Below are 55837 nucleotides of genomic sequence, written 5' to 3'. Positions count from 1 at the left end.
TCGATTGCCGAGAGACGCTGCCCGCGATCTCCTTCTTCGATATCCGTGATCAGCTCGATGACGGCATCTATCGGACGACCGCGATCGAGAACATCGTCGACCACTACGTCGAGATGCTCGTCGGCATCATGGGCTCCGACCGATTCTGGAGTGCCGTCCGATCGCCGGACATCATCCAGTACCTGGTCAAGGCGATGTTCGACCCGGTCCACGGCGCTGACGCCTTTCGCCACCGGGAGCTTCAGGAAGCGGCGAGCCGGATGCACGAGACGCGCGACGCTCCACCGGTCTCCGACCAGGATCTCCAGCGGATGCTCTCCGGTGTCGCCGCCAACAGCAAGCGATCGTTCGACGAGCTGATGCAGGGTGTGGCCAACCGTATCGAAAAAGTCCCGCTCGACGACCGGCTGGGCCAGCTGTTCAATCACATCCCCGAAGACGAGGACGACCCACAGTTCGACTTCCGGGACGTGATCGACGAGGACGCGGTCGTCATCGTCAATACGGGGGCGCTCCGCTCCGAGAGCCAACGGACGATCACGCTCGTGTTGCTCTCGGAGCTCTGGAGTGCACTCCAGCGACGCCACCGCCAGGCCGACCAAGAGGACCTCCCGCTCGTGAACCTGTACCTCGAGGAGGCAGCGACCATCGCCTCCTCGGGGCTGGTCACCGACCTGCTCGCTCGCTCGCGGGCGTTCGGGCTGTCGATGACGCTCGCGATGCAGTTCCCCGCCCAGCTCCGGCAGGCCGACCACGAGGCCTATGCAGAACTCCTGAACAACGTCTCGACGATCATCACTGGGAACGTCGCCGTCGACGACGACCTCGCGAAGCGGCTCGCCACCGAGGACATGCCACCGAGTGAGGTCGCAAACAGGCTACGCGGCCTCCATCGTGGCCAGTGGTTCGCGTCGCTACCCTCCGAGTTCGGCGTCGAGGAACCCCGCCCGTTCCTGCTGGAGAGCGCGCCGATTCCAGCGGGCCATCCCGAGAGCGACGAGCCGTTCTCGGAGGTCCGCCAGACTGCCTTCGACGCGGCGATGGACGTCGTCCGCGATCAGACGCGACTGGAGCACGGGATCGATGTTGCGTTGCAGACCCAGCAGGCGCGGATGGCCCGCCATCAAGAGCAGACGACGTCCAGCGAGATTGAGACAGACCCTGTGCCGGAGACCGAGCCGGCATCCGTAGCCGCCATCGACGAGGATGCTCGACTCGACTCCGCGCTCCCGTACACGAACCGGATGCCTGATCCGGTCGAGTACGATGCCGAGAAGCATGCCCTCCTCTGTGCGAACTGCGAGAATCGGTTCGATCCAACGAGCGACGGCATGCGACAAGCGATCAACTGCTGTCACAGCGATGCGGACGTCACCCGAGATGAGATCCCGATCTGTGAGTTGAATCTGAAGCTCTCGGCAGCCGAGCGCCGCCAGAGCCCGTACACGGACGCACAACTCCGATTCCTCCAGGCCGTCTATATGGCTCACCAACAGCAGTTCGACGCTGAATGGGAGTACGACCTCCTTTACGACAGTATGGTTCGACTCCAGGAGTACGTCGACGTGAGTCACGACGAGGTACAGGAACTGCTCGAGGCCGGGGTCCTCGCCGAAGATTGTTCGTACCCGCACAAGCTCTACACGGTGACAGCCGAGGGGCGTGAGGCAGCGAAGATCGACTACACCGAGGGCGTCGGGTACGGCCATGGCGAGGGCGACCTCGGGGAATCCAGTCTCCACGTGATGATGGTGGAGCTGAGTCGGCGGTACCTCGTACAGGCATTCGTCGACGATCCGTCGTCGCCGGTCGTCGAGGTGATGGCCTACTACGAGGCTGACGGCCATCGATATGACGTGGTTGGGCTCGACGCGGATGGGAATGTGATCGTCGTGGTGGAGGCCGAGCGGTCGAATCACGACACCCGGACGGCCGTCCCCGCCGACTACGACAAGATGGCGGCGCTCGAACCTGAGGAGGCCATCTGGGTGGTGAAGAATCGCGACGGCGTCCACGACGTGTTGAAGGCGCTCAACGAACCCCCGGAGGGTGAACCGCGGGTCGACAAAGTCTACAGTCAGAACACGCCACCGCAGCAGTTCCAACTCGACTTCGAGGGGATGACCGAGTTACACACGCTGCAGTACCTGCGTGATTCACTCCTAGAGCAAGCGTAGCTAGTCTCGGCGCAGAACAGCCGACTGGTATTCGCGACTCAGCTCTCGGTTGTTGCTGTCTGCTTTCTGTGATGGGGATAGGCTATCAGCCCGATGAGTCCGATTGCTGGTGATCCTACGACCCAAACCCAGTATCCCGGGTTTTCCTCGCCTCGTCGGTTCGCATCCACGTATGCCCAGATCGCTCCAAAAATCTGTATCGCTATCGCGCTCGCTACGAGAAGGAAACCCAGACCAGGCGCGTGAAGCAGTGGCGTTGAAAAGGTGGGCTTGGCAGGTGGAATCTGAGCGTGATTTTTCAGCCAGAGGCAGAATAATCGTCGTGGTTCCGCAACATCCCCTGGCTAATTTCGCAGGAGGAAGGCACGGCTGTCTAAGTCGGTTGCAAGACCACAACCTCCAATTCGATCGGTAAATGTAGAGAAGCCATTGCTCGGTCGGTACAGAAGGGGAGATGTTTCACTATGACGGATTGCACCAATCGAAGAAGATGTAGATGTCCTATACAGGTGGGTCTGCATCGTCCCCGAACCCACTCCCGTATGCCTCAACAACTTCTGTGATAGTGACTTCATACGCTTCGTACCACTCTGTCCACCGCTGTTTTCCTCGTTCATGGTCAGGATCTGCCCCGAACGACTCCAGTGCGTCCAACGACTCCCAATAATACACGACGAGAACCTCCTCACTCTCCGGGGCATTCCACGTCCGCTTGCCCAAATATCCCTCCCTGTCCTCTGCAGCTGCTTGGATTGCGTCATTCAACTCATGGAACTCTGTATCGTACTCCCCCGGAGCAAGCCGGAACGTAACAAGATACATTACTACAGTTCACTCCCATACGCGAACAAGACGTTTCTCCTCCAGTGACGCACCATCTTTTTTGAGACCACTCACTTGCCCCGTCGGCCAACTCGGGATATTGTTCTCTCAACGCCAAAATTCCACAACAAGTCACCTTTAGACCGGCCACCCCTATGGTCACGTCTATGGTATCGGTGGAGACCACCACCGGTCAATAGAATCAGAACTGAGCCACTTATGACACAACGTGATGACCGACTTGATGGGAACCGCTTTGCAACCAAAGCCGTCGGGTCAACAGAGACCGAGAGGCGCCCCCATAGAAGGGGGACGAACGACGTTGTTCCGCCGATCCACCTCACCACCACGTTCGAGTGGGCCAGCGGCGACGACGCGAATGAACACGACTACTCACGCGAGAGCAATCCAACGCGAGCAGCTCTCGAAGACCAGTTAGCCCGCCTCGAAGGCGGCGAGCATGGGTTGGCGTTCGCCTCCGGGATGGCAGCCATCTCGACGACGATACTGTCGTTGGTTCCCCCCAATGGCCATATCGTCGCCGCCGATTCACTCTATAGTGGCGCCGAGAAACTTCTCACGGAACTCGCTGCCGGACATTTCGGGGTGGACATCGATTTCGTCGATGCGCGTGATCCCGACACCGTCGCTGCCGCCGTCGATTCAGACACCGACTTGGTGTGGGTAGAGACGCCGTCGAATCCGCTGATACGATTGTACGACATCCGGTCGATAGCTGAAATTACTGACGACCACGACATTCCCTTAGGTGTGGATAGCACCTTTGGGAGTCCGTATTTCCAAGCTCCGCTCGAACTAGGGGCCGACATTGTTGTCCACAGCACGACCAAGTATCTCAACGGGCATTCCGACTCGATTGGTGGGGCCATCATCACCGACGACGATGCAGTGTTTGAGCAGCTGGCGTTTGCCCAGCGGGTCGGGCTTGGCAACATGTTGTCGCCGTTCGACTGCTATCTGGTTTCGCGGGGGCTGAAGACGTTGCCAGCACGGATGGAACACCACGAAGCAAACGCGATCGCGGTGGCGCGATTCCTTGAGAACCACGACCGGGTGAGCTGCGTGTACTATCCGGGTCTTGAGAGTCACCCACAATATGAGCTTGCGAGTGAGCAGATGTCGGGATACAGCGGGATGCTGTCCTTCGAGTTCGACGGCTCGCTGATCGAACTAGAAGCGTTTCTCGAGGGGCTTGATGTCTTCACGCCGGGAGCCAGTCTCGGTGGTGTTGAGAGCCTTGTTGAGGTACCGTCGTTGATGATTCCAGACGAGGTGAGCCATGGGGAGGCGACGGCGGAGATTCCGGAGACGTTGGTTCGGGTGTCGGTTGGCCTCGAAGACGTTAATGACCTCCGCGATGATCTGCGAACGGCACTACCGTAGACGTACCTCTCTTACTCTTGATCGGATGAAGTGAATTGACCGACCGATAAGCAAGCTGGTTCTCTTACCTGATCCAGCCCAGTCCCGCTGAAGCTGACCTGCCTCTGGTTTGGTCAGTACAGGGAGTGGACCAATCGGTCGGTGCAGGTGGTGTATCTGGAAAGATACGTTTTGGAAGTATTTGAACCGAAAGAATTTATACTCTGATTAGAACTCTTAGCCGGTATGATAATGGAAATCACAATTGGAGCCGTCCTCCTCTTTCTCATTATCGCAGGAGGGGTATATCTTGGAACACTTACTGCACTTCACGTCTACTTCGGAGAGTAAAACGACCTATCACTCGTCATAAGTCCTGAAAGCAGGATGTAGCACTGAAATCATTCTAAATCATCGTGGTGTTGCTGACAGACCTGACGGGTATCGGGGGCAAGCCCGGTGGGCCCTTCCTCGCTATCCTGAGTCCAGTCCTATGGCTGGGACTTGGTAGGGCTACCGCAGAGGAGTAGAGTGAGCAAGTGAGGGAATTCGAACGAGATGCCAAGGAGCTTGAACAGAGAGGTGAGAAGCCCCGAGACGAATCGGTCTGTTTGCAAATCCATTCTCACAGCTGTTTCAGTCTCGTTGAGCTGGAACTACCTTCCCTCCAATCGATCGGTATAGGGAGCGTGTTGACCCGAAACCCTATATCAGAAAACGTCGGAGGCTGCTTATGAAGCCAGTGTATGCGCTCGTGGGGATGCCCACCGTCGTGACGGGGTTCGGGTTCGTGTTCGGTGGGCCGCTCTTTGCCCTTCTGTGTCTGTTCTTGGGCCTGGTAATCGGGGCTGGTGTCGTCGAAGAGCCAGAGCCGGGATAACGGATTCTATCGTGAGATTCGTGCTGGAATCAGGTGTTGGTTTGCAATACGGATGAATCAGATTGTCTCATTTCATTACGTCCTACTGATACGATCGATCGGTTTCTTCCCTAGAACCAATTGAACAGCGACGCCTCTTCAGAACGAATCGAGTCAAGTTCAGCCTCCAGCTCTTTACGACGCGCCCGTTCCCGCTCTAATTCGTCCTGCAGCTCACGCTTCTCCTGCAGAACCTCGTTGAGCCGCTTTTCGAGTTCGTCGATGCGGTCGGCTCGCTCGGCTTCTCGAGCCCGGATATCCTCGAGATCGACTGCTGGCGCTGTCTCTGCACTGTCACCTCCAGAAGTGGTTGCGTCAGGTTCGTAGAATTCGCTCGTTCCGGCGATCGCTCGCTCGATCGTCTTCTCGCCGTACGTGCTGCCATCTGCGTAGTGCTGTTCGTCCCACTTCGGTCGCATCAAGCCGGAATCGCGGAAGAGGCGATCCATCTGCTGTGGGTCGCCACCGGTCCAGAATGCGAGCAACGAACACAGTGCCATGTCAGCCTCCGAGTGGCTCTCGTACCCGCTCGTCGATCCCCGCCAGAGCCGCTCGAACTTCTCGCCGTTCGCGGCTGCTGTCGCCTTCTCCAGTAACTCCTCGTCAGTCAGGGTGACCGTTCGACCTGCATCCACAGCAGATTGTGACTCGGAGTCGCTCGCTTCCTCATCTGGAGCGACGTAGGTCTCGTATACGGATTCGAGTTCACTGGTCCGCTCGTGAATCTCAGACGGTGTTCCCGCGACGTGGTCGCCGGTGACGGTGAAGAACCGTGCAGTCTCGTACAGCTCCACGTCGCCCTTCCGGTTCCGACCCTCCGGCAGGCTCCCTGCCACCAGCACGTGGACCCCAGTACCTGATGGACTCACCTCGGTGAACGAATCGAGCGTCTCAATGATGTCGTCGGCCCACGCTGCCGTCGTGGTAGCATCGGGATCGCGACAGTCGTCGAGGTCCGCGCCGACGAACGGATCGTCGTCCGTGAACACGAAGCCGACGCCATCTTCGGTCCCGAACTGCACCTGTTCTCGCGCCGTCGCGAAGGACGCCCACGTCTCCGGATCGGTCGTCGAGGCGAACTCTCCACTCGTCGGATCGATCGGGATTTTGGTCGCCTTCCCGTCGCGGTCTTCGGTCCGCCAGCAGAGCCACTGGTCGTACTCGAGGAGCGACGCCGGGAGGTCACCAGCTGTCGGCAGCGAATCTACCATCGAGCATTCATTGACGCGTTACCTGGAGGAAATGAATCGATTACGATTCAGTCTCTCTACCAAGTTCGTCACACCCCTACGAAACGGCTGTCTCGATGCCTGTGGCCCTGACGAACGGCTGTGGCTGATTCCACAGGGAGACCGTCGCTCCGAAAGGTGAACTGTCGTGCCCTGTGTGCCGCGCCGTATTGAGCGACCGGCTTCCAGCTATCGATGACACTGATATCCGGCACCATTGTTTCGGGTCGAACACGCGTTCTCCGCTGCTATCGACCGGAGCCCTCCATGCAGTGCAACCGCTATTCTGACCGAGACACAGGATACTGAAACCCCGTCACACCCCCTACAATCGGGGGGTGTTCCGGCCGATTTCGATTCTCGGACTCGAGCCAGCAAATCCGAGAAGCATGGCCGACAGTCATCTCTGCAGCACTCAATATCCCCTATCCGGCTGTTTCAGCGACCTAGTACTGGGTACGGCCAGTTACCGATCCAATTCTGCCTGGCCCTGCGTTGCTTGGTCACCACACGGCATTAGACACAGTAACTTCCGGAGAGTCTCAATGGGTGTTATACCCTCCACACCGGACTGATAAACTGTCTTCTGCCGATTCGCACCCGAGAGAAGGGTGTGATTTCGGACGTGACTTCCACCTTTCACACCCTGACGGAGCATCCCATTGTGGACTAGCAGAGAAGGACGTCCCATATGTGAGAGTTCCAGGTCGCTGGAAGTGTTCAGTCCCCCCAATGTGAGGAGGTGTGAACAACATCCAGCGCAATCGGCCAACTGATTTTTTACAGTTGAACTACAATTATGTAGCACCAGCCATCCCAATCGAGGCCCGTCGGTCCCATCCCAGATTTCACCCGTCCGACGTGACGTGGCCCGAACGGACACTCAAGATCGAATCACACTGCCAACGAAACTGTCAATCCCAAACTCAACTGATGGCCCCCGATACGACCCAGGTGTGGATCGAACGGGCGTTGATGATCAGCGGCGTAGCACTCATTCTTGGGGCGGTACTCGCTGCCGGGCCACTGTCGGCTATGGTCGGCGTCCTCGACGACTCCGGCGGTAACGATTCGCCGGTCGTCGACGAGTCGCCGACCACCGAGGAAGCGACGCCAACCCCAGACGACGGGAGCAGCGACGCCACGCAGAGCGGGGAGGAGGCGGCGATCCAAGCGGATGGCGAAACGACCGACGAGGCAGACACGCAACGCGAAGAGGAGCAAACAGAAGAGCAGGAAGAGCGCCAGGAGCGAGAAGAAGAACGCGAGGAAGAGCGGGAAGAGCAAGAAGAGGAACGTGAAGAGGAGCGCGAGGAGGAAGAAGAACGTGAGGAAGAACAAGAGGAGGAAGAAAGCGAGGACGGGGATGGCGTGGATTGGCCCCCGGGGAACGCGAACGGGCGCGACGATAATCCGGGGAACGGAAACGGTAGAGGGAATGGACAGGGGGGATAGCGTCGGTACTCGCTCTCCAAGGGCACTAGAGTCCGCGAGGTTATCGCGACGGCAGCGAGATCGTTACTCCCCGCCTGTCGGCTCCTGAACCTTCTCGACGTTCGCCTCGGGTGCGTTCTGCTTGACGCTCTGGAGGCCCTGCTCGCACTTCTGACGGCTGGCGTATCCCTCACCGGAGTCGGCGATGACGTTCCCGTTGTCGTGGACGAGCCGCCAGCGCCACTGTCCCGCGCGGTCCTCGTACACCTCGAAGGTAGCCTTGGACATGAGCGGGCTGTTTAGGTGCCGGCCCGAAGTACATTCTGGTCAATCGAATCCTGATGGGAACTCGCAGCAACACGGGCAGATCAACTGAGTCTTCGAATTGAGACGCGCTGGACTAGAGTAGAATACTACCTGGCAAAGTACTATATTTCCCCATCCCGAACCTGACCGTATGAGTGATGCTCCGGACTCCGTCCGCTTCGACGACGTCAACGATGTCGTCATCGAGGAATGGACGGCCGAGACGACACCGGCCGAGCGCGTTCGAGAGGTGGTTGCGCACACCTACACTCCGGTGTCGGCCGACGAGGTAGCCGAAGACGCCCATACGTCCCCCAAGACGGCTCGAAAGCACCTCGAAGCGCTGGCCTCGGAAGGATTCGTGAGTACGGAGCCGGGAGCACATGGCGGGACTCGCTATCGCCGGTCCTCGGAGTCATTGGTCGTCGAGCAGGCAGCCGATATCCTGTCGAACGTCTCCGTCGACGAACTGGTCGCCCGAGTCTCTGAGATGCGTGAGACGGTGCGTGACTTCCAGGCCGAATACGGGGTGGAATCTCCCGCGGAGGCGACTGTCGAGCAGACGAACGAGACGCTCGCAGCCGACACTGACGCGGCATCGATCGACGCCGAGACGCTCCGGGAGTGGCAGACCACCCGTCGCAATCTCGCGTTCGCGAACGCGGCGCTCTCGATCGCGAATGCTCGGAAGTTCGTCGGTGATGAGCCCGAGGAGACGCCTTCAGCGCTGTGAGGAGGGACGATTCTGCGAGTTCAGGTGAGGTCCACGCGTTGCGAGGCCCAATCGATCGGGCTGCCATGATATCGATTCGCGACGTGTACGGCGAGCTCGAGCCGCTAGCCACGCCAGAACTGGACGACTACCTGAATCCGACGACCCTCGAGATATCACTGGCCGATGGACTTGGGGACGCGAGTGTCGGCCGGATCGACGTCCAATGGACGACCGAGGACGACTACAAGTTCCACTATACAGACGACCGGGACGTGAACTTCCGATGGGGAAAGCACGCCCACGACCGCGAGTACGTCCACGTCCCTGGACTGGAACACTTCCATCCTCCTCCGGACGCCTCCTCGGATCCGACGGCGGTCGAAGCCTCGTGCATCCACGAATCGCCACCGAAGCTCGTCACGAGGGCCGTCGTGAAGCTTTGGCGTGCTGCCTACCACGCGAACTCGCTCGCACCACTGAACGCGGGGAGTAATCCGCCTTGATCGTCGCTCTGGCCTAGACGTTCATGTCCTCGGCGTTCCGCTGGACGGCGTCCATCGTCTGGCCGAACTGCAGGGCGACCTGCATGTCGCCGTCGAGCTGGAAGTCGCCCTGCATGAACGCCTGCTGGGGGTCGTAGTCGTCGTCGCCGAGCATACTGAACAGCGTGTTCGTGTCGCCGGTGAACGTGACGTCGGGGTCGTCGATACGACCGGGACCGCCTGCGATGCTGCCGGCGTCGGCGTCGGTCTCGGCGTACCACTCGGCGTCGGAGTCGTCGGCGTCCCACTGGACCTGGAAGTCGTCGGTGATCTCCTCCTGGACGGCCGGCGAGACGCGGGCGATGACCTCGAGGCCGCCCCAGAGGATCGACAGAAAGCGGTCGGCGGTCTCGGGATGCTCAGCGACGAGTTCGTCGGCGTTCTCCAGCGTCGACACGCGCGTGACCAGTCGTTCGTAGGTATCGGGGTGCTCGGCGAGCAGCGTCTCTACGTCGTCGTCGACGCCCTCGAGCGCGCCGGGGAGCGATGCGAGAACCTCTTCGTCGTCGCCGTCGAGTGCGTCTTCGATCTCCTCGGGGTTCGTCATGGTTGGTGACGTGTACCGAGGCGCACGTGACGGGTAGAAGTATCCCCTCGTTTGGGAGCCTCCCTATCCCACGGCAGCGTGCACTCTCGCCGAGACAGGTCCGCCGGTCGTGGGCTGGGGATGGAGGCGTAGCGATCTCTATCGGTCGGGATACCGAGAGTGCTACCCTAGTCACTCCGCCTGCCGGTTTGGATCGGACAGGTAGTTCAGCCCCGCTAGCATGCCGCTGATGCCCAGCGCGAACGCGTAGTTGGGCTCGCCGAAGACGACGCCAACTGCAAGCGCCCCGATGGCGGAGACGACACCGATGAGGGTGGCGTATCCGCCACGAGAGAGGCCCTGGGTCCAGGTGTCCAGATGGCTATAGGCCCGTCGTATCTTGTCCATGGGTGGTGTTTCGCCGGCGCTCGGTAGCTGTTTGCATCGTCTGCGTCTCCAGTGTTAGTTGTATCTTCTGCCACCAAGTAGTGGGAGAACCCACCGTTGGATTCGTTATGCACCCCTCCGCTGGTTCAGCGACGCGAGGTAAAACCGCCTACTCGGAATCGATCGGTACAGAGCGTCAACCTATCTCTCGGTCTCGACATCAGTAACCGTCAACTCGAAGAGGAGAAGGCCGATGACGGGTCCGACCACTAGACCAGCCGTCCCTATCATCAATAGCCCTGTGAGACCACTAAGCAGTATAACAAGGAGAATCGCTATCGGGTGTACCTCGTCCATCGCACTCATTATATCCAGTCTCGAACTATTGCGCATATACTTTCCGGGGGATCTCTGGACGAAAGATTCGCAAACTGGTTCCCTCGGCTGGTGCAGTTTCGTCGGGCTGAAACGAATTGACACCTGTTTCGGTCTATAGAGGATATACATTGACCAGTGTGAGATTTCAGAATGACGGCCGGTTTCCTCATTCGGGACAGTGGGCCTGCCGGTCGTGGGGACAGTGAAGCCGCCGAGAATCGTCTCGACACATGAACACAGCCAGAATTGGCTGAGGTATATCAGAGATAGTCGGATGTGGTGATATTCGGTCAGGACGGGAGTCTCTGGCAGTCAGGTATCGACGTCGGCTTCCTGTTCGGCTTTATCCTGAAGTTCTGTCCGGCGAATCTTCCCCGTTACCGTCTTCGGGAGTTCTCCGACGAACTCGATTTCACGGGGGTACTCGTGGGCCGATAGCTCCTCTTTCACGTGGTTCCTGATCCGATCTTTCAGGTCGTCGGACGGTGAGGTCCCCTCGCTGGGCACGACGTAGGCCTTGACGATGTTCCCCCGCTCAGGATGCGGCTTGGGAACGACGGCCGTTTCGGCGACGGCCTCGTGTTCGCCGAGAGAGCTTTCGACCTCGAAGGGACCGATTCGGTACCCTGACGAGAGGATGACGTCGTCGGCACGCCCCTCGAACCAGAAGTAGCCGTCCTCGTCTTTATGCGCGAGATCGCCGGAGAGGTACCACTCGCCATCCGGACCGTCGATGAAGCAACTGGCGGTCTTCTCGGGCTTTTCCCAGTACTCGGCGAAGAAACACGGGTAATCTCCCCGTTGGGCGATTTCACCGGTCTCGTCCGGTCCCAGCACCTCGCCCGACTCGGGGTCAACGATGTCGGCTTCGATGCCCGGCAGCGGCTTGCCCATCGAGCCGGGTCGGAGCTCCATCGTCGGGTAGTTGTTGATGATCATGTTGCCGGTCTCGGTCTGACCGTAGGTGTCGAGAATGGTGACGCCCAGGGACTCCTCGCCCCACTCGACGACGCCCGCAGAGAGTGGTTCCCCGATAGAGAGTGCGTGTCGGAGGTCAAGGTCGACGCCTTCCAGTACCTCCTCGTGTTCCCGAAGCATTCGGTAGGCTGTCGGGACCGAAAACAGCACGTTGATGGGGTATTCATCGAGGAGCTCGGCCCACTCCTCGGGGTCGAACTCGCCCTCGTAGGTGAATAGCGAGCTCCCCCAAAACCAGGCCCCGAGGGTGTTGATGGCTCCGGTCAACCACCCGAGGTCACCGGTCGACCAGTAGAGATCACCTTCCTGGAGATCGACGGCGTACCGCTGTGTAGCAGCAACCCCCGCGACCCAGCGGTGTTTATGTAATACGCCCTTCGCCAGACCGGTCGTCCCCGACGTATAATACAAGAGTGCGTTATCTTCACCGTTGGTTTCGGTAGTGTCGTACTCCGTGCTCAAATCGTCGAGTGCCGTGTTGAAGACGACGTCTTCTGGTGGTGCTCCAGTACCACGATCGACGGTGATGATGTGTTCGACGGACGGAGCCTCAGCCAGTGCTTCGGTGACTGTATCGCGGTTGTCGCTCGTCGTGACGACCACTTTCGTGTCACAGTCATCTAGCCGATAGGAGATGCCGTCGGGGCCGAATCGCTCGTTGACACTCCCCCAGACGGCGCCGTGTTTGAGCGTCCCGACGAGCGCGACATAATGTTCGGGGATGCGCGGCATATATGAGAAGACCCGGTCGTTCTCTTCGATGCCGAGTTCATCGAGGAGGTTCGCAAACTGGTTTGAGCGGTTTGCCAACTCCCAGAAAGTCAGTTTGTTCACCTCGCCATCTGTCCCGACCTGATAGAGAGCTACTTTCTCCCGGTCAGTGGCGTGGCGATCAGCAACCTCGTGAGCGATGTTCAACTCCTCTGGTGCGTTCCAGTCGGCCGCCTCGTAGATATCGGTCCAAGAGAATCCCTCTCGCATCGACTCGTAGTCCGAGAGATTGTGACTCTCACCCATATAGTCTGCTCGAACGAGAGTTCACACATAAAAATACCCTCGTATTGGGTGTGGTTTATTGTCGATTGGGTACTAAGTACACAAAATACGGAATGATCGGGCCTCGATCCAACGTAACTGGACGGTTCTCGAAACGTAGTGACTGTGACCGAAGTTGGCACGCTGACCCGGCCCAGTCATTCAGGCCATCCACTCTCGAGATGAGACAACCATCTACCTACCACTCCGGTCGGTACAGGGAACTCATCTTGCAGTCGGGAAAGTCGTGGGGGTAAATTATATCCGCGCCGTTGGCATCGAACGTTCCATGACTGACTCTCCGGGAGACGACCAGTGGATAGAAGATGAGGTCAGAATTCCTGAAGAGCCAGCCGAATTGATAGCGAGGCTTGCCAGGAGGCGACAGATTCCAGAGAAAGCATCAGAACACTTTGATGTCGAGTACGTTCTTACGTATCCCGGACGAGACATTGCGTTAGACGACGGGGCATCACAGGTGATACTCCAGCGACTCGGTATCACGTCCGAGAGGGCCGTGGTGAATCGCTAGCCGTAGCGTGATTTCACGGGTTCAGAGATCTCTTGATGTTGTGAACCACACACATCAAGGCAAGCTCACGAAATTCACCGTAGACTGAGAGGGTGCGCTCGGTCCGACGACCAACGACTATTCCCCTCCAGCGCCCCGCCGTTACGACATGGCCACCGAGATGACCGCGTTCGTGATCGAATCGTACGGCGACCCCGACGTCTTCGAACGAACGACCCGCGAGGTCCCCGAGCCGGCTGCCGACGAACTCCGGGTCGACGTCGCCGCCTCCAGCCTCAATCCCGTCGACTACAAGATCCGTCAGGGCGAGATCCCCGACTTCACGCCCGAGTTTCCCGCGACGCTCCACTGCGACGTCTCCGGCGTCGTCGACGCCGTCGGTGAGGACGTCGAACAGTTCGAGCCGGGCGACGAGGTGTACGGGATGCCCGGCGGTGCGGGGCGGCAGGGCGCGCTTGCCGACTACGTCGTCGGGCACGCCGGCACGTTCGCTCGCGCGCCGGAGTCGATCCCGCTCGAGGACGCCGCGTCGCTCCCAGTCGTCGCACTCACCGCGTGGCAACTGCTCACCGACAAAGCGACGGTCGGCATCGACGACGACCTGCTCATCTACGGCGCCAGCGGCGGCGTCGGCCACATCGGCGTCCAGCTCGGCAGATGGTTCGGCGCGGACGTGACGGCGACGGGCTCGACCGAGGAGAAGCGCGACTTCGCCGAGAAACTCGGCGCGGACCACACCGTCGACTACACGGCGACCGACGTCGAGGCGTACGTCGAAGAGTACGCCGACGCCGACGGCTTCGACGTGGTGTTCGACCCGGTCGGCGACGACCACCTTCAGACGGCGTTCGAAGCGGTCCGACCGTTCGGCGCCGTCGTCACGACGGAGTCGAGTTCGACCCAGGACATCTCGGCGCTGCACGCCAACTCGCTCGAACTCGGCGTCGTGCTCGTCATCCTGCCGGTGCTGCTCGGCGATCGACAGGCGCGCATCGGTGAGGAACTCGCCGACATCGCGTCGCTCGTCGACGACGGCGTCGTCGAGCCCCACGTCGACGAGCGGTTCGCCTTCGAAGACATCGCGGACGCACACCGACTCGGCGAAGCGGGCGACTTCCGCGGGAAGATCCTGCTCGTCAACGAATAAGCGTCGTCGGCTCTGGTGAATCGCCAGACGGCGTTTGATTTCACTGTTTTACGGCTCGCTTGATGTTGTAGACCGCACACATCAAAACGATCCCACGAAATTCGCGGTACCACGCTCGGGCACGCACCGCGTGCCCGAGCGTCCGCTTGATCGTCGAGAAGACGGTCTCAGACAGTGCTCTTTGGCTGTATAGAGACCCATCGATGCGCGCGTTATGCGCGCAGTCGATGGGGTCGGAACTCACGATACTTGATCAACGGTCTCACACCCTCTTCGCGCAATTTATCGCGTAATTGCTGCCAACCGTAGCTTTTGTCGGCGGCGAGGCTGGCAATCTCGCCCGCGTTGTGGAGGGCGAGTTGCCAGCCGATCTGCGTATCGTGGCCCTTCTCGGTCGTACAGTGAACGTTTGAATCGGCCAGTACAGCTGACGGTCCTCTCAGGGGTGATCAGTCCTCGGTGAACGAGCAGCGTCCGACGAACCCATCTTCACCACACTGGTCCTCCAACCAGATGGCGAGATTTTTCCCATCTTGGAAGTGGGAGACGGCGTCGTGGTTCCGATACTCGGCGCTGGCGATGACACAATCCGCCCCGGTTCGGTCGGCGTACGCTGTCACGGACTCTTCGGCTTCGAGGGTTCCGTCCATTCGAACCCGGACGGTGTAATCTCCGGCTGTCTGACCCCAGTCACAGTCGGCGACTGCACCGTCACTTCGGACACCGTTTCCTGACGCATCAGCTGCCTTCACCCGGTGTGTAGACTCGTGAACCGTCTCTCCGTCCCGCTCGACCATCAGGTCGAAGGTGTGGGCCGATTCTGGATCGGCGTTATGGATGCCAAACCAGCCGAGCTTGACCGATGTCGGGAGGACACTCCGTACCGTCGAGAGACAGCCACTACCGGCAACCGTGGCTGGAACAACTGCCGATGCGAGGAGGGCGCGACGACGCATACAGAGCAGTATTCGGGTCTGAATAAATGTCTTCGGCTGGGATAGCGACCGTTCGCTACGCAGGTTCAGTCTGAGACCGATCCAGTCCTGTCGCGCTGGAACAGCCTCCGCTAGATTCGATCGGTACTGGAGATCTATGATACCGTAGCACATATATCAGCCAGGAACCATATATTCAGTATCACGTCAGCCGGAAGGCGTGTCCCTCATCATGTCAGACCACGCTGATGCAGACACGACCGACGAATCACCGCTCGACGCTGCGCTATCACAGATCGAGCGTGCTGCCGACCTCATCGACCTCGATGGGGACCTCCTCGAAATACTCACCCACCCCGACCAGTCACACAAGGTCTCCATCCCCTTCCGACGCGACGACGACAGCATCGAGGTGCTGACCGGCTACCGCGTCCAACACGATGGCGTTCTCGGCCCGTACAAGGGCGGGCTCCGCTTCCATCCCGACGTGGACGCAGCCGAGTGTGAAGCCCTCGCCATCTGGATGACGCTGAAGTGTGCACTCCTCGACCTCCCGTTCGGCGGCGCAAAAGGCGGTGTCGTCGTCGATCCCAAGGACCTCAGCGACAGAGAGCACGAGCGCGTGACGCGACGCTTCGCCGAAGAACTCCGTCGCTTCATCGGCCCGAACTACGACGTCCCCGCACCGGACATGGGGACCGACGCGCAGACGATGGCGTGGTTCATGGACGCCTACAGCATGCAAGCCGGCGAAGCGCAACCCGGCGTCGTCACCGGAAAACCGCCCGCCATCGGCGGCAGCCACGGTCGGATGGAAGCACCGGGCCGTAGCACGGCAATCGCCGTGCGAGAGGCGTGCAACCACTACAACCTCCAGCTCGACAACATGACCGTGGCCGTCCAGGGGTTCGGCGCGGTCGGCGAAAACGCCGCGCGAGTCCTCCACGAATGGGGCGCCACCGTGGTCGCCGTCAGCGACCTCAACGGGGCGTACTACGACCCCGATGGCCTCGATATCCCCTACATCATCGAGGAGACCGAACTCGGGTTCGCCGACTGTGAAGACTGCTACGAGGAGAAACTCCCGAACGACGAGTTGCTGACGCTCGACGTGGACGTCCTCATCCCGGCGGCTATCGGCGGTGTCCTCAACGAGTCCAACGCGGCGGATGTGAAGGCCGACCTCATCGTCGAGGGTGCGAACGGCCCGACGACGCCCGCCGCCGATCGAATCTTCGAGGAACGCGGCATCCCCGTCATCCCTGACGTCCTCGCGAACGCGGGTGGCGTGACGGTCTCGTACTTCGAGTGGCTGCAGGACATCTCGCGGCGCGAGTGGACGCTCGAAGAGGTCCGCGAGGAACTCGGCGAGAAGATGCTGGAAGCGTTCGCTGAAACCGAGGAGCGCGTCGAGGAGGAGGGCGTAACGTGGCGGGAAGGCGCGTATATGGTCGCGCTGGACCGCCTCGTCGAGGCACACGAACTGCGCGGACTCTGGCCCTGAAGTCAGCGGGAGGCACCCGCTACGACTGGGCCGTGACCCGCTGAAAGTAACTGTCCTCTTCGCCGTTACCGCCGTCGGATGAGAAATCTACGTCTCAGCGTGCAGAAGTCTCTATCACGGTGTAGCAGTCCGAGAAAACGAATAACCGCCCGTCGCTATACGCGATGGGCGCGATCAGTCGTTAGTTGCGGACGAGGTTCGTCGCGCGGGGTCCCTTCGGGGATGATTCGATGTCGAACTCGACCTCCTGACCCTCTTCGAGGTCCGGGCCGCCGACGTCCTCCATGTGGAAGAACACGTCCTCGTCGTCGTCTACATCGTCGTCGTCAGTCGAAATGAAACCGTAGCCGCCAGTGTCGTTGAAGAAGTCAACCTTACCGTTTGCCATTACAAACAAATGTAGGGTACCCCGAGGGATAACCCTTCCGCGGTCCGGGTTACCGCACCACTGCCGTTCCAGTCTGTGAAAACCCTCGATCGAGCGTGCCTCCCCAGCAAATCCCCAGTTTTCGGCCTGGTTTCGGAGGCAGGTATTTACGGGACGGGTACAAGGTAACAAGGGCATCGCTATGAAACCGTGCCACAGCTGCCAGACGGTCATCGACGAGTACATCCTGGACAAACAACTCGAACCCCTGCGCGAGCTGACGGCTGACGACTTCAACGTCTGCGCGGACTGCGCGACCATCGTCGCGGATGCGTGCGTGAAGTGCGGCGGCGCGGTGTACGTTCCCCGGAGCGAATCCGACCTCCCCGACTACTGTCCGGCGTGTCGGTCCGACCTCATCGACCGCACCGGCCACGACCCCGGCTGGACCCGCGGCCAGGCGTCCCACTGAGGGGCGTCTCCACTCGAACAGTATTTTCGCCAGGCACCGGCTGTAGCATATCAGCAATGTTCCGCCCAGGTTACGAGTCCTCCCAGCAACGGCACTAGACCGTGGAGTCGTTATTCTTCGCGGTCGACGGCCCGTTCAGTCAGCTTCGCCCACAAGCTGGGGAACCGTTGGATGAGATACAGGCCGATGGAGGTCTGGCGATCGGGCGTGATTACGGGATCGGTCGATTCGATCTTCTTGGCCAACTTCCGCCCGACGTCTTCCGGTGTCGCTCGCATCCACTCCGGGTATCCCAGATTGGCCGACATCCGAGTGTCCGTTGTCGGAGGTACCATCAGCGTACACGAGATGTCGGTGTGTCGCAGTTCCAGTGCGAGCGAACGGGTCATCGCTTTGATCGCCCCTTTCGTGGCGGCATACCCCGAGAGGCCGGGATGGCCGACGTTGCCGGTTCCCGAGCCCACGTTGTGAATGATGCCGTTGCCACGAGGCTGCATGTGGGGGAGGACCGCCCGAATCATCCGGAGGTACCCGAAAAAGTTCGTCTCGAACTCCTGCCGTGTGTCTGCCATCGTCTGCTCGCTGAAGGGGGCGAAATCGGCTATAGCAGCATTGTTGACGAGGATATCGATCCGTCCCCACTGCTCGATCACGTCGGACACTGCGGCATCTACGTCGCCGGCGTCGGTTACGTCACACTCGTAGAGACGGACCTTGTCGGGGGAGTCGTCCCGAACGGTCCGGACGTTATCGTCATCGAGATCGAGGCCGGCGACCCGATATCCATCGTCGACGAGCGCCCTCAGCATGTGGTAGCCGATCCCCTGGTTGGCACCAGTGAGAACGACGACTTGGCTAGGTGACGTGGTGGTCATCGTTCAGGAAAGACACCCTCTATCGATAAAACCGATACACTGTCGACGGCTGCTCACACCTAATCTGGAATCTGGGATTGGTAGAGATTGTTTTCTTGGAGAGCTTCGACCTGCGTCTGCTCGCAGTGATTCTGTCTGGAGTCCTTCTTTACACCTACGTGTTGCACAAACTCGGACTGTGAGCCAGTTGATTGCTGCTCAACCCTGCAGCCGGCCGGCAGGACCCTGTTGCAGAATCGCTCTGCAACCCACACTACATGTATAGTGTCCATCTGGACCGGAAAGCTACGGGTATTGAAGGTTGCCCTATCCCTCTCGAGCCGTACATAGTGATATGGCGACGAAGACGGGCGCACCCGACGACACGGTACAGACGAACATCAGCGACGGAGCGATCAGCCAACGGATAATCGAAGCGGTTGCGGACGCGAAGGGCGTCGATCCCCTCGACCTCCCGCCGCTGTACGACAGCATCGACCCCGACGCTCTGGACGCCCTCTTCAGTCACGCAGGCTCGGCAATCTCGATCACCGACCTTCGATTCGAGGTCGCGGATTGTGAGGTCCTCGTCCGGGGCAGCGGTGAGGTCGTCGTCACCCCCCTCGCAGACGACACCGCCGCGAGCGACAACGCGTCCCGGACAGCCCAGAACAGCTCCCGCGACCCGGTCGAAGATCGATGTGGCATCGGCTTCGGCGTTCCTGGGCGCCTCGATACGTACCACGCCTGAGTCGTCTCTGCGATTTCTCACTCCGACCTGGGCACACCTTGTGGCATTTGCTCTGAGTTATATGGAGATTCTCACTCGTCACCGGGTGTCGATTTAGTCAGAACGCCCTGAGCCCGCAGCACTGGATCCACCTGTAGAGGCGATCGACTACGCGGATGCGTTCACTCGGTTTCGACGAGCCGAGACCGAAGGAGTGACCCGTTTGACCACTCGGACTACCCGTGAGTGGCTTCCTGCACGTGGATTTCTCGTGGAGTGGCACTGAACCAACACTGACCAATTCGGCCGGTACAGGGGTTCGATACTGTCGAACCGTCATCCGGGTAAGCGCCAAGAACAATCCCGATGCGGCCACGTTCGACGCTAGGCAGGATAGCTCAGAATCTAACCAGGGAATATAATTAGGGGCTAGGCAATCTTGACCCAGGTACGATAGGATGGTAGCACTGCTAACCGTCGTTGGTATTGCCGTTGCTGTATTCGTGGGGTTCAACATCGGAGGATCATCGACCGGCGTCGCGTTCGGTCCGGCAGTCGGGTCACGACTGGTTCGGAAGACGACTGCGGGCGCTTTGTTCGTCGGCTTCGCTTTGTTAGGTGCCTGGACCGTCGGGCGGAACGTCATCGCGACGATGAGCAGCAGTATCGTGCCGGCGACCCAGTTCACGCCCGCTGCAAGCGTCGCCGTACTGTTTTTCACGGGCGCCTCGTTGTTTATCTCGAACCTCTATGGCGTCCCAGCCTCGACTTCGATGACCGCTGTTGGTGCCATCGTGGGCCTGGGGTTGGCGTCCGACACACTCAACCAGGCACTGATGTTCGTTATCGTCTCCGCGTGGATTGTCGCACCACTGGTATGCTTTCTTATCGGGGTCGTGGTCGGACGCTATATCTACCCGTATCTCGACCGGTACATGGCGTTCACGAAGTTCGATCTCCATTTCATCCAGCTCGATCGGTCGGGGACGATTCCACGTCCGTACGTAAATGTAAACGCGTCACCACAGGATATCGCCGGGTCACTCTCGGTGGTCATCATCGCCTGCTATATGGCGTTCTCGGCGGGGGCGTCCAACGCGGCAAACGCCGTGGCTCCGCTCGTCGGTCAAGGTGGCTCACTCACCGTCGATCAAGGCGTTCTGCTCGCGGTGGCGGCCTTCGGATTGGGCAGTTTCACTATCGCCCGTCGGACGCTGGAGACGGTCGGGGACGATATTACGGAGCTACCAATTCTCGCGTCGCTGATCGTCTCCGTGGTCGGGGGCACAGTGATCACGATACTGTCCTACCTCGGGATCCCTGCAAGTCTCGCGGTAAGTACGACGTCTACAATCATTGGGCTGGGGTGGGGTCGGGCGAGTCGGGCGGCGACATTAGCAGAGTTAGCGACGCCAGCGCCTGGGCGTCCGGAGTTAGAAGTCGCGACAGGAGCATTGCTCACCTCACGCGCCGAGGACGCTCCTACTGGCCCGACCATTGGGGATATTGCTCGACACGAAGAACCCGCAGAGAAACCAGAGGAGATTCCAGACATACCAGACGTTGGCGCGGAGGGGCCGGCGGATCTCGACGAACAGAGTCTCTTCGATCCGAGAGCGGCCAAGCGTATCGTGACTATGTGGGTGCTGACGCCAACGCTGGCGATCGTCGCCTCGTATCCGGTATTCGAGTTCCTGCTGTGAGTGGTATCTCCCCGATGCAATACTGACCCATACACCGGAATAGTCGGTCGCAAGTGATGCGGAGCGCAACCGTCAGGGGTGCTTCAATGTGAACGGCGACCGCAGGAATCCGTGAGCAAGTGGCGGCTGTCAGCGACACCCGCGACGGCCAGTCGAGGGTCACCAGTCGTCCTCGCTATGTGAGCACCGCTGACATTGGAGGCACCTGGTGGAGCGAATTTCTCTCGAGTTATCGAGGGTCCCTAGAGGAACGTCATTAATTGGAGGTGATGGAGGAAATTAGTCGCTGCCCGCCCCGTTCATCCGACAGAAGTCAGCCTCCCCACAGGTGCAGTCAGGGGCAATGCTGATCGGCTTAATTGTCCCATCTGATCGAACTACCGCGGAAAATATCGAACCGCATGATCGGCACTTCGCAAAACACCTTTGTTCCCCCTCTAATTTAGCCATTATCCCACCAGCCCCTTGGTATTAGTTAACAAAGATTATTATGATTTTTTGAGCAAATGGACAGAGACCCCAGATAGGCACAAACGAGATTGATCGCTAAGGACGAAACACAGGTGGGCTGAGGATTCGTGGATTGTAGGCACTATACGGTGAGGCGTGAAATGTGATTCAGGGCGGTATTTGGTGATAAAAAAGGAAGAGTCGGCGGAGCCGTCTGACACAATGGCGTACCCAGGCGAGTTGTCGAATTATACATAGTAGGCGGTGTAAAACTATGAGCTATCTGCGGGAGAATACGTATATCGGCATGACAGACGAATGGGATCATATCGGGTTTATCATTTCCTCGCGATACCGGAAGATCGTTATCCGCGAATTGAACGAGAGCCCGTCGACGCCTTCACAGATAGCCGAGCGATCGGACGCCTCCATCGCCAGTATCAGCAATGCGCTCTCAGAACTCGGAGAGAAAGACTGCGTCGAACTCCTCGTCGATGAGGACCGTCGGAAAGGTCGCGTCTACGGACTCACCGAAACCGGTCAAGCCGTGTGGGATAACCTCGAAGAACAACAGCTACTGTAATTCCTGCCGGCGACCGCTCTAACTCTAACTCTCATCCACGGTCTGTATGGGAGATCCACGGAGTGGCACTGGATACTACGTCTCAATGGACTTACGCTGGAGCTGGCTTCCGACAGCAGCTGGGAAAGTTGACCGAATGCTGTAGGCGCGTGTATTCGGCGCATTCTCCGAGTCACTCACCGTCGTCATTTCTCCGCTTGAACAACCACTTAGCCTCACCAAAAGACTGTTTCATCGTCTCCCGTCGTGCGATTCTGACCAATGAGTATCTCATCTCACATGAGTGAAGAATCGGGGGTCTAAGTATTCTCTCCCGGTTTTACATCATTCATAATTAAGGATTATCGGAAGAGTGGTATGCCCCATGATGGTGGGCCAGACACGCCGCGATGTCGTGAAACTCACGGGTGGAGCTATCGGATTCGGCGCGGTACTGTCATCTAGTGGCTCGGTGGCAGCGACTACGACCCAGGCGGAACTGCCGCCGCTACGGGGGCCGTATGCTGACGAGGACTGGGTGAGCTACCGGAGTGATCCTGGCCACACCGGAGTCGTCGACGGAAGCCTAACGTTCGCGTCAGATGACCCGTCGTGTGCGCTGTTCTACGACAGTGCGTTCACCGGGGAGCCGGTGATCGTTGACGGAACGATGTACCTTGCTGACGGGAACGGCCATATCGTCGCGCTCGATGCAGAAGACGGCTCAGAACAGTGGACGAGCGACGATCTCAGTGCCGGCACATCGCCGTCGGCTGCCTACAACCGAATCATCACTACCGGTGACGGGTCCATGCTGGCGCTCTCCATCGAGGACGGAAGTCTCGACTGGGAGACAGCACTCGATGGCGAAGTGAAGCGGCCAGCCGTTGGCTACGAAACGGTCTTCGCAGTCGCCGGGGGATCGTTTTACGCGCTGGACGTGACGGACGGGTCGATCATATGGGAGCGAACAGACGAGACGTTCCTCGGGAAGCCTGCAGTAAGCAATGGTCAGGTGTACACCACCGTCGTGGACGATAACAGCCAAAACGACGAGGTAATGGTCGCACTCGGCGTCACAACGGGTGAGGAGCGGTGGCGAACCGAGCCGCAGTATAACGTCTGGGGAGAGATCGTCGCTTCAGACGGCAAGGTTTCGGCAGCCGCTGGGTTTGGGGAACGGCATATCTACGACACCGAAACAGGTGGCATCGCTAGTTATGGCACCACAGCCGAGGTGACACCTGCCCACAATGACGATGTGCTCTCGTATAGCTACGAATACTATTACCTTGAGACGATGTTCTTCGACGACCGGGAGAGCTGGGAGTTCTATACTGGGGGTCCTCGCGTTCATCCTCCCACAATCGCTGGCGACACGGTGTACGCATACGTGGGCCCATCCGAAGGTGGCGATGGTGAGGAATACGAGAATTCGCTAATCGCGTTCGAGAAGTCCGATGGCACGATCAAATGGCAGTGTGAAACGCCGACCGGTGGTGGCGTCGTAGCGACAGCCGATGCCATTTACATCCTCGGTGATGACGAAATTCACGCCGTCCACACAGCAGCGGGAGACGGTTCTTCTGGCGAGAAGACCGAAACGCCTGAGGAGACCGAAACGCCTGAGGAGACCGAAACGCCTGAGGAGACCGAAACACCGAAAGATACCGAGTCGCCCGAGGACCCCGAAACACCGGAGGGTTGCGGCTGTCCTAACGACAAAGACTCGTCGTCCGGTGGAGATGAGCCCTCCTCGGACACGGCGACCGCGACCGACCCGAATACCGTGACCGGTGAATCCAGTAATTCGACTGGCGAGAACTACCAGGCCGTCGAAAACAGCACCTCGACCGAGAAGACGGACGGTGACGGCCCGGGTCTCGGTATCGTGAGCACAGTGACCAGCCTCGGCGGAATCGGGTATGTGCTGCACAGTCGTCTGGGAGGCGAAGAGCAGGATTCAGACAGCCGCGATCTCTGACTCGGCAGCTGGAAGTTTTCTTCGCCGGTGAGTAAATCCGCTCCCGCTGTATACAGCCTCTTTATACTACATGTCTACAGAGACATACTAAATCGCTGGTGGAATCAGGTCGGTCGGTAAGCACGCTGGTTCTCACAGCTGATCCAGACTCATAGTGCTGGAATCATCCTACCCAATCTGGTCGGTACAGGAAATCCATTGATTGTTCGGTACTGGGGGTAGCTGACCTCTCAATGTACCTAAGTAGAGACACGACTCGGACCCCCAGAATGATAATACCAAGCTCGCCAGCTTAATCCTCTCTTTGGGAGGGTCCTTGTTGTTCCATTGCTGTTGCAATTCGTTCTAACGCATGGACACCACGCCAGATAAGAGAAATTACCCAGACAACTGCCACCAGTGCCACCCAAACCGAGATGCGGTCAATAAGATAATATGCGAATGCCAATGCGAGGAGAGTCACCACATAGAGCGGAATTCGAACCATCGACCGCTGAGTGTGGAGGGCCATTAGTCCATGATACGGTATCGACGATATGAATCATTTGGTAAGCGAGTAAAATCCTGAAATCTAAGTCCGTGCGAGCTTGTTTATCCGCAGGCTAGTCCTTGTAGCTGGTTCTGGGGATGTAGTGTGAATGAAACAGGGTTCTACGACACCCCCGATAGGTCCATGTAGGGGAGCTACACAGCGGATCGCTGAGTATTGTAGGGGGTGGACCCAGTACTGCTACTGGGTTCCCAACCATCATCTCGTGGCCACCAGTATGGTGTATGCTATCAAAGGACAAATCATTTACGACCAGAAAAGCGTCCTGCCATATTTCCTTGCAGGACAAATAACACATGTAGCCAATGGTTCGACAAGACGGGGAAGACCGCTGAATACTCTCGATTCTCCTCAGGTTCCAGGGTCACGTCTGAGAAGCAGGCCTTGCGAGATGAGACGACGGGCGATGACGATCAGACCGTTGCTGAATCCTTCGCCGAAGATCGCCTTCTCGGCGTTCGTCGCCAATACGAGCGTGCTGACCAAGATGGCCGAGCGGTCGGTCAACAGGAGGCGTCCGATCTCCGTGTCCTGCTCGGATCGCCCGGGGCCTTGGAGCCACTCCAGTCCGGAGGTGAACGTCGTTGCTTCGGGTACCACCCCCTGAATCTGGTCTCGCGCTGACTCGGTCAGGGCACCGACGATGATATCGACGTCGTCATCGACCTCGTTGAGTGTGGTGACGAGATCCTCGGTCAGCAGTGACTCGTCGCCGATCACCAGGACGATCTCGTCGGTGGCTGAACTGATGAGGGTTTTCGTCCGGGTTTCGATGCGGGGCTTGCCAGACATCGACCAGACCTCCTGGACGGGAGTCTGTTCGGTCACCTCGGCACGGTCGACACGCTCTAAGTTGTCTCGGAGTCGCGAGATATGGCCCTCGTAGGTGTCACGGAGGAGCTCGGTGGCCTCGTCGATCGTGACCGCACGGAAACGTTTCGGACTCGAATGGTGTACTTCGATCAATCCCAGCTCCTCCAGCCCTTTGACGGCGTCGTAGATTCGCGTCCGGGGAACTTCGGTAATCTCGCTGAGTTCTTTCGCCGTTCCCGCGTCGAGCCGAGAGAGGCCGACAAAGGACCGGGCTTCGTACTCTTTCAAGCCGAGCTGTTGGAGGAGTTCGGTCGCCTCCTCCCGTGGTTGATCCGGTGGCATAGGCCAAACACCCGGGGCGTCCCGAGAATTGTCTGAAGATAGGCCCGAAGACGGTTAGGTATTCACCCTGCAGGTTACAAGACTATTTGAGAGGAGGTATGAGCGTAATCGACTTCCGCGGTCGAGATCGTTAGATATTCAATTCGCGTTTCGAATCGTCCACATCTCTAACAGAGGGATACATCGAGAAGCAAACTGACCTGCGAGCGCACCTCGATATTCTTCGCTCACGCGAGGTCGAACGTCGACGCTCCGTCTGGAGCGAGGAGTCCTCATTTCGGCCGTTTGAGGATCAGTGTCGTGGTCGGGGTTGCGTCGTCTTTGAGCCCACCTTCGATCGTCGCGGTCAGCTCCCAACCCTCTTCTCCGAGTTCGTTCAGTTGCTCGATAGGATTCCGATCGATATCGCTGAGGTCCTCTGCTTGCGTGTTGTCGAGGGTCTTGTATTCCCACTTCTGCATGCGCGGTAATTGCCAGCATTCGAACAAAAGGTTTCATACCACGTGATTCGGGGGAGAGATGGCTCACGCGCTCCGGATCGCTTCGGCGCCGCTAACTGGAGGTTCACCGCGCGCCTATCGAAGGGGATGGGGACGATCAACAGCCATCGGGCTCGGCGAACACGGGACCCTGGTTCCGATGGCCGACCACGTCCGACAAATGGGGCTCTCTCTGGGACGGAGGCTCCACCACAGGAATCCGCTTCGTCGAGAGGAAGTGATCGGACCAGCAGTCGATAACCTCGGGCCCGTCTGCCAACTCGAGCGTCCGCCATCAGGGGTGGTGAAAACGGAACGCATAGACGGATTGCGGGGCAACGAACCAGTGAAATGTCGTGGTACATCCTCGTCCTCGCCGGGGTGTTCGAGATCGGATGGGCTCTCGGCCTCCAGTACTCCGACGGGCTCTCGAAGCCCCTGCCCACGGTCGGGATGTTATCGCTCTCGTCATCAGTATGGTGCTGCTCGCACAGGCCGTCAAAGATCTCCCCGTGGGCACCGCCTACGCCGTCTGGACCGGGATCGGGGCTGTCGGAACAGCCTCACTCGGCATGGTCCTGTTCGACGAACCTGCGACCCCTGCCCGAATCACGTTCATCGGCGTGATCGTCGTCGGGATCGTCGGCCTCCACTTCGCGTCAGGGGGGCACTGACCGGCTGCTCCTGACGCAGTGACTTCGAACCGATAGGTATCGCCGTGCTCGACGTACGCCACGCGGTCGTCGAGGACAGTCACCTTCATTTAGAAGACGCGGGTGACGATGCGGTCAGGAACGAGGGCCCTCCGTGCGTACTCCCGGCGCCGAACGACATCGAACTTACCTCTACGTCACGAGGTCGATGACTGGTTCGAGGTCGTCGAAGTTGGAGCCCCTCCGCACCTCCTCGCCCGTGTCGTCCCAATCGATGACGTCGTCCTTCGCGAGGTGCAGGAGCGGCTCGGCCTGCCCGAAATTCGGCCCCGGAGTCACCTCGTGGCTGGTCTCGTTCCAGTCGACGATGCCGCACGCTTCGAGTCTGGAGAGCTGAGCGCGGTCCACCGTGGACTGACGACCGTCCGAGCGCGCGTGCTGCGCCGAGACCTCGATCGTCGGCGTGGGACCGTCCTGTGTCGTCCGCTCGAGGAGCTCCAGCAGTAGATCACGACGCTGCGGATGACCCACCGCCTCCAGCAGGTCGTCGACGGACAGCCCCCCATCCCTGTGAGACATACCGGATATCAGGGAATCGCCCGGATAACTCCCGCAGATTTTCACGTCGAGCTGTTTTTTGAGGAATCGAGTGGTCGATATCCAAATTCCACGCAATGACGAGAGAGCGTCCGTCGGGTGCAGGATTTCTACGAGCAACCGACAACCAGCCCGGCCTCTTCCAGGACGGTCAGGCCAGCCGTCCTGGTCCATCACGGATTGCAGGTAACTGATGAGAAGACGTAACCACGACAACCCACAACATATTGTTGTAGAATGACATCTTCTCCAGCGACTTCGGACAGAGCGTACTGGACCCGCCGACAGTTACTCGTCGGAGCGGGGAGCGCGGTGCTCGTCGGCGGTGTCGGACGCGCGAGCGCGGCAGACGAGGAGGAGGAGGAGGTGACGCCGACGGTGATCATCCCGGCCGTCGACGAGTTCGAGAACAACTACGTCGGGCAGTTCCTCACGATACGCAGCCAAACGATACCGGAGGGCGAAGACCAGGCCGTTACGGAGGCCTGCACCGAGTTGCCGTGGCCGGAAAAGAACATGGTCCAGCGGGCGGGCCAGTTGACCGACCGGCGGTCGGAGGAACCTGTCGCCGTACGGCTGCCGGTCTTCCTCAACGAGGACCAGCGACCGGAGCAGGACGACGCCCTGTACATTATCAGCCGAGCCAGCACCTGTAGTGGCGATTACGTCGAGATCCAGCTCTCGCCGGTCGACCTCCGGAACATCACCGGCTTCGAGTCGGGGCCCGGCACGACCGAGACCGGTGGCGGCGACGGCGGCGGGTCGGGGCTGTCCGCCCAGGACGGGTCGGGCTTCGGGCTGTTCGCGGGCGCCGTCGGGGGCGTCGGGGCTCTCCTCGCTCGGCTGTTCGTCGATCGTGATTCGTCGGGTGAGTGACGAGGATCGGCGCTGTGAGGCCCGGTGAGCGACCCGGTCGCACCAGTTCGCTCGGGAATTCGATCACGGGGAGTCACGAGTGCTGGACGGTCGGAGAGACCCTGCTACTGCGGACGGATTCTGAACGGGAGTTGTGTTCGAGGGAGCCGGTCTTTAGGACCGCCTAAACTTCGGAAGCTATATCAATTATTTAGGCGAGCCTAAACCCATGGTATCTCGCTCGAACGTTCGCGGCGGGCCGACGCGACGCGACTGCGTGAAGTACGGCGGGGCGCTGCTCGGCGGTGGCCTCACTGCCGGCTGTACCGACGACTCGGACTCGGCACCTGACTCGGCGGCTTCGGGGGCGAACGGCGACGGCGTGGACGAACCCTACACGGTGTCCATGTCCCCAGTAGGCGACGTCGAGTTCGACGCCGTCCCGGAGCAGGTCTTCACCGTCTTCCCGCAGTACCTCGACATGGCGGTCGCGCTCGGCCACGGCGACGCCGTGAACGCGGTGTACGTCCCGGAGATGTCCGGGACGACGATGAACCACTACTACCGCCACCTCGACGGCGTGTCCCTGGAGTGGGACGGCCTCCACGACCCTCTGCAGGACGGGCTCTCGAAGGAGATGCTCTACGAGCTCGACAGCGACGTCCTCCTGGCCGACCCGGCGTGGGCGTCGACGCAGAGCGGCTGGACCAAGAGCGAGGTCGAGGAAGTGGGGTCGACGCTCGCCCCCTGGTTCGGGAACTTCTACAGCGGGACCCACGACCCCGCACCGGAGGGATACGACGACTACCAGTACTACACGCTCTGGGAGCTGTTCGGGAAGGTTGCCGAGGTCTTCAGGGAGGCGGAACGCTACGAGGCGCTGGCGGCGGTCCACGAGGATCTGCTCGCCCGGATCGAGGAGGGGCTCCCGCCGGAGGAGGACCGACCGACGGTCGTCAGGGCGACGCTCTCGGAAGACGGCTCGAAGTTCTGGACCTATCACCTCAACGAGCCGGGCTACTGGCTGGCCGACACCCGGCCGCTCGGGGCGACGGACGCCTTCGCCGCCGAGGACTGGGACGGGCTCTTCGGGACCGTCGACTACGAGGTGATGCTGGAAGCCGACCCCGACGTCATCCTCCACCTCTGGGGGCTGACGCCGAACTACAGCATGGCCGACACCCGCCGGACGCTCGAGGACCACCCCGCGGGCAAGGACCTGACCGCCGTGAAGGACGGCCGCGTCTACCCGGCCGGGATGCGGTACCAGGGGCCGATCATGAACCTCTTCCAGCTCGAGATGGGCGCCAAACAGCTCTACCCCGAGCAGTTCGGCGAGTGGCCCGACTACCGGGACGGCGAGCCGTACCCGAACATCCCCGCCGACGAACAGCTGTTCGACCGCCAGCGGGTGGCGAGTATCGTCAACGGCGACGCCTGAACGGCCCACAACTCCGCCGGTAGACCCTGGGTCGCCCGTTTGCGAAACGACAGTTGGTGTGTTTCCGGTTCTGGTGGTTACTTACCATTGCAGTTAGAATACTAACACGTTCGAGGATGATCTGAGACGATGGCCGAGCCGAAGTCCACCCAGGTCCAGTGCAAGGAGTGTCAGTTTTCGACGGTCGTCGAACCCGGCGACGACCGTGACCCGGCGGATATCGTGATCGAACACGGCAAGGAGATGGGACACAAGCTCTCGGTGAAGCCACTCGTCGAGTAGCGTTTTCGGACCGACGCGATCGTTACTGGTGGAGACGCAGGTCGGGGCGCGATCCAGTTCCCGTACTCTATTTGCGTCCGTTCCCGGAACGGCCGTCTCCCCGCCGACACACGTTGACACGCGAAGGGGAACTCAGAGGTCGGCGACGACGAACTGCAGCAATCGCTCCAGTTCGGTGGAGCCCTGATACCGGACGGTCCTGCTTCGCTGGTCGAACTCGACGACGCCGGCGTCTTCGAGTCGCGGGAGATCCGAGTGGACTAGCTCCACGGGAGTCACCCCGGAGTCGCCGTCTTTCTGCAGGTCGATCTCGTTCGCGAGCTCTTGGACGGTCGCGACGCCGTCGTCGGCGTCCTGTAGATGCGTCAGGATGGCACGTCGCTTCGCCTCCGAGAGGATGGTCAGGAGTTCGTCTTTCCGGTCGGCTTGGAAGGTCTGTTGGAGTGTCATGGTGTGGTCCGCGTTCTACAGGCACCGTGTGAACTCTGTATGCGAACCACGTGGCGGTCCGCGGGAATGGACGGCGCGTCGCCGCCTAAAAGACGTCCACTGCATGAAAGAGCGGACGCATACTGTGTACTTTCGAGAACTGTATACGAAACAAAGGACGGGAGAGGGATAAGCTAGACCTTTACTCGGATTCTCACACCAATATCATCTCTACACTCCCGTCTCTCGTCGACGAAACACATGCCGGCAGGCCGGCATATGAGCAGTGATACTAGCGAGGGCACAACTGGCCGACCAAGATGTAATCCAGAGGCATCGCTACGCTTCCACCGGCTAGGACGGGACGAGCTTCGATTTAGGCCCGGCCGACAGTAGAATCCCGCGTCCGACTCAGTAATCGTAGTTGGTAAATATGGGTGTGTACCCCCGGAGTCACCGACCAGTCACCGACTCCACAGCCCATGACGGATCTACATTCGGCACGTTTCCACTGGTACCGACCGCGGTCGATCATGATCGCCGCTGCAGTGCTCACCGTCGCGAGTATGCTGCTGGCGGGGGGCATCGCCGGCGTCGCCAGCGCCGATAGCCACCGGACGGTCGACAGCTGTACGACGATCAACGAGTCCGGCACCTACACGCTCGCCAGCGACGTCGAGACCAGCGAGACCGGCGCCTGCTTCGACGTCCAGGCCTACCCCGTCACGATCGACGGCGACGGCCACACGATCTCCGGGCCCGGAAGCGACACCGACAGTAGCGGCGTCTCGCTGGCCGGCGGCAGCAGCGACGACTTCACGCTGCAGGACGCGACCGTCGACGGGTTCGGGACCGGCGTCGACGCCACCTACGGCCCCTCCGGGCAGATCGTCCTCCAGAGCGTCACGGCGACCGGCAACGATGTCGGCGTCGACGCCGACTACGTCGCGGCCGACATCCAGATCAGCGAGAGCCGAGTCGACGGGAACGCGGAAGTCGGCTTCACCGCTGCATCGAGCGGCCCGATCACCGTCGACGCGACGACGTTCAACGACAACGGCGCGACCGGCTTCCACACGACGGAGAGCTCCGGCGTGACGATGACGGCGGTCGAACTCTCCGGGAACGACGGCTCGGGGATGGTCGTCGGCGGCCGCGGCGACACCTACACGATCGAGGACACCACGGTCACGGACAACAGCAAGCACGGTATCAAGGCGTTCTCGAACGCGGTCCACCTCGATATCTCGGGGTCGACGCTCGCCGGGAACGGCGAGAGCGACCTGAACTCGGATATCAGGACGTCGCTCGCGGACGTCCAGGTCGGCGACGCGACCGTCGACGTCGAGGACGAGGAGGAGTTCGACGCCACGGGCGTCCCGCAGAGCGACCTGAACTCGGATTCCGACGACCGGACGTTCGACGACGGCGTGGCCCTCTCGCGACTCGACGGGAGCGCAGAGGTCACGCTCCCCAGCGGGAGTCACGACTCGGTCGACGTGCTCCGGCACGCGGACGGCTGGACGACGTACGAGTCGGCGCTGCAACCGACCGACGGCGCGGTCTCGGTGACGGTCCAGGACGACGGCACCTACGCACTCGGCGAGCGCGCCGACGAGGCGACGCCGGAGGAGACGGCCACGGCGACGCCCACCTCGACGCCCGAGGCGACGGCGACGCAGACGCCGGAACCCTCGACCACCGCCGGGGCGGACGGCGGGCTCTCGGCGAGCAGCAGTGACACAACCACCGAGACGGCGACGCCGGACGAGACCGACCGCGACACGAGCGGTGGATCGGATGGCGTGTCGAGTTCGAGCGCGGACGAGACGCCGACCGGGACCGAGGAACAGTCCACCCCGGTGACGGTCACGGTGACCGGTAGCGACGACTCCACGACGTCTTCCAGCGAGACTGACCAGGAGGACACCGAATCGGCGGACGAGTCGGGAGAGAGCACCGACACCGCGACGGAGGAGAGCGTCAGTAGCCCCGAGGAGGCGTCGGGTGACGGCCCCGGACTCGGCGGACTCGCGGCCCTCCTCGCACTCGCCGCAACGGCACTCCTGCTCTCGACTCGGCGACGCAGAGAGTAGTCCCCCGGTTGACCAGGATTTCCGGAAGTGCGGTTTTTCAGCTATTTCTTGAGGAAGAGACGACGGAAACGAGACTCGGATTGGCGGAACGGATTCGTCAGACCCACATCCAGGCGCTGTCGTCGAAGTTCTCGGAATCTTCGACGAGTTTCACGTAGAGTTTGTCGTCCCTGGACTTGTACAGGAAACACTCGGGGGACTGCGCCTCGATATCTCGAAGGTGGGCTTCGACCGTCTCCAGGACGGACGTGGACCTCGCGTCGGCGGGGGTGATACGGAGGTATCGATCACTGGGTGACGCGTCCTCCACGTCGACGGTCACCGACCCACGGTAGACCGTGGCGAGAGTCGACGCCAATCGGGTCGTCTCTTCCGCGAGAGAATCACTCACCGCTCCGTCGTCGCTCGCGTGATCGCCTCGCCGCACAGCCGGAGGGTCCATCGCTTCGTGGGACATATTCGTTCGATAGCATCCGTTAACTTAGATTCCTATTACCAGTTAGAAAATGCCAGGCAGTTGCTTGGAGCGACGAAGGAACCCGCAAACACCCGGACGGTCATGAATACATACTGAAACCCCCGATACGAAGCCGTCTTCTCGCTGCTGGGATAGCCATCCGGGGAGTCCCGTTCCCGCTGGAATTGCACACGGAGGACCGGGGGACCGCGACAGTTGCCACGACGACGAGTCCGCATCGACGCATCACCAAACAGTAATCCCTCGGGGGGACGCAGGGTGAAGTGTCAATGGCCGTTCGCGTTGACTACCGCCTCTCGGTGAGCCTCGTCGGCACCGTGCTGAAGTTCATGGCCATCCCGCTACTCGCGCCGCTCGTCACCGCGCTCGTCTACGGCGAGAGCGTCCTGCCGTTCGTCTCCACGATCGTCGTCGCCCTCGTCGTCGGAACGGGACTCGAACGCCTCCACCCCGAACCCGAACTCGGCTACCGCGAGGGGTTCCTGTTCGTCGCGCTCACCTGGCTCGCCGTCCCGCTGCTGGGGACGATCCCGTATCTCGTCGCCGGCGACGGGACGGTGGCCCAGCCGGTGAACGCGCTCTTCGAGTCGATGAGCGGGTTCACCACCACCGGCGCGACGGTCCTCAACGACATCTCGGTCGAGACGCACTCCCGGTCGATCCTGCTGTGGCGACAGCTCACCCAGTGGCTCGGCGGCCTGGGGATCATCGTCCTGATGGTCGCCATCCTGCCGAAGCTCTCCGTCGGTGGCGCCCAGGTGATGGAGGAGGAGGCGCCGGGGTTCGACATCGAGAAGCTCACGCCGGGCATCCAGGAGACCGCACGGGCGCTCTGGAAGATCTACATCGGGTTCACGCTGCTGGCGCTCGTCTGCTACTACGGGTGGAACCTGCTGGGATTCGCCCCGAACATGGACCTCTACAACGCCGTCTCCCACGCCCTCACGACGCTGCCGACGGGGGGCTTCTCCCCCGAAGCGCGGAGCATGGAGGCGTTCAGTCCGATCATCCAGTGGACGTCGATGCCGTTCATGATCATCGCGGGCACCAACTTCGCGCTCTTCTGGCACGCGTTCGACGGGCGGCCGGAGCACCTCCTCGAGAACACCGAGTTCCGGTCGTACGTGAAGGCGTTCAGCGGGGTCGCCGTCCTGCTCTTCGCCCTGCTGTTCAGCGGCATCGGGATGGCCGAGATTCCGACGAACGTCGGCCGACTCACCGGCTCGGTAGAGGCGTCGGCCAGACACGGTCTGTTCCAATCCCTGACGTTCATCACGACGACCGGCTACGCGAGCATGGACTTCAACACGTGGAGTCAGCCGACAAAGATGGTGTTGCTGTTCTCGATGTTCCTCGGGGGTTCGGTCGGCTCCGCGGCAGGGTCGATCAAGATCATCCGGTGGTACGTCATCAAACGAGTCATCAGCCGCGAACTGTACCGGGACGTCCACCCGTCGGCGGTCGTGCCGATCCGGACGTCCACCGAAATCCTCGACGACGACACGGTCCAGGGGCTGCTCGCCTTCACGCTGCTGTTCATGGTCCTGTTCGCCGTCTCGACGGTGCTGCTGTACCTCGATACGGTCCGGACCGGACTCGACCTCTCGCCGATCGAGGCGACGAGCATGGCGATGGCGACGCTCGGCAACATCGGTCCGGGGTTCGGCATCGTCGGTCCGATGAACGGCTACCTCCCGTTCTCGAACGCGTCGAAGCTCTTCATGACCTTCCTGATGTGGATCGGCCGGCTCGAGATCCTCTCGGTGCTCGTCATCCTCACGCCGTCGTACTGGTGGGATTGATCGCCAGCAAGTACGGGCGTGAAGACCGCAGGTAGTACGTTTCGATCGGGCGGGGCCAGCAGTCACAGGGCGCCGAAGACCACACGTGACTTGAGGAGGCCGTAATACGGAGGCGATACGTTTTCAATAGTCACCTTTGAAGGGCGTCGTATGTACCTCATCGTCGTCGGGGCCGGGGATATCGGTGGCCCGCTCATCGATATCGCGACCAGGTCCGGCAACGAGGTGGTCGTCATCGAGCAGGACGACGAGCGGGCGGACCTGATCGCGAGCGAACACGACTGCCTCGTCCTCAACGCGGACGCGACGACCAAGGAGACCCTCCAGGAGGCCGGCGCCGGACAGGCCGACGCCATGATATCGACGACCGACCAGGACGCGACGAACATCATGGTGTGCCTGCTGGCGAAGGAACTCGAGATTCCCGCCGTCGTCTCCGTCGTCCACAATCCCCAGCACATGGCGCTCTTCGAGCAGATCGGCGTCAACACGATGGAGAACCCCCAGCAACTCATCGCAGAGTACCTCTACCGGGCGGTGGCCCGGCCGGCGATCGTCGACTACCTGCGGATCGGCGAGCAAGCGGAGGTCTTCGAGATCACCGTCACCGAGAACGCACCGATCGTCGGCAAGACGCTGCACGAGGCGGCAGAGGAGGGCCTCCTGCCGAAGGACGTCCTGGTCGTCGCGATCGAACGGGAGGGCCAGGATCCGCCGTTGACCCCGCAGGGGGATACGGAGATCCACGCTAACGACCTGCTGACGGTCTACTCCGGGTTCGGCGCCGACCCGGAACTCACCGACGTCTTCGGGCATCCGGAAGACAGGCTGGAGTGACCGTGTTCGTGATCACGACCGGCAGTTACTGACACCGATATCATCGCTACCCTCCTATGAACGTCGATACACGGACGGTCAGCCGAGACGTGGGACGGATCCTGCGAGTCCTCTCGCTGCTCCTGGCCGCATCGATCGTCGTCGTCGCACTCCACGGCGAGTTCTACGCCATCCCGAGTTTCGCCCTCTCGGCGGTCATCGTCGGTGGGCTCGGCACCGCACTCTCCCGGTACTACCGGGACGCGGACGCCCCCGGCAAGCTAGAGGGGATGGTCACAGCGGCGAGTGCGTGGGGGCTCACTGGGCTCCTCGGCGGGCTTCCGTTCCTCATGATAGCGTGGACGATCGCTATCGACCCGTTTCCGGCGTGGGCGAACACGCCCCCGATGGACGACTCGACGGCCATCTTCCTGTCACCGCTGGACGCCGTCTTCGAGAGCATGAGCGGATTCACTGGCACGGGCCTGACGATGGCTGCCGTCGAGGAGCAACTGCCGCGGTCGCTCCACTGGTGGCGCTCGCTGACCGAGTGGATCGGCGGCGTCGGCGTCATCGTGCTGACGGTCGCCATCCTCGCACGGCCCGGCAGCGGTTCCTACACCCTCTTCGAGAGCGAAGCCCGCTCCGAGAAGATCCACCCGAGTGTCATCACGACCGTCCAGGAAATCTGGAAGATCTACCTCGGACTCACACTCGCCTCCATCGCGCTCTTCCTCCTGGTCGGGATGCCGCTGTGGGACGCGATCAACCACGGGATGACGGGAATCTCGACTGGCGGGTTCTCCGTCCACGCCGATTCGATCGGCCACTACGGTAGCCCGCTGATCGAATACGCCACCGTCCCGGTGATGGTCGCCGGTAGTATCGCCTTCCCGATCCACTACCTCATCTTCAAGGGGGAACTGCGGAACTTCTACGCCGACCTCCAGACCCGCTGGGTGTTCATCTGGTTCACCGTCGGCTCTGTCGTCCTGACCGCGATCCTCTTCGCGAACGGCCAGTACGAGACGTTCGAGGAGACCTTCCGGGTCGCGCTGTTCCAGTTCGTCTCCTCGACGTCGAACGCCGGTTTCGGGACGGTCGCGATCGGCGGCGGGACCGAGCGCGTCTGGGGTGCCGGCGCGACGTTGTTCGCCTGCCTGGGAATGCTAACTGGCGCCGCGGCAGGGTCGACCGTCAGCGGCCTCAAGCTCATCCGCGTCATCACGCTCATCAAGGGGACTATCTGGCAGATCGAGAGCGTCTTCCAGCCGAAGACCGCCGTCCGCTACCTCCAGATCGGCGACCGTCGACTGAGCGATGAGCAACTCCAGCGGGAATACAGCGAAGCGACCGTCGTGTTCATCCTCTGGATCGCGTTCCTCGTCATCGGGATCTCGGTCTTCCTGTGGGCGCTCCCGCCGGAATATCCCCTCGAGTACGTCGTTTTCGACGTAATGAGCGCCCAGAGTAACGTCGGGCTCGACGCCGGGATCACCGGGCCGGGGATGCCGGACGTCACGAAGGGGATGTTGATCCTCAATATGTGGGTCGGCAGACTGGAGATCATCCCGATAGCGGTGCTGCTGGATTCGGTCTTCCGCCGGCTAAACCTCTACAAGCGGTGAAGGGATTGCGAGGTGACTGGGACGGCCGTCAGCCCAGCATCCCGCCCAGATCTTCCCAGTGGAGGTGGCGTTCGCCGTCGAGGTTCGGCTCGATGGTGACCACGTAGACGTGGGGGTCGTGCGGGCAGTCCTCGCAGCCCTCCTCGCATCGCTGCCCCTTCACGACGACCGTGTAGAAATCGTACTCGTCGATCCGAACGATCTCTTCGTCCGGCCCCGCTTCGACGAGTTCAGAAATCGGGGCTTCCAGATACTCGACGCGTGACCGAACGTACTTGAGTACCGACCGGAGTTCGGGAGCGGACAGCGAATCGAGCTCGTCGACCAGCTCCTCGGAGACGTTCGACGGCGGCTCCGGCGCGGCGATCGGCTCGTCCATATTTGATTTTAGAATGCGTCTGTGGTAACTCATTCGCCCGCCGCTGTCTGCCGCGCTAGTCCAGGACGATGCTGGTCGGTTGCTCGGGGAGGGAGACGACCGGAACGTCGCTGTTCTCGATGAGGTTCCGCGCGACGTCTCCGGTGACCAGGTGGACCCACCGGCTGCCGCCCCGGGGCGTGAACGCGATCACCGTCGCGCCCGCGTCGCCGGCACCGTCGATGATCGTCTCGGCGACGTCGTGGCCGTACAGGGTCTCGAACCGGATCGTCCCCCACCCCTCAGGGAGCACGTTCTGGAAGGTCTCGTAGGCTTCTTCGGCGTACTGCTCGCGTTGCTCTACGGAGGCCTTGTCGGGCGCGCCGCCGCCCTTCTCGACGACGTGCGTGACGATCACCTCCGAGTCCTCGTCGGCGTACCGGTGGACGGCTCGTGCGGTCGCCTCGGCGTCCTCGGGGTTGGCGATGGGCACGTAGACGGTCTCGAAGAGGTTCTCTGCCATGGTCACTGATCGGTCGCCGAATCCAAAAATGTGCGTCTCCAGCGCTTCCGTGAGCGGCATTTCGGGAGGGACACGAATCGATCACCGTCCGGTTATCACCGGCCGAGGAGCCGTTCCCGGAGCGACCGAGCGGACGGCCGTTCGGTCAGGAGGACCGGCGTCTCGAGGGTCTCGATCGTCTCGAACACGAGCGATCCACGGATGATGCGGGACAGGAGGCCGCGTTCCGTCGCCCCGACGATCACTAGACTGTACTCGGTTCCGAGCCGTCGGATCGTTCCCTCGACGTCCCCCGTCTCGACGCGTATCTCCGCGTCTGCCAGGCTGTGACCGGCAGCCCAGTCGCCGAGGAACTCGCGACCGCTCCCCTCCTCGCCATCGTCGGCGACGTACAGCAGCGAGACGTCCACGCCGACGGTCTCCCGTAACGCCCGTGCGACCTCGGCGGAGAGGTCCGAGGACGGCCCGCCAGCGGTCGGCACGAGGACGTCGGAGAGGGCGAGTTCCTGGCCGTCCAGGACGAGGAAGTCACACGGGAGGTCGTGCGTGAGCTCGTCGAGTGCACCCTCGGCGCGACCGCCGGCGAACTGCGTCCCGCCGTACCCCATCACGACGGTGTCCGCCTCGTTCGTCTGGGCTGCGTCGAACACCTCCTCGATCCCCCGATGGGAGAGGATGGTCCGCGTCTCGATCGGCACGTCGAACGCTCCGGCGTCGGTCTTCGCCGATTCGAGGAGGGACTTCGAGGAGGCGTCGATCCGGTCTCTGTTCTCCGCGGCGGTCGCCAGCGACGTCTGGTCTGGCACGGTGATGATGTGGGTCGCGAGCACCCGACCGCCCTCGTGCTGGGCGATGGCACCGGCGAGGGTGATGAGCGCGCTCTCGGTCCGCGGGTTCGCCAGCGCGACCATGACGGTCGGCCCCTCGTCGCCGGTCGGCGCGACGGCGTCGGCGGCCTCGACGACCTGGTCCGGGAGTTCCTCCTCCCGGCTCCGGATGTAACTCGAGAGGACGCCCTGCCGGTCGGTCTTGTCGCGGGCGTACAGGAAGTACCAGAGGACGGCCGCAGCGACGAAGGCACCCGACAATGCGATCTCCACCCGGTCCATGAACGCGACGAGGCCGAGCGACAGCACGGCGCCGAGAATCGGGGTGACGGGGTACAGCGGCACCTCGAAGTCCGGGTCGTACTCGGGGACGTCGGCCTCGCGGAAGACGATCAGGGCCACGTTCATCAGCGCGTACACGATGAGGTGGAGGACGCTGGCCGCTTTCGAGAGGACCGCGATGTCCCGGCCGAGGAGCGCGATGAAGACGATGATGAGACCGCCGGTGACGAGGATCGATCGGTACGGCGTCGCGTAGTTCGGGTGGATCTCGTTGAGCCAGTTGGTGACGATCTTGTCGCGGCCCATCGCGAAGTTGATCCGCGCGGAGGCGAGGATCGACGCGTTCGCCGACGACGCGGTCGCCAGCAGGGCGCCGATGGTCATGACACCGGCCGCCGCCGCGGCGATCCCGCCGACCGGGCCGATGGCCGAGGGGAAGGCGACCTCGGCGGCCTGTGCGACCGGGGCGTCCTCGCTCAGTTCGGGCCACGAGACTACCCCGAGCATCGTCGTCACCAGGATGGCGTAGACGACGGTGACGATGCCGACGCTCCCGATGATCGCCAGCGGGAGGTTCTGGCCCGGGTTCTTCAGTTCCTCGGCGACCGTCGCGATCTTCGCGTAGCCGAGGAAGGAGACGAAGACCAGCGCCGTTCCCGGCAGTATCGCACCGGTACCGTACGGTGCGAGTCCGCTCTGGTCGGCCGGCAGTCCCTCACCGACCAGGGTCGCGTAGTCGAACGTCGTGAACCCGGCGACGGCGAACACGGTGAGGATAGAGAGGAGGACGAAGACGATGACCGTCTGGACGCCACCGGTCTCCTTGGCGCCGATGTAGTTGACGCCGACGAAGGCGGCACCTGCGACGAGCGCGCCGACCTGGATCGAGTTCAGGAACGCCACCTCCGGCAACCCGACGAAGACGGCGAGGTACTGGCCGAAGCCGATACAGTAGAACGCGGAGGCGAACGCCAGGCCCATCCAGTCGCCCATCCCCGCGATCGAACCGAACAGGGGGCCGAGCGACCTGTTGATGTAGTAGTACCCGCCGCCGGCCTTCGGCATCGCCGTCCCGAGCTCCGAGACGGAGAGGGCGTTCACCATCGCGATCAGGCCGCCCACGACGAACGAGACGACGACGACGGGCCCGGCCGCGTTGGCGGCGACGCCGGGTAGGACGAAGATCCCGGCACCGATCATCGTCCCGATTCCGATGGTCATCGCGGAGACCAGCCCCAGGTCCTTCGCGAGTTCCTCGTCGCTCATCCCTGTCCCTCCTGCGTGTTCTCCCCGACGCTCATACTCCGTCGGTTGGAACGAACCCTCATAACTCCCCCGATGTTATTACTCTATCAGTAATTATCAGGGTAGAATTTTACTGGAAGCGTAATATCCAGGAGTCGGCCAGGCCGGATCGCTGTAGATGCGAGCGACGGGACTAAAGTAGAGCGGCCGTCTACGACGGCTATGACCTACCGGCTGGACGAGATCGACCGTCGCATCATCTACGAGTTGATGCGGGACGCTCGGAACACGTCGGCGCCGACCATCGCCGACGCGGTGAACGTCTCTCCCGGGACGATCCGCAACCGGATCCACCAGCTCGAGGACCACGGCATCATCCGCGGCTACACGGCCGGGATCGACTTCGAGCAGGCTGAGGGCCACCTGACGAACCTCTACGTCTGCAACGCGCCGATCTCCGAACGGAAGTCCCTCGCGAGGGAGGCCAGCGTCGTCCCGGGGGTGATCAACGTCCGCGAACTGATGACCGGCCGTCGCAACCTGCACATCATGGCGGTCGGCGAGAACACGGAGGCGCTTCGCCGCGTCACCCGCGCCCTCTCGCAGTTGGGCATCGAGATCGAGGACGAGACGCTTGTCGAGGCCGAAACGGATAGCCCCTACAGTTCGTTCGGGCCCGAGGACGAGACACCGGGCACGGAGGCGACGGATTTCATCAGTCTCGCGGGCGACGCCAACGTGATCGACGTGACGGTCGACGAGACCGCGCCCATCGTCGGGTGCTCCCTCGAGGAGGCGGTCCGGGACGAGATCCTCGACGACGATTCGCTGGTCATCGCGATCGAACGAGGCGACGAGGTGCTAACGCCACACGGGACGACGGTGATCGAACCCGACGACCTGGTGACCGTTCTCTCGCGAAGTGGACGGACGGACGCCGTGTTGGAGGCGTTCGTCACCGAAGCCTCCCGGACCGAACAGTGACTCTGGGTCGACTGTCGGCGGACGAATCCGTATCTATCGAATCGAACGCGCTTACGGTATCGCTCTGCCGCTCTCCTCGGCCCACCGATAGCCGTACGTCCAGCCTGATACGTAGCGCTACGCTCGGCTCAAACACCTAGAACGTTCCACAAGTACGCGCGGAAATATTATGCTGTACCGGGGGTTACCCCTCGATATGAACTGCAGCGAGTGTGACTCGGATACGGATAAACTGGTGGAGGTGGTGTACACGGACGACGCAGCCGAGACCATCGCTCTCTGCGAAGACTGCCAGGACGAGTTCGCTGACGCCGAGTTAATCAACCGCGTGGAGGTCGCAGAAGGCGAATAGGGTTCGGCGGATACCCTTCGTCGCCCCGTCACTTTTTCCCGCAGGGACCGTAGCTGGCCCATGCTTATCGCGACCTTCTCGCTCCCACACGATGCGATCGCGCTCGAGCACGCCTTCCGGGAACTCCCGGAGATGAAGGTGGAGGCCGAACGGATCGCCGCGCACAGCAGGGCGTGGGTGATGCCCTGTATGTGGGCCGCCAACGCCGAGTTCGATCGGACCGACGAGGTCCTCGAGGCCGACCCGAGCGTCGACGACGTCGTGGAGGGCTACGAGTTCGCCGACGAGAAGTACTACCAGCTCGACTGGGCCGAGCACGTCGACGAGCGGATCGACGCCTACATCGACCAGCGCGGCTCGGTCCTCGACGCCGAGGCCGACAAGGACGGCTGGCAGATCCGCATCCGCTTCATCGACCGCGAGCAGTTCGACGCCTTCCGGCACGCCCTCGACGAGCAGGGGACCGACTTCGAGTTGCGCGACCTGACCGAACCCGGCGCCCCGAGACAGACCTTCGGAGAGCTGACGCCCGACCAGCGCGACGCCATCGTTCTCGCCCGCAAGCGTGGCTACTTCGAGGTGCCGCGACGGACGACGATCCGCGAGATCGCCGCGGAGATGGACATCTCACACCAGGCGCTGTCCGAGCGGCTGCGCCGCGGCCTCACGAGCCTCGTCGACGCGACGCTCACGACGCCCGGCGACGCCGTAGAGGAGTGACCCCTCCGCAGTCACGTATAAAGACCGGCCCCTGGCAACCTGGTGTCACTTACCGCGTGAACGGGTAGACGGGTGTATGAACGGTACTGGCAGTCGAGTAGCGGGCGAGGCGGGGGACGGAACGTGAGCCAGACTCGATCGAGGGACGAGGCGGTCGACTCCCTGGAACAGCTCGGGCTGAAGGAGTACGAGGCGCGGTGTTTCGTGGCGCTGACGCGGCTGGATACCGGGACGGCGAAGGAGGTCAGCGACATCTCGTCGGTGCCCCGGACGCGGGTGTACGACGCGATCGAGAACCTGGAGGAGACCGGGCTGATCTTCGTCCAGCACGGCAGTCCCAAGCGGTTCCGCGCGGTCGGTATCGACGAGGCCGTCGGGACCCTTCGCCGGCAAAAAGACGAACGGATCGATACCCTGGAGACACACCTGCAGAGCCTCGAACCGCCTGCCGACGACGCCGAGGGCGCCCTGAAGCAGGAGGTGTGGTCGGTGTCCGGGTCGGCACCCATCCAGGCTCGGACCGAGGACGCGATCGCGGACGCCGACTCCGAGATCGTCCTGCTGGTCGTCGAGGAAGGGCTCCTCACCGACGAGGTGGTCGAACGGCTACGGGCGGCCGACGAGCGAGGCGTCTCCATCATCGTCGGCGGGGCCACGGCGGCCATCGCGGACACCGTCCGCGACGCCGTCCCCGGCGTCGCGGTCTTCGAGAGCGAACTCGACTGGCTCCTGGGGCCGGAGACGAGCGACGAGGTGGCGATCAGTCGACTCCTGCTCACCGACCGCGAACGGTTGCTCGTGGGCTCGTTCTACCCCGACGAGGGGCGCGCCCACGAGGAGCAGGCCATCCTCGCGAACGGCCTGGAGAACGGCGTCGTCGTGGTACTCAGGCGACTCCTCGAGAGCGGCTTTCTGCCGGAGGCGTAAGGGGACCATCCGTACGACCGGTCGTTCCGGCGCTCAGATGTCGCACCTGGAGCGCCGACAGTGAAGCGTTCGAGAACGTGACGTCTGGTTCCGCACTTCGAATTATCCTAGCTCTCGGGGAAGCGTAAACCGGGGGCCACGCAGACGCTCCCTAAAATATATGGGACAGCTGTTATTGACTGGTAAGTATGCAGTTACCAGTATGGATGCCGCGCGCCTGCTGAACGGATCGGACGTCTCCGAGCGGGGTACGACGACCGCTCGAACCAGGGGCGACCACCGGGAGGATGCACTGAACGGACTCAGGGGTGAGGGATCGTGATCGGACAGCTACTGGCCGTGGTCGATCTCGAGTTCCCGCCGTCGTTGACGGCCGACGGTGAAACCACGACCGCCCCGCAGAGCGGGGCTGACGTCGATTCTGCTGGGAAACAGGTCGACGACTTCCTGCTGCTGCCGCCCGAGGAACGCGTCCTCACGCTGCTCGAGGAGTACCACGGCCGGATGTGGCAGCAGGACGTCGTCGAGGAGACGGGCTACTCGGAGGGCCGGGTCAGCGAGGTCCTCTCCGAGATGGAAGCGGACGATCAGGTGACGCGATACTGGAAGGACGGCAAGAAAGTCGTCACCCTCCCTGAAGACAGACCGGAGTGGTAGCCCGGCTGCCGCCGTCGTGTTACACGTATTCCTGCAACCGTCCAGCAGAGACGGCGCGTCGTCACGAACTGAACGGCGTGATCGACGCGATATGCCCAGCGACCGTCGCGATCCGTAGGACGAACGCTATCAACAGCGCGAGCGGCGTCAAGCCGAACATCATCGTGAGCACGGCGAGGCCGAACAGTTCCGACGTCGGGGGCGACGGGCCGCTGTAGGTCGTGAGCTGGAACAGGAGTGCGATCGCTATCGAGACCACGAGGATGCCGACGTAGAGGAGCGACCGGGAGAGTTCCGCGAGTTCCTCCTTGACGAAGGCCGTCGTGAAGTACTGTCTGGCGACGTCGAGGTTCTCGAGGTCCAGCGCCAGTTCCTCGAGGTTCTCGGACAGCTCCTCGTGACGCTCCGCATCGATGGACGACTGGATCCGGTGTGCGTCGCGGATGGAACCCGCGTAGTCGGCTCCGAGGAGTGGCAGGACGACGGCGGACAGGTCCCCGGACGCCGATTCCAGCGACTCGCTGACCGTCCGGCAGTGCTCCGAGAGGTCCGTGACGAGCCGGTCGCTCGCGTCGTCGGTCTCCTCGGGGAACTCGAGAGATCGGACGCGACAGCCAGTCTGTTCGAGGATTTCCTGCAGGAAGTCCGCTGGCTCGGTCGGCGCCGTCTCCCGGTCGAGGGCGGCCTGGCGGTAATCCGCCGTCGCTTCGATCTCGTCCCGCAGCGACCCCGGCGACTCCAGTTCCTGCGAGAGGACGACCTGGTTGATGGCGACCACGAGGCTGATGAGCGTGACGTTCCCCGTGATCAGCGCACTCGCCATGTAGGTCAGCGGCGTCGTATTACGGATGACGGCCCCCGTGAAGATGGGGACGGTCGCGACGAGCGTCATGAGGCCGAGGATGCCGCCGCCGACGAGATACCGGTTCCCACCGAGGAGGACCCACCGCGAGAGCCGGTCGCTCATTACCCGATCTTCGGTCGACTCGCTGATAAGAGCGGTGCCGCCACGGGGTCGCTATCTCGGGGACGATTCTCGGCGCCCGGACCCCTCGACGCTGTCGACGCACAGCGACGGCTGCCGATCGTGTGTCGCGAGGAACAACCCTGGGGGGTTCGACCAGTAGAGTCGCTGTTGATGGAGATGACGGGAATGTCACACCCCCCGCAGCGGTCGTCCCCATCACCCATGTGTGACTGGAACCTATTGACTGTTTTGAATAAAATCACTCATCTGGTAAGTTCGAGCGGCTAGTGGGTTGCGGCCGTCAGTGCGGTGCGACCGGCGGTCACTCGATCTGGAGCGATCCGTCCGTGGCCCCGCCGCCGTCCGTCTCGTCCCACTCGATCTCGAACTCGATGCTCAGTTCGCCGGGACCGTCGGCCGGGCCCTCCCGTTCTGCCTTGACCTCGAAGGTCGGGCGGGCGGGCGGTTCCATCGTCACGGATTCGCTCCCCGCCTTCAGGGTGACTGCGTCGCCGCCGTCGAGTCGCTCGGCGACCCGCCGGAGGTAGACGGCGATCTCTTCGCGGCTCTGGACGTTCTCGGACTCGAACAGAACTTCTTCGGGCATATACCCGTGGCTACGCCGCCGCGCTGGATAAAGGCGTCTGCCCCGAGGCTCGCTCCGCGTCTGCACCGGGGACGACGGATGCCCCTCGGGAGGTCCGGTTTAGAGGACCGACTGGGCCAGCCCCAGGAAGATGAAGAACCCGAGGACGTCCGTCGCCGTCGTGATGAAGATGGTCGCGGAGGTCGCGGGGTCCTTGCCGACCTTGTCGAGCACCAGCGGGATGGTCGTCCCGAAGAACCCCGCGATGATGAGGTTCAACACCATCGAGACGCCGAGGACGAGCCCCAGCAGCGGGCTCTGATTGAACACCGAGGCGATGATGGCGACGAGGACGCCGGTGATGGCGCCGTTGACGGCGCCGGCGACGACCTCGTTGGCGACGGCCCGGCCGCCGGTCGCCAGCGAGATCTGGCCGAACGCCAGCCCCCGGACGGTCACCGCCATCGATTGCGTGCCGGCGTTGCCCCCCATGCCGGCGACGACCGGCATGTAGACGGCCAGCAGCGTGAACGCCTGGATGGTGTCCTCGAAGACGCCGACCATGCCGGCTGCGAGGAACGCCGTCCCGAGGTTGATGATGAGCCACTTGTAGCGGTAGCGGACCTTCGAGAGGGGGCCGTCGAGGACGCTCTCCTCCTCCTGGACGCCGGTGAACTCGTAGAGGGTCTCGCTGGCCGCCTCGTCGACCAGCCGCAGGAGGTCCTCCGCGTAGATGACCCCGAGGATGCTGCCGTCGTCCTCCAGGACGGCGACGGAGCTCTCGGGGTTCGCCCGGAAGACGTCGAGGACCTCCTCTTCGGAGCTGTCGGCGGCGACCGTCGGCGTCTCGACGACGTGCTCTCCGAGGTCGAGGTCGGGCTCGTCGGTCATCGCGAGCGTCTGGCCGGGCAGTTCGCCCAGCAGCCTCTCGTCGTCGGTGACGAAGACGGTCGGCAGCCGGCCGGTCCGGTCCTCGTGGCGCTGGACGCGCTGGGCGACCGCCTCGAGGTCGCGGGTGACGTCCACGGTGACGTAGTCGAGGTGCATCAGCCCGGCCGCGCTCTCCGGGCTGAACTCCAGGAGGAACTCGGTCCGCTCGCGGCGGTCGGCGTCGAGGCGCCTGAGGACCGCCTCCCGCGTCCCCTCCTCGACGAGCCCGAGGACGTCCGCGACCTCGTCTGGGTCGAGCCGGCGGACGAACCGCTGGAGCTGGTCGCGGTCCATGTCGGCGACCAGCGACTCCCGGACCGTCTCGGGCAGGTGGAAGAACACGTCGCGCTGCCGTCGCGGCGACAGCTGCTGGAACTCCTCGCCGGGGGTCGACGAGGCGGCGATCGCCTGCTGGGCGTCGGCGAGCGACTCGTCCATACCGACCACCCTCCTGCCACGCGGTAAATAGTTCCGACCGGCCCGCGTGCGGCCCTTCGCGCAACGACATTCCCCTGCTATGGGAGGCGAACAATTGTCGGTCCTCGACACGTATGCTACGGTATGGCGTACGAGAAACCCACGGAGATCGACCCCGAGAGCAAGCCCTTCCAGTACTACCGGACGGAGGTCATCCGACACTGGGACCCCAGCGCGATCGACCTCGAGGAGGACCGCCAGAACCTCATGGAGGCCGACCTCGTTCACGCGCCGGGGGCCCTCGACGGGCTGAAGGACCCGCTGGCCCGGTTCGGGGCGGGCGAGCAGTCCGTCACCGAGGACCTCGCGCCCCTGGCGACGGTCCTCGACGACATCAACGACCAGATGTTCATCACGACGCAGCTCTACGAGGAGTCCAAGCACGCAGAGTTCTTCCACCGCTACTGGACCGAGGTCATCAACCCCGTCGAGGAGGAGCTCGGCCACGAGATCTCCTCGCCGTACGACGACAAGTGGTTCGGGTCGGACTACGTCGAGCTGTTCGACCGTAACGAGGAGGCGATGCACCGCCTCCTGGAGGACGACTCCCCCGAGGCGCTCTCGAACGCCTACTGCCACTACCACATGACCATCGAGGGGATGCTCGCCGAGTCGGGCTACTACGGCCTGCAGTCCATCTTCGGTCGCGACAAGATCTCGCCGGTGACGCCGGAGCTGCCGGGCCTCGACGAGGGGCTGAACTACATCCGCGGCGACGAGGGCCGCCACGTCGGCTTCGGCGCCCTGCAGCTCCGCCAGCTGACCCAGGACGGCCCCGTCGACATGGCGGACGTCGAGGACACCCTCGCGGAGCTCCTCGAACTGGTCAAGGGCGGACTGCTCAACGAAGACGCCCGCGATCCGGAAGGCTACGACGCCAGCCAGGAGATGGACCTCGACAACATCATCGACCTCACGGGGTACGCCGAGGAGCAGCACGAGGAGCGGCTCAAGCAGATCCAGGACGCCAGCTACGAGGCCGGCATGAAGGGCAGCGAGCGGCCCGCGGCCGGCTCGGACTGACGCCCGGGCGTCGGACGCCTTCGACACACCGTTCCACCGAGCCAGTCGGCATAGCCGATGGAGCAGGTTTCTCGAATCTCGGTGGAATCACCCACCTAGCACGCGCAGTCGACGTTCGGCTGCGTGACGGCGATCTGCACTGATCTGCCAGATTCCACGCGCGCACGATACACGTCCGTGCGTTCCGTGCGTTTCCCGTGACGTGCGGTTCCCGTCGACGCTCGGTCCACGAGTGGCGGGGATCGCCGTCCGCACGGGTCCGCTCGACGATGGCTTTTCCCGTCGACGGGGCGTCGTTCCACACGAGCCCTTCCCGGTCGACAGATGATTTCACTCGCCAGCATCGCGATGCACCTCGTCGGTCCACCGGCCGCCGTCGGAGCGGTAGCCGTCCCGACCGTGTTGCCGGTCGTCCTCGCGGCCGGCCTCGCCGCGGTGCACCTGTTCGCCTACCGGCTGCTGCTCCTCGACGTCGTCCCGCGGAGCCCCTGGCTGTCGCTGTCGGGCGGCAGCGCCGTCGCCTACGTCTTCGTCCACCTGCTGCCGGAGCTCCAGCACCGCGGCGCCGCCATCGAGGAGAGCGGGAGCGTCCTCGTCCAGTTCGAACAGCACGTCTACCTGGTCGCGCTGCTCGGGTTCACGGTGTTCTACGGCCTCGAGCAGTTCGTCAGGCAGGACGACGCGCCGGACGGCGACACCGGCCCCGGGAACTCCACGGGGGCCTTCTGGCTCCACATCGGGTCGTTCGCGCTCTACAACGCCCTCGTCGGGTACCTGCTGCTCCACCGCGAGGAGACGGGCGTCGAGAGCCTCCTGCTGTTCTTCGTGGCGATGGCGCTGCACTTCCTGGTGAACGACTACAGCCTCCGGGAACACCACGGTCGGGCCTATCGCCACTACGCCCGCTGGCTGCTGGCCGGCTCCGTCTTCGTCGGGCTGGCGGTCGGCTACGTCACGCCCGTCAGCGAACTCCACCTGGCCGTGCTCTTCGCGTTCCTGGCGGGCAGCATCGTCCTCAACGTCATCAAGGAGGAGCTCCCGTCCGATCGGGAGAGCCACTTCTGGGCGTTCGCGGCCGGCGTCGCCGGGTACAGCGCGCTCCTGTTGCTGCAGTAGCACTCGGGCCGTCCGCCGTCCCCGACGTCCCCCGCCGAGCCCCGCCCTACGTTTAACACGGACGGCGGGCGTAGTAGGAGCAATGGCTGAACGAACCGACGGTGACCGACCCCGCGACCCGCCGACCCCGCGACCCGCCGACATCGGCTGGCAGGGTCCCTGCCCAGGAGCCGGACTAGATCGCCCCGACAGATGAGCGATATCGACATCCTGCTGGTGGCGGACGACGACGACGCGGTGGAATCCCTCGAGCGGGCCTTCGACGACGGCGACTCGCCCGGGCGGTTGCACGTGGTCGACACCGGCGAGGCCGCCGTCTCGTGGCTCCGCCGCGACGACGGCTACGAGGACGCGCCGACGCCCGACCTGTTGCTGGTGGACCTGTCGGCGGCGGGCGGGACGTCGGCCCTGGAGACCGTCAAGACGGACGCCCGTTACCGACGGCTGCCGGTGCTCGCGTTCGCCGACCCCGAATCGCGGAGCGACCTCGAGACGGCCTACGACAAGCACGCCAACGCCTGTCTCCACAGACCGGCCGACGCCGACGAGTACGCCGAGGTCGTCCGGAGCGTCACGGCGTTCTGGGCGCTGACCGCGGAGCTGCCGATCGCGTACGACGACGAGGAAGCGCTGCCGTAGCTTTGGGACGTCCATTCGGTACGGCGGGGAGCGCCGCGGCCCCAGAAGTGTCGACCGAAACACTATTTTGACGGTTCGATGATGTCACTCGTAGACAATGGACTCCGAGGAAACCATCACGCGGCGGCGCGCGCTTCTGGCCGGCGGCGGGACGCTCGCGTTCGGCGGTGGCGTCGCGTACTACGCGTCGGGGTCGGACCGCTCGTCGGAGCCGGCCACCTCGGATGCCGATTACTCCCCCGCGACCTTCGACACCAACAACAGTTCGAACGCCACCCGAGAGAGCACCGAGGCGTCGAGCGAGGAGACGGCCACCGAAGAGACGGCCGGCGAGGAGACGGAGACCGAAGACACGCCGGAGGAGACCAACGACGGGACGACCGGCTACGGGATCGACCTCGCCGGCCGACCCGTCGCCGGGGACCCCGAGGCGCCGGTCGACGTCTACTACTGGACGGAGTACCTCTGCTCGTTCTGCAAGCGCTTCGAGACGGAGACGTTCCCGAAGCTCGTCGACGAGTACGTCGACACCGGCCAGGTCCGGCTCGTCGTCCTCGGCTATCCGATCATGGACGACTACTCGATGCCCGCGATCGTGTGGGGTCGCTGCGTCTGGCGGCAGGTCGCCGACTCCGACCCGGCGGCGTTCTGGGCCTGGCACCGCGCCGTCTTCGACGCCCAGTCGACGGACGGCCACGACTGGGCCGACGACGAGACCTTCGCCGAAATCACCGACCGGACCGAGGGCGTGCCGCTCGAGGCCGTCGAAGAGTGCCGGGAGTCCCGGCGGGACCAACTCGTGCAGTCCATCGAGGCGGACCTGGAGGCCGGCCAGGAGGCCGGCGTCGAGGGGACGCCCGGGTTCGTGATGTACCACCGCGAGAGCGGCGACGTGAATACGGTAGCCGGCGCCCAGCCCTACGAGAACTTCGCCGAGGCCATCGACGGCCTCTTGGAGAAATGAGCGACGTCGGGTCGACCGCAACGGGAGCCTGGACGGCGGCCGCCCGAGCCTGGGTGCGCGACCTCCGGGCCGCGCTCGCGTTCCCGCTCACCTCCGACGGCCGGCTGCTCGCAGCCGGTGCCGTGACGCTCGCGAGCTACGTTCTCGTCCTGTTGAGTAGCTTCCCGCAGTTCTCGATGCAGTTGCTGTCCCGCGACCCGGCGGACCTGCCCTGGGCGGTCGCCGTGCTGACGGAGGAGGCCAAGCTGAACGGCGGCTGGCTGGGTATCTGCCTCCTCGCGGCGTACGCGCTCCTGACGGGCGTCGCGGTCACGAACGCGGCCGCGCTCGTCCGTCGCGTCCGCTACTCCGGCGTCTCCACCGTCGCCGGCGTGGTCCCGGGGCTCCTCGCGGCCGGCTGTGCGAGCTGCGGCGCCGGCCTGCTCGGCCTCCTCGGGTTCGCCGGCGCGATGGCGGCGCTGCCCTTCGACGGCACGCTGCTGCGCCTCGGTGGCGTCCTGTTCCTGGTGTTCTTCCTCGGCCGAGCGGGCGACCCGCGGACCTGTCGGATCTGACGGCCGCCGGCACGAGCAGGCAGTCCGTTAGCCTTCGATGCGACGCCGACTGGCGAGATGCTCTCCGGTACGCCCTCACGACCAGCCGGCGTAGATGGCGTAGTTCAGCAGGGCGGCGAAGGACACCCACGCCAGGTACGGCACGAGGAGCGCGGCGGCTCGACGGTCGACGCGGTCGAAGGCGGCGATCGTCCCGACGATCGCGACCCACAGCGCACCGATGATGAGGAGGCCCAGCCCGGGTCGCTGGAGGCCGAAGAAGACCGGCGTCCACGCCAGGTTCAGCGTGAACTGGCCGGCGAAGGCGGCCAGCGCGACCTTGACGTCGCGGCGGCCGAGTCCGCGCCGCCCGACGAGGTACAGTGCCACGCCCATCAGCGTGAACAGCGCCGTCCAGACGATCGTCGGCGGGAACAGCCACGGGCGGTCGATCCAGGAGGTGTCGGACCCGATGAACACCGACGGGCTCGCACCGAGGGCGTTGACAGCGAGGACCGTCACAACCGCCGCCACCAGGTCACGGAGCGAGGAGCCGGAGCGCGGCCGCTGGCTGTATTCCATACCCTAGCTAGGCGGTCGAAACAGGTAGGTGTTCGGTGCGTCCGAACGGCGTCCGGTCGAGCGGCGCGCTGGAACCGGCCAGTCGTCGGACGCCAACGGGCGGTCCGGTCACCCGGTGACGTTGTCGAAACAGAAGCCGGTCTCGGCCGGGGTGAGCTCCCTGATCTGCGAGCGCAGTTGCTCGAAGGTGTGCGTGCCGCTGCCCTTCTGGAGGACGACCGCCGCGCTCGCCTCGACGCTCGGCGCCAGCCGGTCGGGTTCGTGGCCCGACAGGATGATGAACGGCAGCGCCGGGTGGTCCTCGCGGACCGACTCCAGCAGTTCGGCGCCGTTCATCGTCGGCATCTCGTAGTCGCAGACCACACAGTCGACGGCGTCCATCGACAGCCGCTCCAGGGCGGCTTCCGCGCAGGTCTCCGACAGCACCTCCATGGCGTCGTCGGTACGCTCCAGGTACTCCACGCCGGCCTTCGCGTACTCCGGATAGTCGTCGACGAACAGCACGGTGAGTTCGTCTTCGAGCGTCCCCGGCCCCCGGTCGGTCATACTCGTTCAAGCCGGGTGGCCGTATTAAACCTAATTATAACCAGAACTAGCTATTGAATAAATTCCCGTAGATGTCCGGCTCCGCGACCGATCACGCCCGCTCGGAGACGCCGCTCACCTCGAACCGCGCGCCGCCGCCGGCCGACTCGGTCGCGGTGATGTCCCAGCCGTGGGCGTCGACGATCTCCTTGACGATGCTGAGCCCGAAGCCCGTCCCCTCGGCGTTCGTCGAGTAGCCGGCGTCGAAGACGTCCTCGCGTTCGCTCTCCGGGATCCCCGGCCCGTCGTCGGCGACGTAGAAGCCGCCGCCGTCCTCGAGCGCGCCGACCGTGATCGACGCGCCCTCGCCGGCGTGCTCGACGGCGTTCCGGAAGAGGTTCTCGAAGAGCTGTGCGAGGCGGCTCTCGTCGGCCGGCACCCGCTGGTCGAGGTCCACGCGCAGGTCGTGGCCGTCCGTCTCGACGGCGTTCCACGCCGACCGGACCACCCGGTCGAGCCGGACGGGCCGGACGTCGTCGAGCTGCTCGCCCGCCCGCGCCAGCGTCAGGAGGTCGTCGATGAGCCGGCTCATCCGTTCGAGCGCGTCGTCGATCTTCCGGACGTCCTCGCGGGAGTCGCCGTCCAGGTCCGCCTCGAGCAACTCGAGGTGGCCCTTCGCGACCGACAGCGGATTCCGGAGGTCGTGGGAGACGATGCCCGCGAACTCGTCGAGCCGCTCGATCTGGTGTTCGAGTTCGCGCTGTCTGGCCTCGAGTTCGCGCTGCTTGTCGATGCGCTCCAGCGCCGAGTCGACGTTCGTCGCCAGCAGTTTGGCCAGCGACACCTGCCGGCCGTCGAACTCCGCGGTCGTCGTCGAGCCCGCGATGAAGACGCCGGCGTCGTCCAGGGGGAGGATCATCTCGCTACGCATCTCCGTCTCGGGGTTCTGAACTTCCGGTCTGGACCGCACGTCGTCGAATAGTTCCGGCTCGCCGGACTCGAAGACCTCCCAGGCGAGCCCCTCGCCGGCCTGGAACGTCGGGTGGTCGCCGAATATCTCGTCGGCCTCCGCCGTCCAGGCCGCCGGCTCGAGGGCGTCGGTGTCGGCGTCGTGGAACCAGATGGAGTTGACCGGCAGGTCGAGGATCTCGGCGGCGGCGGCGGTCGCGATCTCCGCCGCCTCGGTCCGCGTCTCCGCCTGGAACAGCCGCCGGGTCGTCTCGTGGAGGCTGACCACCCGCTCCTCGTGTTCCTTCAGTTCGGTGATCTCGCGGCCCTCCGGGATGAGGAGCGTCACCTCGCCGTCGTCGTCGGTGATGGGCCGAATCGAGAAGTCGATGATCGCCGTCCCGTCGGCGCCCTGGACCTCCAGTTCGTGGCGGACGAACTCGCCGTCGGCCGCACGTTCGACGTCCGCCCTGGTCCGCTCGCGGGTCTCCTCGGAGATCCGGAACCAGTGGGCGTCCCAGATCTTCTTGCCGACGACGTCGCGGCGGTCGATGCCGCCGAAGGCGAGCGCGGTGTCGTTGGCCTCGAGCAGCGTCCCGTCGGGCGCCATCAGCCCGGTGAACTGGTAGGTCTGGTTGAAGATGGCCTCGAAGCGCCGCTGGCGCTCCTTCATGTCGGTGATGTCGCGGGCGAACCCCGAGATGGCGACCTGCTCGCCGTCGCGGAAGATCGGCTGGGCGGCCACCCAGACCCACCGGCCGTACTCCTCGTGGGGGTTGACGCGGATCTCGTACTCCAGGGCCTCGCCGTCGGAGAGCTGCCGGGTCTGCTCGCGGACGAAGTCGCGGTCGTCCGGGTGGACCGCCGCCATGAACGACGTCGGGTCCGCCTCGAGCGCTTCGATGGACTGCCCGATGATTTCCTCGAAGGCGGCGTTGGCGTACAGCAGCTCCGACCAGTCGTCGCGGAACATCCACAGGGCCTCCTGGCTGCTCTCGACGAGCTCGTTGCTGACCTCCAGCTCCCGCCGCAGCTGCTGGTTGTACTCGCTGCGCGCGCGGCTGACGCCGACGAAGAACCCGAACAGGCCGCCGAGGTTCCCGAAGAAGACGAAGTCCTCGCGGAGCAGCAGCAGCGACGCTCCCGACAGGAGAGCCGGGAGGTTCGCCCACAGCAACAGGACTCCGATGAAGAGGATGCCGCCCACGTAGCCGGTCACGACGTTCCACCACGACGACCGCGGGAGTTCCGACCGCCCCAGGTAGAGCCACGTCGCGCCGACGACGAACGCTGCCAGCCCGACGTTCACGAACCCCTCGAAGAGGAACGTGCTCACGGCGTCGTACTCGCCGGTGGACGTCGCCATGGCACCGGTGACCGCGAACAGGCCGGCGACGAAGTAGAGGACGGAATCGGGGGCGAACGGCAGCGCCGCTGCGAGGCGCTGCTCGACCGATGTGCTCCGGACGCCCATCCCCTTAGCCCCCAACACTCATGGCTGGTAGATTTACTGCGGCCCTGAATAGGTATCGCCGCTTTCGGCGCTCGAGTCGCCCGATGCCGGCGGATCGACGCGTTACTCGCCCTCGACGCCGCCCCAGGCGGCGTCCGACAGCGTCCGCTGGACGACCTCGGTGTCGATCGACCGTGCGAGCGTCCGGAACCCCGCCTCCTCGGCGCGGTCGTCGGCGTTGGCGACCAGCCGCGAGACGATGAACTCCGGCGTCGAGCGCCCGACCTCGCCGAACCGCGGCTGGTAGTCCACCTCCAGCTGCAGGTCGCTGGTCAGCCCCTTCGCGAAGATGCCGTCGGTGCGGGCCGGCTCCGGCAGCGGCGCGAGGTCGTCGGCGAGGTGCGTGACGAACGTCCCGAGTGCCCCCTCGTCGACGGTCAGCCGCACCAGCCCGTGCAGGAGGTCGGCGGCCCGACCCGGTTCCGTGATGGCCTCGAACTCGTCGACGAGCATCAGCGTCCGGTCGCCGGAGACCAGCGGCGGGACCACCGACTGCAGCGTGGACTCGAGGACGCCGGCGTTGAAGCTGGCGTGGCGGCGGTGGAAGACGACGCGGTCGCACGGCGACAGCTGGGCGCGGTCGGCGGGGACTGGCAGGCCCATGTGCGCCAGGATGACGACCTGGCAGAGCGTCTCCAGCAGCGTCGTCTTCCCGCCGCTGTTGGCACCGGTCAACACCGTCACCTGGTCGCCGCTCGTCCCCGCGAGCGCGCCCCCGAGGTCGTGGTCGCCGACGGCGTAGCTGACCGGCTGGACGGCCTCGCCGCCGTCGACCAGCGAGAGGTTCCTCGCGCCGGCCACCGCCAGGGCGTCGCCGTCGACGAACT

The 55837-nt window shown here is 63.0% G+C and carries 55 protein-coding genes and 3 pseudogenes (2 of these 58 running past the window's edge); 31 read left to right on the top strand and 27 right to left on the bottom strand.

Features of this window, described 5'->3' with window-relative positions:
* A protein-coding gene (locus HWV07_RS15390; RefSeq protein WP_178335161.1) for a type IV secretory system conjugative DNA transfer family protein crosses the window boundary here: on the top strand, nt 1-2177 show its 3' portion. Its footprint begins 1318 nt before the window's first position; the window shows 2177 of its 3495 coding nt (coding positions 1319-3495); its start codon lies off the left edge, out of view; it ends in the stop codon at nt 2175-2177.
* Between the two features lie 501 nt (nt 2178-2678).
* Here HWV07_RS15390 and HWV07_RS15385 read toward each other — a convergent pair.
* Entirely contained in the window at nt 2679-2999 is a 321-nt protein-coding gene (locus HWV07_RS15385) for a monooxygenase family protein (RefSeq protein WP_178335160.1), read from the bottom strand.
* A gap of 219 nt (nt 3000-3218) precedes the next feature.
* Between HWV07_RS15385 and HWV07_RS15380 the strand changes: the two genes are divergently transcribed.
* On the top strand, nt 3219-4403 hold the full coding sequence (locus tag HWV07_RS15380) for a trans-sulfuration enzyme family protein (protein ID WP_178335159.1): 1185 nt from the start codon (nt 3219-3221) through the stop codon (nt 4401-4403).
* 969 nt (nt 4404-5372) lie between these two features.
* Here HWV07_RS15380 and HWV07_RS15375 read toward each other — a convergent pair.
* On the bottom strand, nt 5373-6512 hold the full coding sequence (locus HWV07_RS15375) for a phage NrS-1 polymerase family protein (RefSeq protein ID WP_178335158.1): 1140 nt from the start codon (nt 6510-6512) through the stop codon (nt 5373-5375).
* A 951-nt stretch (nt 6513-7463) separates the two neighbouring features.
* Here HWV07_RS15375 and HWV07_RS15370 point away from each other — a divergent pair.
* Nucleotides 7464-7985 (top strand): hypothetical protein, encoded by a 522-nt coding sequence (locus HWV07_RS15370; protein WP_178335157.1) that lies wholly within the window; start codon nt 7464-7466, stop codon nt 7983-7985.
* A 96-nt stretch (nt 7986-8081) separates the two neighbouring features.
* Here the strand turns inward: HWV07_RS15370 and HWV07_RS15365 are convergent.
* Nucleotides 8082-8249: pseudogene (locus HWV07_RS15365) on the bottom strand (HVO_2922 family protein); the annotation flags it as partial.
* A 172-nt stretch (nt 8250-8421) separates the two neighbouring features.
* Here HWV07_RS15365 and HWV07_RS15360 point away from each other — a divergent pair.
* Both HWV07_RS15360 and HWV07_RS15355 read left to right on the top strand, forming a co-directional pair.
* Nucleotides 8422-9003 (top strand): DUF7342 family protein, encoded by a 582-nt coding sequence (locus HWV07_RS15360; RefSeq protein WP_178335155.1) that lies wholly within the window; start codon nt 8422-8424, stop codon nt 9001-9003.
* A gap of 65 nt (nt 9004-9068) precedes the next feature.
* Nucleotides 9069-9488 (top strand): toxin-antitoxin system TumE family protein, encoded by a 420-nt coding sequence (locus HWV07_RS15355; protein ID WP_246279779.1) that lies wholly within the window; start codon nt 9069-9071, stop codon nt 9486-9488.
* A 13-nt stretch (nt 9489-9501) separates the two neighbouring features.
* Here HWV07_RS15355 and HWV07_RS15350 read toward each other — a convergent pair whose 3' ends face one another.
* From HWV07_RS15350 to HWV07_RS15335, 4 genes are all read right to left on the bottom strand, one after another.
* Nucleotides 9502-10074, bottom strand: coding sequence for an SCP2 sterol-binding domain-containing protein (locus HWV07_RS15350; RefSeq protein WP_178335153.1), 573 nt, complete (start codon nt 10072-10074; stop codon nt 9502-9504).
* Nucleotides 10075-10245: 171 nt separating this feature from the next.
* A complete protein-coding gene (locus HWV07_RS15345; RefSeq protein ID WP_178335152.1) occupies nt 10246-10461 on the bottom strand; it encodes a hypothetical protein in 216 nt (71 codons plus the stop codon).
* Nucleotides 10462-10641: 180 nt separating this feature from the next.
* Nucleotides 10642-10806 (bottom strand): hypothetical protein, encoded by a 165-nt coding sequence (locus HWV07_RS15340; RefSeq protein ID WP_178335151.1) that lies wholly within the window; start codon nt 10804-10806, stop codon nt 10642-10644.
* Nucleotides 10807-11130: 324 nt separating this feature from the next.
* Nucleotides 11131-12813, bottom strand: a complete 1683-nt coding sequence (locus tag HWV07_RS15335) for an acetate--CoA ligase (RefSeq protein ID WP_178335150.1) — start codon at nt 12811-12813, stop codon at nt 11131-11133.
* A gap of 307 nt (nt 12814-13120) precedes the next feature.
* Between HWV07_RS15335 and HWV07_RS15330 the strand changes: the two genes are divergently transcribed.
* Both HWV07_RS15330 and HWV07_RS15325 read left to right on the top strand, forming a co-directional pair.
* Complete coding sequence (locus tag HWV07_RS15330) at nt 13121-13363, top strand: hypothetical protein (RefSeq protein ID WP_178335149.1); 243 nt, start codon at nt 13121-13123, stop codon at nt 13361-13363.
* Nucleotides 13364-13511: 148 nt separating this feature from the next.
* A complete protein-coding gene (locus HWV07_RS15325) occupies nt 13512-14510 on the top strand; it encodes a zinc-binding dehydrogenase (RefSeq protein WP_178335148.1) in 999 nt (332 codons plus the stop codon).
* Between the two features lie 40 nt (nt 14511-14550).
* Here the strand turns inward: HWV07_RS15325 and HWV07_RS15320 are convergent.
* Together HWV07_RS15320 and HWV07_RS15315 are read right to left on the bottom strand one after the other, a co-directional pair.
* Nucleotides 14551-14920: pseudogene (locus HWV07_RS15320) on the bottom strand (transposase); the annotation flags it as partial.
* Between the two features lie 39 nt (nt 14921-14959).
* Nucleotides 14960-15466: a hypothetical protein gene (locus HWV07_RS15315; protein ID WP_178335147.1), complete on the bottom strand. Its 507-nt coding sequence runs from the start codon at nt 15464-15466 to the stop codon at nt 14960-14962.
* A gap of 211 nt (nt 15467-15677) precedes the next feature.
* Between HWV07_RS15315 and gdhB the strand changes: the two genes are divergently transcribed.
* Nucleotides 15678-16949, top strand: a complete 1272-nt coding sequence (gdhB, locus tag HWV07_RS15310; RefSeq protein WP_178335146.1) for a glutamate dehydrogenase GdhB — start codon at nt 15678-15680, stop codon at nt 16947-16949.
* 181 nt (nt 16950-17130) lie between these two features.
* On the opposite strand, the gene HWV07_RS15305 is transcribed toward gdhB, so the two are convergent.
* Nucleotides 17131-17337 carry a cold-shock protein gene (locus HWV07_RS15305; RefSeq protein WP_159525634.1) on the bottom strand — a complete coding sequence of 69 codons (207 nt, stop codon included), beginning with the start codon at nt 17335-17337 and terminating at the stop codon, nt 17131-17133.
* Nucleotides 17338-17518: 181 nt separating this feature from the next.
* Between HWV07_RS15305 and HWV07_RS15300 the strand changes: the two genes are divergently transcribed.
* Nucleotides 17519-17788: a DUF7571 family protein gene (locus tag HWV07_RS15300; protein ID WP_178335145.1), complete on the top strand. Its 270-nt coding sequence runs from the start codon at nt 17519-17521 to the stop codon at nt 17786-17788.
* 110 nt (nt 17789-17898) lie between these two features.
* On the opposite strand, the gene HWV07_RS15295 is transcribed toward HWV07_RS15300, so the two are convergent.
* Entirely contained in the window at nt 17899-18663 is a 765-nt protein-coding gene (locus tag HWV07_RS15295; protein WP_178335144.1) for an SDR family NAD(P)-dependent oxidoreductase, read from the bottom strand.
* Between the two features lie 334 nt (nt 18664-18997).
* Between HWV07_RS15295 and ddfA the strand changes: the two genes are divergently transcribed.
* The 4 genes from ddfA (at nt 18998) to HWV07_RS15275 (ending at nt 24071) form a co-directional block, all read left to right on the top strand.
* Complete coding sequence (gene ddfA / locus HWV07_RS15290; RefSeq protein WP_178335143.1) at nt 18998-19393, top strand: DdfA family disk-determining factor; 396 nt, start codon at nt 18998-19000, stop codon at nt 19391-19393.
* 437 nt (nt 19394-19830) lie between these two features.
* Nucleotides 19831-21075, top strand: coding sequence for an inorganic phosphate transporter (locus tag HWV07_RS15285; protein WP_178335142.1), 1245 nt, complete (start codon nt 19831-19833; stop codon nt 21073-21075).
* Nucleotides 21076-21832: 757 nt separating this feature from the next.
* Nucleotides 21833-22108 (top strand): MarR family winged helix-turn-helix transcriptional regulator, encoded by a 276-nt coding sequence (locus HWV07_RS15280; RefSeq protein ID WP_178335141.1) that lies wholly within the window; start codon nt 21833-21835, stop codon nt 22106-22108.
* 364 nt (nt 22109-22472) lie between these two features.
* Nucleotides 22473-24071, top strand: a complete 1599-nt coding sequence (locus tag HWV07_RS15275; RefSeq protein ID WP_178335140.1) for an outer membrane protein assembly factor BamB family protein — start codon at nt 22473-22475, stop codon at nt 24069-24071.
* A 292-nt stretch (nt 24072-24363) separates the two neighbouring features.
* Here the strand turns inward: HWV07_RS15275 and HWV07_RS20210 are convergent, their stop codons facing one another.
* From HWV07_RS20210 to HWV07_RS15265, 3 genes are all read right to left on the bottom strand, one after another.
* Complete coding sequence (locus HWV07_RS20210) at nt 24364-24558, bottom strand: DUF8066 domain-containing protein (protein WP_484549449.1); 195 nt, start codon at nt 24556-24558, stop codon at nt 24364-24366.
* 414 nt (nt 24559-24972) lie between these two features.
* Nucleotides 24973-25776, bottom strand: coding sequence for a TrmB family transcriptional regulator (locus tag HWV07_RS15270; RefSeq protein WP_178335139.1), 804 nt, complete (start codon nt 25774-25776; stop codon nt 24973-24975).
* Nucleotides 25777-26048: 272 nt separating this feature from the next.
* Entirely contained in the window at nt 26049-26237 is a 189-nt protein-coding gene (locus HWV07_RS15265; RefSeq protein ID WP_178335138.1) for a DUF4177 domain-containing protein, read from the bottom strand.
* A 369-nt stretch (nt 26238-26606) separates the two neighbouring features.
* Here HWV07_RS15265 and HWV07_RS15260 point away from each other — a divergent pair.
* A pseudogene (locus HWV07_RS15260) lies at nt 26607-26929 on the top strand (DMT family transporter).
* 171 nt (nt 26930-27100) lie between these two features.
* Here HWV07_RS15260 and HWV07_RS15255 read toward each other — a convergent pair.
* Nucleotides 27101-27487, bottom strand: coding sequence for a hypothetical protein (locus tag HWV07_RS15255; protein ID WP_178335137.1), 387 nt, complete (start codon nt 27485-27487; stop codon nt 27101-27103).
* A gap of 330 nt (nt 27488-27817) precedes the next feature.
* On the opposite strand from HWV07_RS15255, the gene HWV07_RS15250 reads away from it, so the two are divergent.
* The 3 genes from HWV07_RS15250 (at nt 27818) to HWV07_RS15240 (ending at nt 30083) form a co-directional block, all read left to right on the top strand.
* The gene (locus tag HWV07_RS15250; RefSeq protein ID WP_178335136.1) at nt 27818-28381 is read left to right on the top strand and encodes a hypothetical protein; all 564 of its coding nucleotides are present in this window, start codon (nt 27818-27820) and stop codon (nt 28379-28381) included.
* 208 nt (nt 28382-28589) lie between these two features.
* A complete protein-coding gene (locus tag HWV07_RS15245) occupies nt 28590-29801 on the top strand; it encodes an ABC transporter substrate-binding protein (RefSeq protein WP_178335135.1) in 1212 nt (403 codons plus the stop codon).
* A gap of 129 nt (nt 29802-29930) precedes the next feature.
* Nucleotides 29931-30083 (top strand): hypothetical protein, encoded by a 153-nt coding sequence (locus HWV07_RS15240; RefSeq protein WP_178335134.1) that lies wholly within the window; start codon nt 29931-29933, stop codon nt 30081-30083.
* 132 nt (nt 30084-30215) lie between these two features.
* Here HWV07_RS15240 and HWV07_RS15235 read toward each other — a convergent pair whose 3' ends face one another.
* Nucleotides 30216-30533 (bottom strand): DUF7344 domain-containing protein, encoded by a 318-nt coding sequence (locus tag HWV07_RS15235; RefSeq protein WP_178335133.1) that lies wholly within the window; start codon nt 30531-30533, stop codon nt 30216-30218.
* A gap of 512 nt (nt 30534-31045) precedes the next feature.
* On the opposite strand from HWV07_RS15235, the gene HWV07_RS15230 reads away from it, so the two are divergent.
* Nucleotides 31046-32608, top strand: a complete 1563-nt coding sequence (locus HWV07_RS15230) for a right-handed parallel beta-helix repeat-containing protein (protein ID WP_178335132.1) — start codon at nt 31046-31048, stop codon at nt 32606-32608.
* A gap of 97 nt (nt 32609-32705) precedes the next feature.
* Here the strand turns inward: HWV07_RS15230 and HWV07_RS15225 are convergent, their stop codons facing one another.
* Nucleotides 32706-33065: a hypothetical protein gene (locus HWV07_RS15225; RefSeq protein ID WP_178335131.1), complete on the bottom strand. Its 360-nt coding sequence runs from the start codon at nt 33063-33065 to the stop codon at nt 32706-32708.
* Between the two features lie 290 nt (nt 33066-33355).
* Between HWV07_RS15225 and HWV07_RS15220 the strand changes: the two genes are divergently transcribed.
* The 3 genes from HWV07_RS15220 (at nt 33356) to HWV07_RS15210 (ending at nt 37332) form a co-directional block, all read left to right on the top strand.
* A complete protein-coding gene (locus HWV07_RS15220; protein ID WP_178335130.1) occupies nt 33356-34888 on the top strand; it encodes a TrkH family potassium uptake protein in 1533 nt (510 codons plus the stop codon).
* Between the two features lie 150 nt (nt 34889-35038).
* The gene (locus HWV07_RS15215; protein ID WP_178335129.1) at nt 35039-35725 is read left to right on the top strand and encodes a potassium channel family protein; all 687 of its coding nucleotides are present in this window, start codon (nt 35039-35041) and stop codon (nt 35723-35725) included.
* A 56-nt stretch (nt 35726-35781) separates the two neighbouring features.
* Nucleotides 35782-37332, top strand: coding sequence for a TrkH family potassium uptake protein (locus HWV07_RS15210; RefSeq protein ID WP_178335128.1), 1551 nt, complete (start codon nt 35782-35784; stop codon nt 37330-37332).
* A gap of 28 nt (nt 37333-37360) precedes the next feature.
* Here HWV07_RS15210 and HWV07_RS15205 read toward each other — a convergent pair whose 3' ends face one another.
* From HWV07_RS15205 to HWV07_RS15195, 3 genes are all read right to left on the bottom strand, one after another.
* Entirely contained in the window at nt 37361-37711 is a 351-nt protein-coding gene (locus tag HWV07_RS15205; RefSeq protein WP_178335127.1) for a hypothetical protein, read from the bottom strand.
* A 55-nt stretch (nt 37712-37766) separates the two neighbouring features.
* Entirely contained in the window at nt 37767-38213 is a 447-nt protein-coding gene (locus HWV07_RS15200; protein WP_178335126.1) for a universal stress protein, read from the bottom strand.
* Between the two features lie 95 nt (nt 38214-38308).
* The gene (locus HWV07_RS15195) at nt 38309-40588 is read right to left on the bottom strand and encodes an amino acid permease (RefSeq protein WP_178335125.1); all 2280 of its coding nucleotides are present in this window, start codon (nt 40586-40588) and stop codon (nt 38309-38311) included.
* A 201-nt stretch (nt 40589-40789) separates the two neighbouring features.
* On the opposite strand from HWV07_RS15195, the gene HWV07_RS15190 reads away from it, so the two are divergent.
* The 5 genes from HWV07_RS15190 (at nt 40790) to HWV07_RS15170 (ending at nt 44207) form a co-directional block, all read left to right on the top strand.
* Entirely contained in the window at nt 40790-41551 is a 762-nt protein-coding gene (locus HWV07_RS15190; RefSeq protein ID WP_178335124.1) for an Lrp/AsnC family transcriptional regulator, read from the top strand.
* A 196-nt stretch (nt 41552-41747) separates the two neighbouring features.
* Nucleotides 41748-41903 carry a hypothetical protein gene (locus HWV07_RS15185; protein ID WP_178335123.1) on the top strand — a complete coding sequence of 52 codons (156 nt, stop codon included), beginning with the start codon at nt 41748-41750 and terminating at the stop codon, nt 41901-41903.
* Nucleotides 41904-41963: 60 nt separating this feature from the next.
* Nucleotides 41964-42623: a helix-turn-helix domain-containing protein gene (locus HWV07_RS15180; protein WP_178335122.1), complete on the top strand. Its 660-nt coding sequence runs from the start codon at nt 41964-41966 to the stop codon at nt 42621-42623.
* Nucleotides 42624-42746: 123 nt separating this feature from the next.
* Nucleotides 42747-43550 carry a TrmB family transcriptional regulator gene (locus tag HWV07_RS15175; RefSeq protein WP_178335121.1) on the top strand — a complete coding sequence of 268 codons (804 nt, stop codon included), beginning with the start codon at nt 42747-42749 and terminating at the stop codon, nt 43548-43550.
* Nucleotides 43551-43868: 318 nt separating this feature from the next.
* Complete coding sequence (locus HWV07_RS15170) at nt 43869-44207, top strand: helix-turn-helix transcriptional regulator (protein WP_178335120.1); 339 nt, start codon at nt 43869-43871, stop codon at nt 44205-44207.
* Nucleotides 44208-44268: 61 nt separating this feature from the next.
* On the opposite strand, the gene HWV07_RS15165 is transcribed toward HWV07_RS15170, so the two are convergent.
* From HWV07_RS15165 to HWV07_RS15155, 3 genes are all read right to left on the bottom strand, one after another.
* Entirely contained in the window at nt 44269-45174 is a 906-nt protein-coding gene (locus tag HWV07_RS15165) for a DUF7972 family membrane protein (protein WP_178335119.1), read from the bottom strand.
* A 322-nt stretch (nt 45175-45496) separates the two neighbouring features.
* The gene (locus tag HWV07_RS15160) at nt 45497-45781 is read right to left on the bottom strand and encodes an amphi-Trp domain-containing protein (RefSeq protein ID WP_178335118.1); all 285 of its coding nucleotides are present in this window, start codon (nt 45779-45781) and stop codon (nt 45497-45499) included.
* Nucleotides 45782-45880: 99 nt separating this feature from the next.
* Nucleotides 45881-47128, bottom strand: coding sequence for a magnesium transporter (locus HWV07_RS15155; protein ID WP_178335117.1), 1248 nt, complete (start codon nt 47126-47128; stop codon nt 45881-45883).
* A 123-nt stretch (nt 47129-47251) separates the two neighbouring features.
* On the opposite strand from HWV07_RS15155, the gene HWV07_RS15150 reads away from it, so the two are divergent.
* The 5 genes from HWV07_RS15150 to HWV07_RS15130 all read left to right on the top strand — a co-directional run bounded on the left by HWV07_RS15150 (nt 47252) and on the right by HWV07_RS15130 (nt 51463).
* Nucleotides 47252-48190 (top strand): ferritin family protein, encoded by a 939-nt coding sequence (locus HWV07_RS15150; RefSeq protein WP_178335116.1) that lies wholly within the window; start codon nt 47252-47254, stop codon nt 48188-48190.
* A 324-nt stretch (nt 48191-48514) separates the two neighbouring features.
* On the top strand, nt 48515-49306 hold the full coding sequence (locus tag HWV07_RS15145) for a hypothetical protein (protein WP_246279778.1): 792 nt from the start codon (nt 48515-48517) through the stop codon (nt 49304-49306).
* Between the two features lie 192 nt (nt 49307-49498).
* Complete coding sequence (locus HWV07_RS15140; RefSeq protein WP_178335115.1) at nt 49499-49945, top strand: response regulator; 447 nt, start codon at nt 49499-49501, stop codon at nt 49943-49945.
* Between the two features lie 97 nt (nt 49946-50042).
* Nucleotides 50043-50909, top strand: a complete 867-nt coding sequence (locus HWV07_RS15135) for a DsbA family protein (protein WP_178335114.1) — start codon at nt 50043-50045, stop codon at nt 50907-50909.
* The gene (locus HWV07_RS15130) at nt 50906-51463 is read left to right on the top strand and encodes a hypothetical protein (protein WP_246279777.1); all 558 of its coding nucleotides are present in this window, start codon (nt 50906-50908) and stop codon (nt 51461-51463) included. Before HWV07_RS15135 ends, HWV07_RS15130 begins: the two co-directional genes overlap by 4 nt.
* Nucleotides 51464-51538: 75 nt before the next feature.
* Here the strand turns inward: HWV07_RS15130 and HWV07_RS15125 are convergent, their stop codons facing one another.
* The 4 genes from HWV07_RS15125 to HWV07_RS15110 all read right to left on the bottom strand — a co-directional run.
* Nucleotides 51539-52024, bottom strand: coding sequence for a TspO/MBR family protein (locus tag HWV07_RS15125; protein WP_178335113.1), 486 nt, complete (start codon nt 52022-52024; stop codon nt 51539-51541).
* A gap of 108 nt (nt 52025-52132) precedes the next feature.
* Complete coding sequence (locus HWV07_RS15120; RefSeq protein WP_178335112.1) at nt 52133-52570, bottom strand: response regulator; 438 nt, start codon at nt 52568-52570, stop codon at nt 52133-52135.
* A gap of 91 nt (nt 52571-52661) precedes the next feature.
* On the bottom strand, nt 52662-54989 hold the full coding sequence (locus HWV07_RS15115; RefSeq protein WP_178335111.1) for a PAS domain-containing sensor histidine kinase: 2328 nt from the start codon (nt 54987-54989) through the stop codon (nt 52662-52664).
* Nucleotides 54990-55073: 84 nt separating this feature from the next.
* Nucleotides 55074-55837, bottom strand: the 3' end of a protein-coding gene (locus HWV07_RS15110) for a MutS-related protein (protein WP_178335110.1). The gene runs 997 nt beyond the window's last position; only the last 764 of its 1761 coding nucleotides appear in the window; its start codon lies beyond the right edge, outside the window; the stop codon is at nt 55074-55076.

This window comes from Natronomonas salina, from assembly GCF_013391105.1.
Lineage (GTDB): Archaea > Halobacteriota > Halobacteria > Halobacteriales > Haloarculaceae > Natronomonas > Natronomonas salina.
Note: the sequence above shows the minus strand (reverse complement) of the source record. Positions and strands in the feature narration are given on the sequence as shown.

Excerpts from the sequence above, each read along its gene's own strand:
- HWV07_RS15235 (WP_178335133.1), bottom strand. The coding sequence starts at position 30,533 with ATGACACTCCAACAGACCTTCCAAGCCGACCGGAAAGACGAACTCCTG.
- HWV07_RS15220 (WP_178335130.1), top strand. The coding sequence starts at position 33,356 with ATGGCCGTTCGCGTTGACTACCGCCTCTCGGTGAGCCTCGTCGGCACC.
- HWV07_RS15145 (WP_246279778.1), top strand. The coding sequence starts at position 48,515 with ATGATTTCACTCGCCAGCATCGCGATGCACCTCGTCGGTCCACCGGCC.
- HWV07_RS15360 (WP_178335155.1), top strand. The coding sequence starts at position 8,422 with ATGAGTGATGCTCCGGACTCCGTCCGCTTCGACGACGTCAACGATGTC.
- HWV07_RS15375 (WP_178335158.1), bottom strand. The coding sequence starts at position 6,512 with ATGGTAGATTCGCTGCCGACAGCTGGTGACCTCCCGGCGTCGCTCCTC.
- HWV07_RS15355 (WP_246279779.1), top strand. The coding sequence starts at position 9,069 with ATGATATCGATTCGCGACGTGTACGGCGAGCTCGAGCCGCTAGCCACG.
- HWV07_RS15195 (WP_178335125.1), bottom strand. The coding sequence starts at position 40,588 with ATGAGCGACGAGGAACTCGCGAAGGACCTGGGGCTGGTCTCCGCGATG.
- HWV07_RS15185 (WP_178335123.1), top strand. The coding sequence starts at position 41,748 with ATGAACTGCAGCGAGTGTGACTCGGATACGGATAAACTGGTGGAGGTG.
- HWV07_RS15240 (WP_178335134.1), top strand. The coding sequence starts at position 29,931 with ATGGCCGAGCCGAAGTCCACCCAGGTCCAGTGCAAGGAGTGTCAGTTT.
- HWV07_RS15265 (WP_178335138.1), bottom strand. The coding sequence starts at position 26,237 with ATGCAGAAGTGGGAATACAAGACCCTCGACAACACGCAAGCAGAGGAC.
- gdhB (WP_178335146.1), top strand. The coding sequence starts at position 15,678 with ATGTCAGACCACGCTGATGCAGACACGACCGACGAATCACCGCTCGAC.
- HWV07_RS15380 (WP_178335159.1), top strand. The coding sequence starts at position 3,219 with ATGACACAACGTGATGACCGACTTGATGGGAACCGCTTTGCAACCAAA.
- HWV07_RS15150 (WP_178335116.1), top strand. The coding sequence starts at position 47,252 with ATGGCGTACGAGAAACCCACGGAGATCGACCCCGAGAGCAAGCCCTTC.
- HWV07_RS15140 (WP_178335115.1), top strand. The coding sequence starts at position 49,499 with ATGAGCGATATCGACATCCTGCTGGTGGCGGACGACGACGACGCGGTG.
- HWV07_RS15315 (WP_178335147.1), bottom strand. The coding sequence starts at position 15,466 with ATGCGTCGTCGCGCCCTCCTCGCATCGGCAGTTGTTCCAGCCACGGTT.
- HWV07_RS15330 (WP_178335149.1), top strand. The coding sequence starts at position 13,121 with ATGACTGACTCTCCGGGAGACGACCAGTGGATAGAAGATGAGGTCAGA.
- HWV07_RS15225 (WP_178335131.1), bottom strand. The coding sequence starts at position 33,065 with ATGTCCCACGAAGCGATGGACCCTCCGGCTGTGCGGCGAGGCGATCAC.
- HWV07_RS15370 (WP_178335157.1), top strand. The coding sequence starts at position 7,464 with ATGGCCCCCGATACGACCCAGGTGTGGATCGAACGGGCGTTGATGATC.
- HWV07_RS15245 (WP_178335135.1), top strand. The coding sequence starts at position 28,590 with ATGGTATCTCGCTCGAACGTTCGCGGCGGGCCGACGCGACGCGACTGC.
- HWV07_RS15325 (WP_178335148.1), top strand. The coding sequence starts at position 13,512 with ATGGCCACCGAGATGACCGCGTTCGTGATCGAATCGTACGGCGACCCC.
- HWV07_RS15335 (WP_178335150.1), bottom strand. The coding sequence starts at position 12,813 with ATGGGTGAGAGTCACAATCTCTCGGACTACGAGTCGATGCGAGAGGGA.
- HWV07_RS15210 (WP_178335128.1), top strand. The coding sequence starts at position 35,782 with ATGAACGTCGATACACGGACGGTCAGCCGAGACGTGGGACGGATCCTG.
- HWV07_RS15160 (WP_178335118.1), bottom strand. The coding sequence starts at position 45,781 with ATGCCCGAAGAAGTTCTGTTCGAGTCCGAGAACGTCCAGAGCCGCGAA.
- HWV07_RS15165 (WP_178335119.1), bottom strand. The coding sequence starts at position 45,174 with ATGAGCGACCGGCTCTCGCGGTGGGTCCTCCTCGGTGGGAACCGGTAT.
- HWV07_RS15295 (WP_178335144.1), bottom strand. The coding sequence starts at position 18,663 with ATGACCACCACGTCACCTAGCCAAGTCGTCGTTCTCACTGGTGCCAAC.
- HWV07_RS15125 (WP_178335113.1), bottom strand. The coding sequence starts at position 52,024 with ATGGAATACAGCCAGCGGCCGCGCTCCGGCTCCTCGCTCCGTGACCTG.
- HWV07_RS15385 (WP_178335160.1), bottom strand. The coding sequence starts at position 2,999 with ATGTATCTTGTTACGTTCCGGCTTGCTCCGGGGGAGTACGATACAGAG.
- HWV07_RS15285 (WP_178335142.1), top strand. The coding sequence starts at position 19,831 with ATGGTAGCACTGCTAACCGTCGTTGGTATTGCCGTTGCTGTATTCGTG.
- HWV07_RS15205 (WP_178335127.1), bottom strand. The coding sequence starts at position 37,711 with ATGGACGAGCCGATCGCCGCGCCGGAGCCGCCGTCGAACGTCTCCGAG.
- HWV07_RS15230 (WP_178335132.1), top strand. The coding sequence starts at position 31,046 with ATGATCGCCGCTGCAGTGCTCACCGTCGCGAGTATGCTGCTGGCGGGG.
- HWV07_RS15280 (WP_178335141.1), top strand. The coding sequence starts at position 21,833 with ATGACAGACGAATGGGATCATATCGGGTTTATCATTTCCTCGCGATAC.
- HWV07_RS15180 (WP_178335122.1), top strand. The coding sequence starts at position 41,964 with ATGCTTATCGCGACCTTCTCGCTCCCACACGATGCGATCGCGCTCGAG.
- HWV07_RS15275 (WP_178335140.1), top strand. The coding sequence starts at position 22,473 with ATGATGGTGGGCCAGACACGCCGCGATGTCGTGAAACTCACGGGTGGA.
- HWV07_RS15255 (WP_178335137.1), bottom strand. The coding sequence starts at position 27,487 with ATGTCTCACAGGGATGGGGGGCTGTCCGTCGACGACCTGCTGGAGGCG.
- HWV07_RS15155 (WP_178335117.1), bottom strand. The coding sequence starts at position 47,128 with ATGGACGAGTCGCTCGCCGACGCCCAGCAGGCGATCGCCGCCTCGTCG.
- ddfA (WP_178335143.1), top strand. The coding sequence starts at position 18,998 with ATGGCGACGAAGACGGGCGCACCCGACGACACGGTACAGACGAACATC.
- HWV07_RS15270 (WP_178335139.1), bottom strand. The coding sequence starts at position 25,776 with ATGCCACCGGATCAACCACGGGAGGAGGCGACCGAACTCCTCCAACAG.
- HWV07_RS15305 (WP_159525634.1), bottom strand. The coding sequence starts at position 17,337 with ATGGCAAACGGTAAGGTTGACTTCTTCAACGACACTGGCGGCTACGGT.
- HWV07_RS15130 (WP_246279777.1), top strand. The coding sequence starts at position 50,906 with ATGAGCGACGTCGGGTCGACCGCAACGGGAGCCTGGACGGCGGCCGCC.
- HWV07_RS15350 (WP_178335153.1), bottom strand. The coding sequence starts at position 10,074 with ATGACGAACCCCGAGGAGATCGAAGACGCACTCGACGGCGACGACGAA.
- HWV07_RS15190 (WP_178335124.1), top strand. The coding sequence starts at position 40,790 with ATGACCTACCGGCTGGACGAGATCGACCGTCGCATCATCTACGAGTTG.
- HWV07_RS15200 (WP_178335126.1), bottom strand. The coding sequence starts at position 38,213 with ATGGCAGAGAACCTCTTCGAGACCGTCTACGTGCCCATCGCCAACCCC.
- HWV07_RS15300 (WP_178335145.1), top strand. The coding sequence starts at position 17,519 with ATGAAACCGTGCCACAGCTGCCAGACGGTCATCGACGAGTACATCCTG.
- HWV07_RS15345 (WP_178335152.1), bottom strand. The coding sequence starts at position 10,461 with ATGGACAAGATACGACGGGCCTATAGCCATCTGGACACCTGGACCCAG.
- HWV07_RS20210 (WP_484549449.1), bottom strand. The coding sequence starts at position 24,558 with ATGGTTCGAATTCCGCTCTATGTGGTGACTCTCCTCGCATTGGCATTC.
- HWV07_RS15120 (WP_178335112.1), bottom strand. The coding sequence starts at position 52,570 with ATGACCGACCGGGGGCCGGGGACGCTCGAAGACGAACTCACCGTGCTG.
- HWV07_RS15135 (WP_178335114.1), top strand. The coding sequence starts at position 50,043 with ATGGACTCCGAGGAAACCATCACGCGGCGGCGCGCGCTTCTGGCCGGC.
- HWV07_RS15215 (WP_178335129.1), top strand. The coding sequence starts at position 35,039 with ATGTACCTCATCGTCGTCGGGGCCGGGGATATCGGTGGCCCGCTCATC.
- HWV07_RS15340 (WP_178335151.1), bottom strand. The coding sequence starts at position 10,806 with ATGAGTGCGATGGACGAGGTACACCCGATAGCGATTCTCCTTGTTATA.